The sequence below is a fragment of the Dankookia sp. P2 genome, assembly GCF_050632255.1.
Classification (GTDB): Bacteria; Pseudomonadota; Alphaproteobacteria; order Acetobacterales; family Acetobacteraceae; genus Paracraurococcus.
Genome location: NZ_CP192581.1, coordinates 4,800,925 through 4,853,751, shown reverse-complemented (window position 1 = coordinate 4,853,751; position 52,827 = coordinate 4,800,925). Strand labels below are relative to the sequence as shown.

At 71.9% G+C, this 52,827-nt stretch carries 60 protein-coding genes and 15 pseudogenes (1 of these 75 only partly in view); 40 read left to right on the top strand and 35 right to left on the bottom strand.

Going from position 1 to position 52,827, the window contains the following annotated elements; genetic code table 11:
• On the bottom strand, window positions 1-229 hold the beginning of the coding sequence (dapD, locus tag ACQ86J_RS28845) for a 2,3,4,5-tetrahydropyridine-2,6-dicarboxylate N-succinyltransferase (RefSeq protein ID WP_431268222.1). Its footprint begins 611 nt before the window's first position; only the first 229 of its 840 coding nucleotides appear in the window; its start codon is at window positions 227-229; the stop codon falls past the left edge of the window.
• Window positions 230-463: 234 nt separating this feature from the next.
• On the opposite strand from dapD, the gene ACQ86J_RS28840 reads away from it, so the two are divergent.
• From ACQ86J_RS28840 to ACQ86J_RS28830, 3 genes are read left to right on the top strand one after another with little or no spacing between them, the layout of a single operon-like run.
• Window positions 464-1,822, top strand: coding sequence for a diguanylate cyclase domain-containing protein (locus ACQ86J_RS28840; RefSeq protein ID WP_431268221.1), 1,359 nt, complete (start codon window positions 464-466; stop codon window positions 1,820-1,822).
• Window positions 1,819-2,283: a hypothetical protein gene (locus ACQ86J_RS28835; RefSeq protein WP_431268220.1), complete on the top strand. Its 465-nt coding sequence runs from the start codon at window positions 1,819-1,821 to the stop codon at window positions 2,281-2,283. The genes ACQ86J_RS28840 and ACQ86J_RS28835 overlap by 4 nt, the downstream gene beginning before the upstream one ends.
• Window positions 2,284-2,333: 50 nt before the next feature.
• On the top strand, window positions 2,334-2,936 hold the full coding sequence (locus ACQ86J_RS28830; protein WP_431268219.1) for a DUF2336 domain-containing protein: 603 nt from the start codon (window positions 2,334-2,336) through the stop codon (window positions 2,934-2,936).
• Between the two features lie 66 nt (window positions 2,937-3,002).
• Here the strand turns inward: ACQ86J_RS28830 and argB are convergent, their stop codons facing one another.
• The 6 genes and pseudogenes from argB to rpmH all read right to left on the bottom strand — a co-directional run bounded on the left by argB (window position 3,003) and on the right by rpmH (window position 7,327).
• A complete protein-coding gene (argB, locus tag ACQ86J_RS28825) occupies window positions 3,003-3,887 on the bottom strand; it encodes an acetylglutamate kinase (RefSeq protein ID WP_431272570.1) in 885 nt (294 codons plus the stop codon).
• A gap of 140 nt (window positions 3,888-4,027) precedes the next feature.
• Window positions 4,028-4,675 (bottom strand): ribosome biogenesis GTP-binding protein YihA/YsxC, encoded by a 648-nt coding sequence (gene yihA, locus ACQ86J_RS28820; protein ID WP_431272569.1) that lies wholly within the window; start codon window positions 4,673-4,675, stop codon window positions 4,028-4,030.
• A gap of 142 nt (window positions 4,676-4,817) precedes the next feature.
• A pseudogene (yidC, locus tag ACQ86J_RS28815) lies at window positions 4,818-6,524 on the bottom strand (membrane protein insertase YidC); the annotation flags it as partial.
• Window positions 6,525-6,533: 9 nt separating this feature from the next.
• Entirely contained in the window at window positions 6,534-6,791 is a 258-nt protein-coding gene (gene yidD / locus ACQ86J_RS28810) for a membrane protein insertion efficiency factor YidD (protein ID WP_431268218.1), read from the bottom strand.
• Window positions 6,788-7,132, bottom strand: coding sequence for a ribonuclease P protein component (gene rnpA, locus ACQ86J_RS28805; protein WP_431272568.1), 345 nt, complete (start codon window positions 7,130-7,132; stop codon window positions 6,788-6,790). The genes yidD and rnpA overlap by 4 nt, the downstream gene beginning before the upstream one ends.
• 60 nt (window positions 7,133-7,192) lie before the next feature.
• Window positions 7,193-7,327 carry a 50S ribosomal protein L34 gene (gene rpmH, locus ACQ86J_RS28800; RefSeq protein ID WP_431268217.1) on the bottom strand — a complete coding sequence of 45 codons (135 nt, stop codon included), beginning with the start codon at window positions 7,325-7,327 and terminating at the stop codon, window positions 7,193-7,195.
• A gap of 219 nt (window positions 7,328-7,546) precedes the next feature.
• On the opposite strand from rpmH, the gene ACQ86J_RS28795 reads away from it, so the two are divergent.
• The 13 genes and pseudogenes from ACQ86J_RS28795 to ACQ86J_RS28735 all read left to right on the top strand — a co-directional run bounded on the left by ACQ86J_RS28795 (window position 7,547) and on the right by ACQ86J_RS28735 (window position 14,560).
• Window positions 7,547-8,284, top strand: coding sequence for a TVP38/TMEM64 family protein (locus ACQ86J_RS28795; RefSeq protein ID WP_431268216.1), 738 nt, complete (start codon window positions 7,547-7,549; stop codon window positions 8,282-8,284).
• Window positions 8,277-8,903, top strand: a complete 627-nt coding sequence (locus tag ACQ86J_RS28790; protein WP_431268215.1) for an FAD-dependent oxidoreductase — start codon at window positions 8,277-8,279, stop codon at window positions 8,901-8,903. Before ACQ86J_RS28795 ends, ACQ86J_RS28790 begins: the two co-directional genes overlap by 8 nt.
• 16 nt (window positions 8,904-8,919) lie before the next feature.
• A complete protein-coding gene (locus ACQ86J_RS28785) occupies window positions 8,920-10,002 on the top strand; it encodes a hypothetical protein (protein ID WP_431268214.1) in 1,083 nt (360 codons plus the stop codon).
• Window positions 10,003-10,044: 42 nt separating this feature from the next.
• Window positions 10,045-10,173 (top strand): hypothetical protein, encoded by a 129-nt coding sequence (locus ACQ86J_RS28780; RefSeq protein WP_431268213.1) that lies wholly within the window; start codon window positions 10,045-10,047, stop codon window positions 10,171-10,173.
• 94 nt (window positions 10,174-10,267) lie between these two features.
• Window positions 10,268-11,026: a patatin-like phospholipase family protein gene (locus ACQ86J_RS28775; RefSeq protein WP_431268212.1), complete on the top strand. Its 759-nt coding sequence runs from the start codon at window positions 10,268-10,270 to the stop codon at window positions 11,024-11,026.
• A gap of 95 nt (window positions 11,027-11,121) precedes the next feature.
• Window positions 11,122-11,454 (top strand): patatin-like phospholipase family protein, encoded by a 333-nt coding sequence (locus tag ACQ86J_RS28770; protein ID WP_431268211.1) that lies wholly within the window; start codon window positions 11,122-11,124, stop codon window positions 11,452-11,454.
• Window positions 11,397-11,759 (top strand): hypothetical protein, encoded by a 363-nt coding sequence (locus ACQ86J_RS28765; protein ID WP_431268210.1) that lies wholly within the window; start codon window positions 11,397-11,399, stop codon window positions 11,757-11,759. The genes ACQ86J_RS28770 and ACQ86J_RS28765 overlap by 58 nt, the downstream gene beginning before the upstream one ends.
• Window positions 11,760-11,896: 137 nt before the next feature.
• Window positions 11,897-12,169: a hypothetical protein gene (locus ACQ86J_RS28760; protein WP_431268209.1), complete on the top strand. Its 273-nt coding sequence runs from the start codon at window positions 11,897-11,899 to the stop codon at window positions 12,167-12,169.
• A gap of 423 nt (window positions 12,170-12,592) precedes the next feature.
• Window positions 12,593-13,339: a hypothetical protein gene (locus tag ACQ86J_RS28755; RefSeq protein ID WP_431268208.1), complete on the top strand. Its 747-nt coding sequence runs from the start codon at window positions 12,593-12,595 to the stop codon at window positions 13,337-13,339.
• Window positions 13,317-13,805: a hypothetical protein gene (locus tag ACQ86J_RS28750; RefSeq protein WP_431268207.1), complete on the top strand. Its 489-nt coding sequence runs from the start codon at window positions 13,317-13,319 to the stop codon at window positions 13,803-13,805. The genes ACQ86J_RS28755 and ACQ86J_RS28750 overlap by 23 nt, the downstream gene beginning before the upstream one ends.
• A 109-nt stretch (window positions 13,806-13,914) precedes the next feature.
• A complete protein-coding gene (locus ACQ86J_RS28745; RefSeq protein ID WP_431268206.1) occupies window positions 13,915-14,049 on the top strand; it encodes a hypothetical protein in 135 nt (44 codons plus the stop codon).
• A gap of 138 nt (window positions 14,050-14,187) precedes the next feature.
• A pseudogene (locus ACQ86J_RS28740) lies at window positions 14,188-14,463 on the top strand (PsiF family protein); the annotation flags it as partial.
• Window positions 14,462-14,560: a PsiF family protein gene (locus ACQ86J_RS28735; RefSeq protein ID WP_431268205.1), complete on the top strand. Its 99-nt coding sequence runs from the start codon at window positions 14,462-14,464 to the stop codon at window positions 14,558-14,560. The pseudogene ACQ86J_RS28740 and the gene ACQ86J_RS28735, both read left to right, overlap by 2 nt.
• A gap of 12 nt (window positions 14,561-14,572) precedes the next feature.
• On the opposite strand, the gene rodA is transcribed toward ACQ86J_RS28735, so the two are convergent.
• The 6 genes and pseudogenes from rodA to mreC form a co-directional block, all read right to left on the bottom strand.
• Complete coding sequence (gene rodA / locus ACQ86J_RS28730) at window positions 14,573-15,727, bottom strand: rod shape-determining protein RodA (RefSeq protein ID WP_431268204.1); 1,155 nt, start codon at window positions 15,725-15,727, stop codon at window positions 14,573-14,575.
• Window positions 15,724-16,635: a penicillin-binding transpeptidase domain-containing protein gene (locus tag ACQ86J_RS28725; protein ID WP_431268203.1), complete on the bottom strand. Its 912-nt coding sequence runs from the start codon at window positions 16,633-16,635 to the stop codon at window positions 15,724-15,726. The genes rodA and ACQ86J_RS28725 overlap by 4 nt, the downstream gene beginning before the upstream one ends.
• A 2-nt stretch (window positions 16,636-16,637) precedes the next feature.
• Window positions 16,638-16,796, bottom strand: a complete 159-nt coding sequence (locus ACQ86J_RS28720; protein WP_431268202.1) for a hypothetical protein — start codon at window positions 16,794-16,796, stop codon at window positions 16,638-16,640.
• Between the two features lie 186 nt (window positions 16,797-16,982).
• Window positions 16,983-17,630 (bottom strand): annotated as a pseudogene (locus ACQ86J_RS28715) (penicillin-binding protein 2); the annotation flags it as partial.
• Window positions 17,627-18,160 carry a rod shape-determining protein MreD gene (gene mreD, locus ACQ86J_RS28710; protein WP_431268201.1) on the bottom strand — a complete coding sequence of 178 codons (534 nt, stop codon included), beginning with the start codon at window positions 18,158-18,160 and terminating at the stop codon, window positions 17,627-17,629. The gene mreD and the pseudogene ACQ86J_RS28715, both read right to left, overlap by 4 nt.
• Window positions 18,161-18,166: 6 nt before the next feature.
• Window positions 18,167-18,691, bottom strand: coding sequence for a rod shape-determining protein MreC (mreC, locus tag ACQ86J_RS28705; protein ID WP_431268200.1), 525 nt, complete (start codon window positions 18,689-18,691; stop codon window positions 18,167-18,169).
• Between mreC and ACQ86J_RS28700 the strand changes: the two genes are divergently transcribed.
• Window positions 18,666-19,055, top strand: a complete 390-nt coding sequence (locus ACQ86J_RS28700; protein WP_431268199.1) for a hypothetical protein — start codon at window positions 18,666-18,668, stop codon at window positions 19,053-19,055. The genes mreC and ACQ86J_RS28700 overlap by 26 nt on opposite strands.
• A gap of 7 nt (window positions 19,056-19,062) precedes the next feature.
• Here ACQ86J_RS28700 and ACQ86J_RS28695 read toward each other — a convergent pair.
• Window positions 19,063-20,107 (bottom strand): annotated as a pseudogene (locus ACQ86J_RS28695) (rod shape-determining protein).
• A gap of 279 nt (window positions 20,108-20,386) precedes the next feature.
• On the opposite strand from ACQ86J_RS28695, the gene ACQ86J_RS28690 reads away from it, so the two are divergent.
• On the top strand, window positions 20,387-20,629 hold the full coding sequence (locus ACQ86J_RS28690) for a YMGG-like glycine zipper-containing protein (protein ID WP_431268198.1): 243 nt from the start codon (window positions 20,387-20,389) through the stop codon (window positions 20,627-20,629).
• A gap of 59 nt (window positions 20,630-20,688) precedes the next feature.
• On the opposite strand, the gene ACQ86J_RS28685 is transcribed toward ACQ86J_RS28690, so the two are convergent.
• The 6 genes and pseudogenes from ACQ86J_RS28685 to ACQ86J_RS28660 all read right to left on the bottom strand — a co-directional run bounded on the left by ACQ86J_RS28685 (window position 20,689) and on the right by ACQ86J_RS28660 (window position 24,609).
• Window positions 20,689-20,991, bottom strand: coding sequence for a hypothetical protein (locus ACQ86J_RS28685; RefSeq protein ID WP_431268197.1), 303 nt, complete (start codon window positions 20,989-20,991; stop codon window positions 20,689-20,691).
• 71 nt (window positions 20,992-21,062) lie between these two features.
• Window positions 21,063-22,199, bottom strand: coding sequence for an ABC transporter ATP-binding protein/permease (locus tag ACQ86J_RS28680; protein ID WP_431268196.1), 1,137 nt, complete (start codon window positions 22,197-22,199; stop codon window positions 21,063-21,065).
• Between the two features lie 67 nt (window positions 22,200-22,266).
• Window positions 22,267-22,617 (bottom strand): annotated as a pseudogene (locus tag ACQ86J_RS28675) (SbmA/BacA-like family transporter); the annotation flags it as partial.
• 295 nt (window positions 22,618-22,912) lie between these two features.
• The gene (locus ACQ86J_RS28670) at window positions 22,913-23,449 is read right to left on the bottom strand and encodes a hypothetical protein (RefSeq protein ID WP_431268195.1); all 537 of its coding nucleotides are present in this window, start codon (window positions 23,447-23,449) and stop codon (window positions 22,913-22,915) included.
• A gap of 122 nt (window positions 23,450-23,571) precedes the next feature.
• The gene (locus ACQ86J_RS28665) at window positions 23,572-23,736 is read right to left on the bottom strand and encodes a DUF1328 domain-containing protein (protein ID WP_431268194.1); all 165 of its coding nucleotides are present in this window, start codon (window positions 23,734-23,736) and stop codon (window positions 23,572-23,574) included.
• A 117-nt stretch (window positions 23,737-23,853) separates the two neighbouring features.
• Window positions 23,854-24,609 (bottom strand): PhyR family response regulator anti-anti-sigma factor, encoded by a 756-nt coding sequence (locus tag ACQ86J_RS28660; RefSeq protein WP_431268193.1) that lies wholly within the window; start codon window positions 24,607-24,609, stop codon window positions 23,854-23,856.
• A gap of 93 nt (window positions 24,610-24,702) precedes the next feature.
• Here ACQ86J_RS28660 and ACQ86J_RS28655 point away from each other — a divergent pair, with 93 nt between their 5' ends.
• The 3 genes and pseudogenes from ACQ86J_RS28655 to ACQ86J_RS28645 all read left to right on the top strand — a co-directional run bounded on the left by ACQ86J_RS28655 (window position 24,703) and on the right by ACQ86J_RS28645 (window position 26,174).
• A complete protein-coding gene (locus ACQ86J_RS28655; RefSeq protein ID WP_431268192.1) occupies window positions 24,703-25,206 on the top strand; it encodes a sigma-70 family RNA polymerase sigma factor in 504 nt (167 codons plus the stop codon).
• A 167-nt stretch (window positions 25,207-25,373) separates the two neighbouring features.
• Window positions 25,374-25,847, top strand: a pseudogene (locus tag ACQ86J_RS28650) (sigma-70 family RNA polymerase sigma factor); the annotation flags it as partial.
• 129 nt (window positions 25,848-25,976) lie between these two features.
• A complete protein-coding gene (locus ACQ86J_RS28645; protein WP_431272567.1) occupies window positions 25,977-26,174 on the top strand; it encodes a hypothetical protein in 198 nt (65 codons plus the stop codon).
• A gap of 39 nt (window positions 26,175-26,213) precedes the next feature.
• Here ACQ86J_RS28645 and ACQ86J_RS28640 read toward each other — a convergent pair.
• Window positions 26,214-27,805, bottom strand: a pseudogene (locus ACQ86J_RS28640) (2-isopropylmalate synthase).
• Between the two features lie 396 nt (window positions 27,806-28,201).
• Here ACQ86J_RS28640 and rpmE point away from each other — a divergent pair.
• The 3 genes and pseudogenes from rpmE to ACQ86J_RS28625 all read left to right on the top strand — a co-directional run bounded on the left by rpmE (window position 28,202) and on the right by ACQ86J_RS28625 (window position 29,943).
• A pseudogene (gene rpmE, locus ACQ86J_RS28635) lies at window positions 28,202-28,428 on the top strand (50S ribosomal protein L31).
• A gap of 222 nt (window positions 28,429-28,650) precedes the next feature.
• Window positions 28,651-29,102: pseudogene (locus tag ACQ86J_RS28630) on the top strand (Hsp20 family protein).
• 115 nt (window positions 29,103-29,217) lie between these two features.
• A complete protein-coding gene (locus tag ACQ86J_RS28625; RefSeq protein ID WP_431268191.1) occupies window positions 29,218-29,943 on the top strand; it encodes a helix-turn-helix domain-containing protein in 726 nt (241 codons plus the stop codon).
• Between the two features lie 126 nt (window positions 29,944-30,069).
• On the opposite strand, the gene ACQ86J_RS28620 is transcribed toward ACQ86J_RS28625, so the two are convergent.
• Window positions 30,070-30,261, bottom strand: coding sequence for a DUF1192 domain-containing protein (locus ACQ86J_RS28620; RefSeq protein WP_431268190.1), 192 nt, complete (start codon window positions 30,259-30,261; stop codon window positions 30,070-30,072).
• 116 nt (window positions 30,262-30,377) lie between these two features.
• On the opposite strand from ACQ86J_RS28620, the gene ACQ86J_RS28615 reads away from it, so the two are divergent.
• A complete protein-coding gene (locus ACQ86J_RS28615) occupies window positions 30,378-30,947 on the top strand; it encodes a DUF1013 domain-containing protein (RefSeq protein ID WP_431268189.1) in 570 nt (189 codons plus the stop codon).
• A gap of 52 nt (window positions 30,948-30,999) precedes the next feature.
• Here ACQ86J_RS28615 and ACQ86J_RS28610 read toward each other — a convergent pair whose 3' ends face one another.
• A complete protein-coding gene (locus tag ACQ86J_RS28610) occupies window positions 31,000-31,125 on the bottom strand; it encodes a YdcH family protein (protein WP_431268188.1) in 126 nt (41 codons plus the stop codon).
• A 195-nt stretch (window positions 31,126-31,320) separates the two neighbouring features.
• Here ACQ86J_RS28610 and ACQ86J_RS28605 point away from each other — a divergent pair, with 195 nt between their 5' ends.
• The 10 genes from ACQ86J_RS28605 to ACQ86J_RS28560 all read left to right on the top strand — a co-directional run bounded on the left by ACQ86J_RS28605 (window position 31,321) and on the right by ACQ86J_RS28560 (window position 39,886).
• The gene (locus ACQ86J_RS28605) at window positions 31,321-31,521 is read left to right on the top strand and encodes a YdcH family protein (RefSeq protein WP_431268187.1); all 201 of its coding nucleotides are present in this window, start codon (window positions 31,321-31,323) and stop codon (window positions 31,519-31,521) included.
• Window positions 31,522-31,529: 8 nt separating this feature from the next.
• The gene (gene purE / locus ACQ86J_RS28600; protein ID WP_431268186.1) at window positions 31,530-32,036 is read left to right on the top strand and encodes a 5-(carboxyamino)imidazole ribonucleotide mutase; all 507 of its coding nucleotides are present in this window, start codon (window positions 31,530-31,532) and stop codon (window positions 32,034-32,036) included.
• Between the two features lie 77 nt (window positions 32,037-32,113).
• Window positions 32,114-33,172 carry a 5-(carboxyamino)imidazole ribonucleotide synthase gene (locus ACQ86J_RS28595; RefSeq protein ID WP_431272566.1) on the top strand — a complete coding sequence of 353 codons (1,059 nt, stop codon included), beginning with the start codon at window positions 32,114-32,116 and terminating at the stop codon, window positions 33,170-33,172.
• A 176-nt stretch (window positions 33,173-33,348) separates the two neighbouring features.
• The gene (locus ACQ86J_RS28590) at window positions 33,349-34,419 is read left to right on the top strand and encodes an OmpA family protein (RefSeq protein ID WP_431268185.1); all 1,071 of its coding nucleotides are present in this window, start codon (window positions 33,349-33,351) and stop codon (window positions 34,417-34,419) included.
• Between the two features lie 356 nt (window positions 34,420-34,775).
• A complete protein-coding gene (locus ACQ86J_RS28585) occupies window positions 34,776-35,126 on the top strand; it encodes a hypothetical protein (protein ID WP_431268184.1) in 351 nt (116 codons plus the stop codon).
• A 14-nt stretch (window positions 35,127-35,140) separates the two neighbouring features.
• Window positions 35,141-35,869: an OmpA family protein gene (locus ACQ86J_RS28580; protein ID WP_431268183.1), complete on the top strand. Its 729-nt coding sequence runs from the start codon at window positions 35,141-35,143 to the stop codon at window positions 35,867-35,869.
• 309 nt (window positions 35,870-36,178) lie between these two features.
• Complete coding sequence (locus ACQ86J_RS28575) at window positions 36,179-36,970, top strand: outer membrane protein (protein WP_431268182.1); 792 nt, start codon at window positions 36,179-36,181, stop codon at window positions 36,968-36,970.
• Window positions 36,892-37,725: an OmpA family protein gene (locus ACQ86J_RS28570; protein WP_431268181.1), complete on the top strand. Its 834-nt coding sequence runs from the start codon at window positions 36,892-36,894 to the stop codon at window positions 37,723-37,725. The genes ACQ86J_RS28575 and ACQ86J_RS28570 overlap by 79 nt, the downstream gene beginning before the upstream one ends.
• Before the next feature lie 68 nt (window positions 37,726-37,793).
• Window positions 37,794-38,978: an OmpA family protein gene (locus ACQ86J_RS28565; RefSeq protein WP_431268180.1), complete on the top strand. Its 1,185-nt coding sequence runs from the start codon at window positions 37,794-37,796 to the stop codon at window positions 38,976-38,978.
• A gap of 356 nt (window positions 38,979-39,334) precedes the next feature.
• Window positions 39,335-39,886 (top strand): hypothetical protein, encoded by a 552-nt coding sequence (locus ACQ86J_RS28560; RefSeq protein WP_431268179.1) that lies wholly within the window; start codon window positions 39,335-39,337, stop codon window positions 39,884-39,886.
• Window positions 39,887-39,904: 18 nt separating this feature from the next.
• Here the strand turns inward: ACQ86J_RS28560 and ACQ86J_RS28555 are convergent, their stop codons facing one another.
• Window positions 39,905-40,822, bottom strand: a complete 918-nt coding sequence (locus ACQ86J_RS28555; RefSeq protein ID WP_431268178.1) for a Zn-dependent alcohol dehydrogenase — start codon at window positions 40,820-40,822, stop codon at window positions 39,905-39,907.
• A gap of 156 nt (window positions 40,823-40,978) precedes the next feature.
• Here ACQ86J_RS28555 and ACQ86J_RS28550 point away from each other — a divergent pair.
• A pseudogene (locus ACQ86J_RS28550) lies at window positions 40,979-41,893 on the top strand (enoyl-CoA hydratase); the annotation flags it as partial.
• An 86-nt stretch (window positions 41,894-41,979) separates the two neighbouring features.
• On the opposite strand, the gene ACQ86J_RS28545 reads toward ACQ86J_RS28550, so the two are convergent.
• From ACQ86J_RS28545 to ACQ86J_RS28535, 3 genes are all read right to left on the bottom strand, one after another.
• Window positions 41,980-42,351 (bottom strand): YybH family protein, encoded by a 372-nt coding sequence (locus tag ACQ86J_RS28545; protein WP_431268177.1) that lies wholly within the window; start codon window positions 42,349-42,351, stop codon window positions 41,980-41,982.
• Window positions 42,352-42,436: 85 nt separating this feature from the next.
• Window positions 42,437-42,649 carry a hypothetical protein gene (locus ACQ86J_RS28540; protein WP_431268176.1) on the bottom strand — a complete coding sequence of 71 codons (213 nt, stop codon included), beginning with the start codon at window positions 42,647-42,649 and terminating at the stop codon, window positions 42,437-42,439.
• A gap of 1 nt (window position 42,650) precedes the next feature.
• Window positions 42,651-42,857, bottom strand: a complete 207-nt coding sequence (locus ACQ86J_RS28535; protein ID WP_431268175.1) for a hypothetical protein — start codon at window positions 42,855-42,857, stop codon at window positions 42,651-42,653.
• A 139-nt stretch (window positions 42,858-42,996) separates the two neighbouring features.
• Here ACQ86J_RS28535 and ACQ86J_RS28530 point away from each other — a divergent pair.
• Window positions 42,997-43,636: pseudogene (locus ACQ86J_RS28530) on the top strand (tyrosine-protein phosphatase).
• Window positions 43,637-43,665: 29 nt separating this feature from the next.
• Here ACQ86J_RS28530 and ACQ86J_RS28525 read toward each other — a convergent pair.
• Together ACQ86J_RS28525 and ACQ86J_RS28520 are read right to left on the bottom strand one after the other, a co-directional pair.
• Window positions 43,666-44,327, bottom strand: a pseudogene (locus ACQ86J_RS28525) (AbrB family transcriptional regulator).
• 88 nt (window positions 44,328-44,415) lie between these two features.
• Window positions 44,416-44,625: pseudogene (locus tag ACQ86J_RS28520) on the bottom strand (hypothetical protein); the annotation flags it as partial.
• A 265-nt stretch (window positions 44,626-44,890) separates the two neighbouring features.
• On the opposite strand from ACQ86J_RS28520, the gene ACQ86J_RS28515 reads away from it, so the two are divergent.
• Window positions 44,891-45,112: a hypothetical protein gene (locus ACQ86J_RS28515; RefSeq protein WP_431268174.1), complete on the top strand. Its 222-nt coding sequence runs from the start codon at window positions 44,891-44,893 to the stop codon at window positions 45,110-45,112.
• 29 nt (window positions 45,113-45,141) lie between these two features.
• On the opposite strand, the gene ACQ86J_RS28510 is transcribed toward ACQ86J_RS28515, so the two are convergent.
• The 5 genes and pseudogenes from ACQ86J_RS28510 to flgE all read right to left on the bottom strand — a co-directional run bounded on the left by ACQ86J_RS28510 (window position 45,142) and on the right by flgE (window position 49,558).
• On the bottom strand, window positions 45,142-45,525 hold the full coding sequence (locus ACQ86J_RS28510; protein WP_431268173.1) for a flagellar biosynthesis repressor FlbT: 384 nt from the start codon (window positions 45,523-45,525) through the stop codon (window positions 45,142-45,144).
• 119 nt (window positions 45,526-45,644) lie between these two features.
• Window positions 45,645-45,833: pseudogene (locus tag ACQ86J_RS28505) on the bottom strand (flagellin); the annotation flags it as partial.
• 875 nt (window positions 45,834-46,708) lie between these two features.
• Window positions 46,709-46,810 (bottom strand): flagellar basal body rod C-terminal domain-containing protein, encoded by a 102-nt coding sequence (locus tag ACQ86J_RS28500; protein ID WP_431272565.1) that lies wholly within the window; start codon window positions 46,808-46,810, stop codon window positions 46,709-46,711.
• Window positions 46,811-47,381: 571 nt separating this feature from the next.
• A pseudogene (locus ACQ86J_RS28495) lies at window positions 47,382-48,230 on the bottom strand (FlgK family flagellar hook-associated protein); the annotation flags it as partial.
• Between the two features lie 23 nt (window positions 48,231-48,253).
• Complete coding sequence (gene flgE, locus ACQ86J_RS28490; protein ID WP_431268172.1) at window positions 48,254-49,558, bottom strand: flagellar hook protein FlgE; 1,305 nt, start codon at window positions 49,556-49,558, stop codon at window positions 48,254-48,256.
• 1,147 nt (window positions 49,559-50,705) lie between these two features.
• On the opposite strand from flgE, the gene ACQ86J_RS28485 reads away from it, so the two are divergent.
• Together ACQ86J_RS28485 and ACQ86J_RS28480 are read left to right on the top strand one after the other, a co-directional pair.
• Window positions 50,706-51,128, top strand: a complete 423-nt coding sequence (locus tag ACQ86J_RS28485; protein ID WP_431272564.1) for a flagellar hook-length control protein FliK — start codon at window positions 50,706-50,708, stop codon at window positions 51,126-51,128.
• Window positions 51,129-51,141: 13 nt separating this feature from the next.
• Complete coding sequence (locus tag ACQ86J_RS28480; protein ID WP_431268171.1) at window positions 51,142-51,813, top strand: flagellar hook assembly protein FlgD; 672 nt, start codon at window positions 51,142-51,144, stop codon at window positions 51,811-51,813.
• 6 nt (window positions 51,814-51,819) lie between these two features.
• Here ACQ86J_RS28480 and ACQ86J_RS28475 read toward each other — a convergent pair whose 3' ends face one another.
• Window positions 51,820-52,824 carry a hypothetical protein gene (locus ACQ86J_RS28475; protein ID WP_431268170.1) on the bottom strand — a complete coding sequence of 335 codons (1,005 nt, stop codon included), beginning with the start codon at window positions 52,822-52,824 and terminating at the stop codon, window positions 51,820-51,822.
• Between the last annotated feature and the right edge of the window lie 3 nt (window positions 52,825-52,827).

Below are 52,827 nucleotides of genomic sequence, written 5' to 3'. Positions count from 1 at the left end.
GCGCCGAATCGGCCAGCCGGAAGGAGAGCAGCACCGCCTGCTTCAGCCATTGATTCACCCGCCACTCGCCAGGGCTCCCAAGCGGCTCGGCGACCCGGGCGCGGCCGGAATCGAGCGCCTCCAGCGCCGCGTCGACCACCGCCCGGTCGTCGCCCCCGGTGGCCGGGGTGAGCGTGTCGCGGCGCTCCCACAGGGCTTCGATGCGCGTCTGAAGGGTGCTGGCGTCCATGCTCGTTGTCCCGCGGCGATATCCGGCGCGCCGGAGGCCCGGCGCGGAAGCGGCGGACCATGCCGATGCCGACACGCGCCTGTCAACGCGCCCCGGCCCTTCCGATAACGCGTCCTTCATCCGATCCGGCGATCCTGCCCGCATGGCCCCCATGGATCCCACGGCAGAGCAGGCCCGCGCCCATGGCGCTCCCACCGGCGGCGTCGCGGCGGCGCCGGCGCCCGATCCTGGGCTTTGCGGTGCACTGCTCGATTCCGCCAGCGCTGGCGGGACTTCACGACCCTCGCCGCCGACCTAGTCTTCGAAACCGATGCCGAAGGCCGCTTCAGCTTCGTCGCCCCGGAGGCCCCGCTCGGCTGGTCGGCGGAAGCCCTGCTCGGCCGCCCGGGCCGCGACCTGCTGGCAATGCCCAAACCCGACCCCTTCCTGCTGCACGGCGCCGCCCGCGGCCTGCGCGCCTGGCTGCGCCGGCCGGATGGCGGCACTGCCTGCCTCAGCCTCTCGCTCGCCCCGCTGCATGACTCCGCCGGCCGCTTCGTCGGCCTGCGCGGCAGCGGCCGGGACATCACCGCGGAGGTGGCGGAGGCCGAGGCCCAGGCCGCGGCGCTGCGCCGGGCGGAGGCCCTGCAGAGCCTGGTCGGCCGGGTGCGGCGGGAAGTGCTGGCGCCCCGCATGCTGACCGCGACGCTGGAGGCGATGCAGGGTGCGCTCGGCTGCGCCGGCGCCGCGGTACTGGAATGGCCGGAGGGCGGCGGTCCGGTCGCCATCCACCGACATGGTGCGGAGCCGAGGCCGCTGCTCGCCGGCCTCGCGCCGCGTCCGTCGCTCGATGCCCCGGCCTTCCTCGACGGTCCGGGCGGGGAATGCCTGGCCCTGGTGCCGCAGCAGCCGCAGGGCGTGCCGCAGGGAGGCCGGCCGCAGGCGCTCCTGGCCTGGCGCGACGCCGGCCAGCGCGACTTCGATGCGGATGACCGCCACATGCTGGCGGCGCTGTCCGACTTCCTCTTCGTGGTGCTCGGCAACCAGGCGCTGCAGCAGAGGCTGGAATGCCAGGCGCGGACCGATGCGCTGACCGGCCTGCTGAACCGCCGCGCCTTCCTCGAGGATCTCGGCCGCCGGCTGCGGCGCCAGGCGCAGGACCCGTTGCGGGCCGGCCGGGCGGAAGGCGCGCTGCTCTTCCTCGACCTCGACAATTTCAAGCCGATCAACGACCGACTGGGGCACGAGGCCGGGGATGCCGCCCTGGTCTCGGTCGCCGGCCTGCTGCGCGAGCTGGTCCGGCCGACCGACATGGCGGCGCGGCTCGGCGGCGACGAATTCGCCCTCTGGCTCGAGGACGCGGATGCCGCAGGCGCCGCCGGCCGTGCCGCCGCGGTCTGCGCCGCCGCCGCCCGGCTCGACCACCGGCTGGGCAAGGGCGTGCCGCCGATCACTTTCAGCATCGGCGGCGCCATCCGCCAGCCCGGCACCGCCGAGACGCCCGAGGCGTTGCTGGCCCGCGCCGATGCCGCCATGTACGACGCCAAGCGCGGCGGGCGGGATGCCTGGGTTCTGGCGGCGCCAGACGAGCCGCCGCGGCGCCTCGCCTCGTGAAGCCGGCCCCGTCCTACGAGGCGGCGAAGCGCATCGTCGCCGAGGGCACCGAGGCGGAGCGCATCGCCCTCGCCTCCCGTCCCGACGCGGCGCCGGAAATCCTCTATTTCCTCGCCGCCGACGGCAAGCTGACGGTGCGCGCCGCGGTCGCCGCCAATGCGGCGACGCCGGCCCAGGCGGACAGCCTGCTGGCGGGCGACGGCGACCCGCGGGTGCGCGCCGTGGTCGGCCGCAAGCTGGCGCCGCGCGCGCCTGTGCTGGCCGGGGCGAAGGACCGGCTGCACACCCTGGCCTGGAGCACGCTCTGCGCGCTGGCGGCGGATGCCGCGGTGATGGTCCGCGCGGTCATCGCCGAGGAATTGCAGGCGATGCCGGATGCGCCGCGCGACCTGATCCTGCGCCTGGCGCGGGACGCGGCGATGGAGGTGGCGGCCCCGGTCATCCGCTTCTCCCCCTGCTGACCGAGGACGACCTGCTGGCGCTGATCGAGGCGCCGCCGGTACCGGAGACGGTGACGGCCGTCGCCCGCCGCCCGCATCTCAGCGAGCGGCTGTCGGATGCGGTGGTCGCGCGGTCCGACAACGGCGCGGTGGCGGCGCTGCTGGCCAATGACAGCGCCTCGATCCGGGAGAAGACGCTCGACACGCTGATCGCCGTCGCCGCGACGCATCAGCAATGGCAGGAGACGCTGGTCCGCCGGACCGGCTTGCCGCCGCAGGCGACGCTGGCCCTTGCGGCGGTGGTCGCCGACCACCTGCTGGAGCCGCTGGCCGCCCGCACCGACCTCGACCCCACCCTGGCCCGGGTTCTGCGGGCGCGCGTCGACCTGCGGCTGGAACGGCGCGGCGGCGGCGCGCTGCCGCCGGAGCTGGCCTTCGAGGAAGCCGGGCTGCGCGGCGACAGGATCACCATGCTGCGGCTGCTGGCCGAGCAGACCGGCGTGCCGGCGCGGGCGGTGGAGCATGCCGCGCAATGCGCAGCGGCAAGGCGCTTGTCAGCCTCTGCTGGAAGGCCGGCTTCCCGCCGCGCTGCAGCCTGCCGGCGCAAGGCGTGCTCGGCCAGATCGCCCCCGGCGCCTGCATACCCCTGCCGCCGACCGGCGACTGGCCGCTGACGGAGGCCGAGATGCGCTGGCAGATCGAGCTGCTGGCCGAGCCGGTCTAGCCGCGCATGCCGTGCCCTACGGCTTGATCAGCGTCCCCGCCCCGCCATCGGTGAAGAGCTCGCGCAGCACCGCATGCGGCACCCGGCCATCGAGGATGACCGCGCCCTTCACGCCGCGCTCGATCGCATAGATGCAGGTCTCGACTTTCGGGATCATGCCGGCATTGATCCAACCCTCGGCGATGCCCTGCTTCACCCGGGCCACCGTCATCTCCGGGATGAAGGCGCCGTCCGGGCCCTTCACGCCGGCGACGTCGGTCAGCACCAGCAGGCGCTCCGCCCCCAGCGCGCCGGCGATCGCGCCGGCCACCGTATCGGCGTTGATGTTGTAGGTCTGGCCGTCATGGCCGACGCCGACCGGCGCCACCACCGGCACGATGTCGGCGCCGATCATCAGCTTCAGCACCTTGGTGTCGATCGAGTCCGGCTCGCCGACGAAGCCGAGGTCGAGCACCTGCTCGAGGTTCGAGCCGGGGTCGCGCACGGTGCGGGTGACCTTGCGGGCGCGCACCAGCCCGCCATCCTTGCCGGAGATGCCGACCGCCATGGCGCCGGCGCGGGTGATCGCCTCGGCCACCTGCTTGTTGACCGGGCCGGCGAGGACCATCTCGACCACGTCGAGCATCGCCTCGTCCGTCACGCGCAGGCCCTGCACGAAGGTGGACTGGACGTTCAGCCGCTTCAGCATGGCGTTGATCTGCGGCCCGCCGCCATGCACCACGACGGGGTTGACGCCGACCTGCTCCAGCAGCGCGATGTCGCGGCCGAAGCGCAGCGCGGTCTCCTCCTCGCCCATGGCGTGGCCGCCATACTTCACCACCACGATCTGGTCGTCGTAGCGCTTCAGGAAGGGCAGCGCGCCGGCGAGGAGCTTCATCGGGTCGGGCGGGGCGTCGGTCATCGGCCGGTGTTCCGGATTGCTGGCGCCCCGCTGTAGAGCAGTTTGCCGCGGGGGCAAACCTCCCGGCGTGAAGGCAGGGCGGGGACCGCTCGATTTCGTCGCCCGGGCCATCGCCCGCGCCGCGCGGCGCACCGCCGCGCTCAGTCGGCCAGCGCCGCCAGCTCCGCCCGCAGCTCCGGGATGCCGAGGCCGGTCTCGGCACTGGTGACGATGACCAGCGGATGGCCGGCGGTGTGGCTGCGGGCCAGCTGCTCGGCCTCCCGCGTCCGCTGCTCCAGCCACCAGGGCTTGGCATCGTCGGCCTTGGTCAGGACGATCTGGAAGGACACCGCCGCATCGTTCAGCAGCTTCATCGCCATGCGGTCGGCCGGCTTGGTCTCGATCCGTGCATCCAGCAGCAGGATCACCCGGCGCAGCGTCGGGCGGCCGCGCAGGAAGTCGAACATGAGCCCCTGCCAGTCCTGCTTCACCGACTTCGAGGCCTGGGCGTAGCCATAGCCCGGCATGTCCACCAGGGTCAGCCGGTCGCCAAGATTGAAGAAGTTGAGCTGCTTGGTCCGGCCCGGCGTGTTGGACACCCGGGCCAGCGCCTTCTGCCCGGTCAATGCATTGACCAGGCTGGACTTGCCGACATTGGACCGGCCGCAGAAGGCGATCTCGGGCCCGCCCACCGGCGGCAGCTGGTCGATCCTCTGCGACGCGTAGAAGAAGGTGCAGGACTGCGCGAACAGCACCCGCCCCGCCTCGATCAGCGCCGCCCGGTCCTCGGGCGTCCTGGCTTCCGACAGGCCGCCCGCGGGCAGGTGCGGCGGCAGCTTGGGAAGGGTGATCACCCCTTTTCGGCAGCGCCGCGGCGACCGGAACCGCCGCCGGCTTGCCGACCTTCGCGCTGCGCTGGATGTACCACTGCTGCGCGATGGAAAGGAGGTTGTTCCAGGACCAGTAGATCACCAGCCCGGCCGGGAAGCTGGCCAGCATGAAGGTGAAGATGATCGGCATGTACTGGAACAGCTTGGCCTGGATTGGGTCGGGCGGCGCCGGGTTCAGCTTCTGCTGCAGGAACATGGTCACGCCCATGATCAGCGCCCAGACCGGCATGTGCAGGTAGTGCGAAAGCTGGGTCGGATCGTAGGGAATCAGCCCGAACAGGTTGAACAGGTTGGTCGGGTCGGGCGCCGAGAGATCGCGGATCCAGCCGAAGAAGGGCGCGTGCCGCATCTCGATGGTGACGAACAGCACCTTGTAGAGCGAGAAGAAGACCGGGATCTGGATCAGGATAGGCAGGCAGCCGGAGGCCGGGTTGATCTTCTCGGTCCGGTACAGCGCCATCATCTCGGCCTGCGCCTTGGCCGGGTCGTCCTTGTAGCGCTCCTTGATCTCGGTCATCTTCGGACCGAGCACCTTCATCTTCCCCATCGACTTGTAGGCCTTGCTGGCCAGCGGGAAGAAGGCCGCCTTCAGCAGCAGCGTGAAGATCAGGATGGCGACGCCGAAGTTGCCGACGATCGTGAAGATCCAGTCGATCGCGTAGAAGAACGGCTTGGTCAGGAAGTAGAACCAGCCGAAGTCGATCGCCTTGTCGAAATCCGGGATGCCGAGCCGGTCGCGGTAGCTGTCGAGCAGCCGCACCTCCTTGGCCCCGGCGAACAGCCGCAGCGCCTGGCTCGCGCCGGTGGTGTTGGGCGCGATGGTGGCGGGCTGGGGCTGGGCGAAGTCCACCTGCCAGCGGTCCTGGCCGCCTTCCGGGATCGCCCGGTAGGTCGCCCGGAAGCGCGCCGCCTGGTCGACCGGGGCAAGCGAGGCCAGCCAGTACTTGTCGGTGAAGCCGGCCCAGCCGCCGGCCGCCTCCTGCTCGAACACCACGCCGCCGCGCTTGGCGCCCTCCTCCCGCGCGCTCTTGTAGGTGTCCTCGCGCAGGCGGCCGTCGAGCACGCCGACGAAGCCCTCGTGCAGGATGTAGAAGCCCTGTGTCGGCGGGGTGTATTCGCGGCGGATGCGGGCCCAGGGCAGCAGCTGCACCGCCTCCGGCCCGGTGTTCTTCACCCGCTGCTCAGCGGTGACCATGTAGTTCTCGTCGAGCGCGAGGCCGATCTCGAAGACCTGGCCCTGGCCGTTGTCCCAGCGCAGGGTCACCGGCTTGCCGGGGGCGAGCTCGGCGCCGTCGGCGGTCCAGTCGGTGTCGTTGCCGGGGACCGGGGTGCGGCCATCCGCCGCGGTCCAGCCCCATTGCCCGTAATAGGGCGCGGCGCCCTCGCGCGGCGCCAGCACGCGCACCAGCGGGGAGGTCCGGTCCACCGTCTCGTGGTAGTCCTTCAGCACCACGTCATCCAGCCGCGCACCGCGCAGGCTAAGCGTGCCGTGCAGGCGCGGGCCCTCGACCGGCAGCCGGGCGCCTGGAGCGCGCGGCGCACCGGCGGCAGGGGCCGCATCGGTCGGCGCGCCGAGCGGGCCGACGGGTCCCGGGTTGGGGCCCGGCTGCGGCGCGGCCTGCTGCACCTGGGCCGCCTGCTGCTGCGCCGCTTGCTGCGCCGCGAGCTCGGCCCGCTGCGCCTCGCGCGCCGGACGGTTCAGCAGGTCGAAGGTGAGCAGGATGCCGATCGAGATGGCGATCGCCGCAAGAAGGCGCTTCTGGTCCATGGAACGAGGTCAGCCTTTCGGGACGGGCTGGAATTGGCCGGCCCCGCGCGCGGGGACCGGGTCCACGCCGCCGGGATGCCAGGGGTTGCAGCGCAGGATGCGGCGGCCGGCGAGCCATGTGCCGCGCAGGGCGCCATGGGCCTCGAGCGCCTCCAGCGCGTAATGGCTGCAGCTGGGGTGGAAACGGCAATGCGCCCCGATGAAGGGGCGCAGCGTCCATTGGTAAGCGATGACGGCACCGCGCAGCGCCTGGGCCGGCAGGGTCATGGCACGGGCTCCGGGCGTACCGGCGCCGGGGCTTGGCCCACTTCCGGCACCCCGGCCTGGCGCAGGGCGCCGCGCAGGTCACCGAGCAGCGTCTGCCAGTCCCGCGCGCCGGTGGCGTCGCGGGCGACCAGCACCAGGTCCCAGCCGGTCGGTGGCGCCTCGCTCAGCGTCAGGCGCGCCGCTTCCCGCAGCCGGCGCTTGGCACGGTTGCGGGCAACGGCGTTGCCGATCTTCTTGGTCGCTGTGAAGCCGAGCCGAAGCCCGCCTTGCGGTTGCGGCAGGGCCTGGAGAACCAGGCCCGGACGCGCGGCCTTCCGGCCCCGGCTGGCGACCTTGAGGATTCGCCGCGCCGGGTCAGCCGAGTCAGGCGTCCCGGCATGGCAAGCCCCGTCCCGCCCGGTTCAGGCGCTGAGCTTGGCGCGGCCCTTGGCGCGGCGGTTGGCCAGGACCTTGCGGCCGCCCACCGTCGACATCCGGTGCCGGAACCCGTGCCGGCGCTTCCGGACGAGCTTGGAGGGCTGGTAGGTACGCTTCACGGGTGTGGTCTCCGTCAGGATAGGCGTCGGCGCGGCGCCCAGGGTGCATCCCGAGGCGCGCTGCAGCGACGGCCGGCGGCCCTTCCGTGCGGGCCCCGGCGAAGGGGCGCACCTATAGGGAGGCTGCGGGGTCTTCGTCAATCATGGTGTGCCCCCCGCTGGCGCGATCGCCGCCGCTGGCGTAGGCCGGGCGGACGCCGCGACGAGGCCCCGCATTGCATGCCCGATGACAGGATGACACGGCCCGGCTGGACCAGGCTCTGGCCCCTGGCGCTGATCCTCGGCGCGCTGGGGCTGGCCTATGCGCTCGGCCTGCAGCGCAGCCTGTCCTTCGATGCGCTGGCGGCGCACCGGGCGGCGCTGGCCGGCTTCGTCGCCGCGCATCCGGTCGCGGCGCCGCTGCTCTATGTCCTGGCCTATGTCGCCGTGGTCGCCTTCTCGCTGCCCGGCGGTGCCGTGATGACGCTGGCCGGCGGCTTCCTGTTCGGCCCCTGGCTCGGCACCGCGGCGGCGGTCGTCGCGGCGACGCTCGGCGCCTGCGCGCTGTTCCTGGCGGCCCGGTACGCGCTGGCCGAGACGCTGGCGCGCCGGGCCGGGCCGCTGATGGGCAAGCTGCGGGCGGGGCTGGAACGCGACGGGTTCTGGTACCTGCTCTCGCTGCGGCTGCTGCCGGTGGTGCCCTTCTGGCTGCTCAACCTGGCGCCGGCCCTGGCCGGGATGCGGCTGGCGCCCTATGCGGCGGCGACCGTCCTCGGGATCATCCCGGGCACCGCGGTCTTCGCCGGGATCGGCGCCGGGCTCGGCGAGGTCTTCGAGGCCGGGCGGCGGCCCGACCTTTCCATCATCTTCTCGCCGGGCATCCTGCTGCCGCTGCTCGGCCTGGCGGCGCTTTCGCTGGCCGGGGCGTGGTGGCGCGGCCGGTCGCGGCGCATGAACGGGGATACGCGGGATGCCTGACTTCGACGTGGTGGTGATCGGCGCCGGGGCCGCCGGCCTCTCGGTCGCCGCCATCAGTGCCGGCCTGGGCCTGAATGTCGCGCTGATCGAGCGCGGGAAGATGGGCGGCGACTGCCTGAATTACGGCTGCGTGCCATCCAAGGCTATGCTCGCCGCGGCGCATGCGGCGGCCGAGGCGCGCGCCGCCGGCCGCTTCGGCATCCGCCTGCCCCCGCCCGAGATCGACTGGGCCGGGGTCCGCGCCCATGTTCAGGGCGCCATCGCCCGGATCGCGCCGAATGACAGCGCGGCGCGCTACCGCGGCATGGGGGTCGAGGTGATCGAGGCCTCCGCCCATTTCACAGCGCCCGACGAGATCGAGGCCGGCGGCCGGCGCCTGACCTTCCGCCGCGCCGTCATCGCCGCCGGCAGCAGCGCCGTGATCCCCGACCTGCCGGGGCTCGACGGCGTGCCCTGGCTGACCAACGAGACGCTGTTCGACCTCGATGAGCCGCCCGGCCACCTGCTGATCCTCGGCGGCGGGCCGATCGGGATCGAGATGGCGCAGGCGCATGCGAGGCTCGGCTGCCTGGTGACGGTGATCGAGATCGGCGCCCCGCATCCTGGCGCGGGAGGATGAGGAACTCTCCGAGGGCGTGCGCGCCGCCCTGCTGGCCGATGGCGTCACCTTGGCAGAGGGCCAGGCCCTGGCGCGGCTGGAGCAGCTCGAGCCCGACAGCCCCTCGGCCAGCGCCGGCGTCGTCGCCATCCTCGAGGACGGCACCCGGATCGCCGGCACCCACCTGCTCCTGGCGGTCGGCCGGGCGCCGCGGCTGGCCGGGCTCGACTTGGTGGCCGGCCAGGTCGAGGCAGGGCCCAAGGGCGTGCGGACGCGGGCCGACCTGCGCTCGGTCTCCAACCGGCGGGTCTGGGCGGTGGGCGACATCGCGGACCCGACAGGCATCGGGCCGCGCGCCTTCACCCATGTCGCCGGCCAGCATGCCGGCATCCTGGTGCGGTCGATGCTGTTCCGCCTGCCGGGGACCAGGGTGGACTACGCCGCCCTGCCCCGCGTCACCTACACCGACCCGGAGATCGCTCAGGTCGGCCTGACCGAGGCCGAGGCGCGCGCGGCGGGCCATGACGACCTCCGCATCCACCGCTGGCCCCTGTCGGAGAACGACCGCGCCATCGCCGAAGGCCGCCCGGAGGGCCTCGTCAAGCTGGTGGTGACCGCCAAGGGAAGGCCTGCTCGGCGCAGGCATCCTGGCGCCGCGGGCGGGCGAGATGGCGGGGCTCTATGGGCTGATGATCGGCCGCAAGCTGCCGCTCTCGGCGCTGGCCGGCCTCGTCCTGCCCTATCCGACATTGTCCGAGGGCGGCAAGCGCGCAGCAGGCGAGTTCTACAGCCCGAAATTATTGTCGCCCTTCACGAAGCGGCTTATCGGCTTGCTCAAACGGCTGCCCTGAGCGTTCATGCCGCACCTGCGAAGGACCCGACCACCGATGGAAAAAACCCTTACCGGCCGCACCGCCCTGGTCACCGGCAGCACCAGCGGCATCGGTCTCGGCATCGCCCGGCTCTACGCCGAGGCGGGTGCGAAGGTGATGCTGAACGGCTTCGGCAAGCCTCGAGGAGATCGCCAGCGCCCGGGCCGGGGTCGGCGCCGCCATGGGCGTGGCCGAGGCGCCCTATACCGCGGCCGACCTTTCGAAGGCCGAGGGCGTGCGGCAGATGATCGCCGAGGCCGAAGTCGGCGCTCGGGTCCGTCGACATCCTGGTGAACAATGCCGGAATCCAATCTCGTCGCACCGATCGACGCACTCTCGACGCCAAGTTCGAGGCGATCATGGCGATCAACTTCGCCTCCAACTGGTATGCCATCACAGCCGCGGCGCTGCCGGGATGAAGCAGCGCGGCTGGGGCCGGATCATCAACATCGCCTCGGCGCACGGGCTGGTCGCCTCCCCGAAAAGTCCGCCTATGTCGCCGCCAAGCACGCGGTGGTCGGGCTGACCAAGACGGTGGCGCTCGAGATCGCCCGCAGCCACATCACCTGCAACGCCATCTGCCCCGGCTTCGTCCGCACCCCGCTGGCCGAGGCGCAGATCGCCCCGCTGGCCAAGGCGCACAACGTCCTCGGAGGAGGCGGCGCTGACCGACCTGCTGCTGGTCCACCAGCCCTCCAAGCGTTGGGTCGAGGTCGAGGATATCGCCCGCATGGCGCTGCACCTCTGCGGCCCGGGCAGCGACGGCTTCAACGGCGCGGCGATCTCCATCGACGGGGGCTGGCTGGCCAATTGATGGCGAAGGAGACGGGCGAGGGGCCGGGCGAGTCCCCCGCCGGAAAGCCTGGCTCGGCCCCGACCGGTGACCTGCGGGCCGAGGGTCCGCTGCCGGAGGCGCTGATCCCCCTCCCTCCACGGCGCCTGGGCCGCTGCCGCAGCCTCGCGGTGGCGAAGCCGGTGGCGACCAAGCGGCTGAACCTCGCCTTGCAGGGCGGCGGCACGCATGGCGCCTTCACCTGGGGTGCGCTGGACCGGCTGCTGGAGGATGAGCGGATCGTCTTCGACGGCGTCTCCGGCACCTCCGCCGGCGGCATCAACGCGGCGATCTTCGTCCAGGGCCTGGCCGAGGGCGGCCGCGAGGGGGCGAAGAAGGCGCTCGACCGGATGTGGCGCGACGTGGCCGGGCGGCTGGCGATGAGCCCGCTGCAGAACACGCCGCTCGAGAAGGCGCTTTGGGGCTACGATCTGACCTGATTCGGTCGCCTACCAGACCTTCGAGACGCTGACCCGCGTCGTCTCGCCCTACCAGGTCAATCCCTTCATGGCGGAGTTCAACCCGCTGCGCGCAGGTGATCGCCGACAACCTGGACGAGGCGCGGCTGAAGCGCGACCCGAAGGCGATCAGGCTGTTCATCAGCGCGACCAACGTCCGGACCGGCAAGCCGCGGGTGTTCTCCCGCACCGAGGTGACGACCGACGTCATCCTCGCCTCCGCCTGCCTGCCGAACGTGTTTCGCGCCGTCGAGATCGACGGCGAGGCCTATTGGGACGCGCGGCTATCTCGGCAACCCGGCGATCTGGCCGCTGTATTACGAGCGCGGCGCGCCCGACATCCTGCTCGCTGGTGCAGATCAACGCCATCATGCGGAACGAGCTGCCGACCACGCCCTCCGACATCATGAACCGGCTGAACGAGATCAGCTTCAACGCCTGCGCTCGCGGCGGAGATGCGGGCGATCGACTTCGTCCAGCGGCTGCTCGATCTGGGCCGGCTCGAACAACCGAGGTATCGCCGCATCTTCCTCCATTGCGTCGAGGACGAGGAGCGGATGCGGAAGTTCAAGCTCTCCACCAAGCTGAACGGCGACTGGGAATTCCTGCAGACCATCCGCCACTACGGCTGGGAGGCGGCGGACCGGTTCCTGCGCAGAGCATTTCGACAACGATCGGGCGGGAGAGCACGCTGGACATCCAGCGGTATCTCTGAAGACGTCAGGAAGATTGGGGAGGAAAAATATTCCCTCCCCAAACCCCGCCTTTCCTGCTTGTGGGTTGGTACTGCCGCGCGGCGGCCAACCTCGCAGCGCCCCGCCGCGTTGCCTCCCAAAGCGACGGAGGGGGGCGATGCTGGTCTATGGCGACAGGCAGCACAGCGCCGATCCACGTGCGCGGCATGCCGCGATCGCGGCGCGGCTGGCACGGGCCGCAACCATGCCACCGGGCCTCGAACGCCACGCCGCCCTGGCCGCCGCGCTGATCGAGGCCGGCGAACTGGCCCAGGGCATCGCCGACGCCGACTTCGCCGCGCGCGGGATGGACGAGCTCTCCCCGGGAGCAGGATTGGGCCATGGTCCTGCTGCTGACCTGTGCCACGGCCTTGCGCCGGTCCTGGCATGACGGCTGCGCTGCCGTTCCGGATGCCGGTGAATGCCTGCACGGCCTGCCGGCGCGCATCGACACGCGGCTCGCCGAGGGGTTCGCCTTCTACGCCCTTTACCCCGAAACCTATGCGCTGGCCGCCGAGGCCTCCGGCCTCCCGACGACCACGCGGGTGATCGGGCCGCGGAGCATCGGCGCGCCGCTGGCGGCGATGGTCGCGGCCGGCCTCGGCAGCGGGCGGCCGGCGACACTGCGCCCGACCGGGCATCCCTTCCGGCGGGAGGTGGCGGTGGGCCCCGGCCTCGCCGCGCGGCTCGGCCGCGGCGATCCCGTGGCGGTCGTGGATGAGGGCCGGGCCTGTCGGGCAGTTCCTTCGGCGCGGTGGCCGGTTGGCTGGAGGCGCAGGCACCCCGTCCGCAGATATCGCCTTCTTCCCCAGCCATGCCGGCGCGCCGGGGCAGATGGCCAGCCCAGCCCACCGCGCTCGCTGGGACGCCGCCGCCCGCCACCTCCGCAGCTTCGAGGTGGCGGTGCTGCCGCGCCTCGCCCGGCTGGGTCGCCGACCTCACCGGCCCTGCCGAGGCGCCGCCCGAGGACATCGCCGGCGGCGCCTGGCGCGCCCGGCTCTGCGGCGATACCGCCGGCTGGCCGCCCGCGCATGCGATGCAGGAACGGCGGAAGTATCTGGTTCCCGCCGGCGGCCGGACGTGGCTGCTGGAATCTCATCGGCCTTGGCGCCGAGGGCGAACGGAAAGCCGAGCGCGACGGCGGCTGGCCGCGGCCGGCCTCGCCCCGCCGGTCGCCGGGCTGCGGCACGGCTTCCTGGTGCAGCCCTGGCTGGCGGAGGCGCAGCGCCGCTCGGCCCGGTCGGCGATCCCGCGCGACCGGCTGGCCGCGCGGGCTGCCGGCTATCTCGAATCATCGCGCCCGCGCCTTCCCTGCCGAACCCGGCCGCGGCGCCGGGCCGGCGGCACTGCACGCCATGGCCTCCGCCACAACACCGCGACCGCGCTGGGCGAGGCCGCGGCCGCGCGGCTCGACCGCTGGACCGCCGCCGACCTTGCCCGCCTCGGCGCCGGGATGCGGCCGGTCGAGACCGACAACCGGATGCAGGCCTGGGAATGGCTGGCGCTGCCGGACGGAGCGGCTGCTGAAGGCGGATGCGGTGGACCACCATGCCGCGCATGACCTGATCGGTTGCCAGGACATCGCCTGGGATGTCGCCGGGGCCATGGTGGAGCTGGGCCTCGACCCGGTGCTGCCGGTGGACCGCGGCCTGCTCGGCTTCCTGCTGCCCTGCTACTGCGCCTTCCAGCTCGGCGCCTGGACCATGGCGCTCGACGCCGCGCCGGATGCGGCGGAGGGCTGCGCGGCTGCGCCGGGCGGTGGACCGCTATGCCGCGCGGCTGCAGCAGGCGCTCGGCGCGTGATCCTGCTGCGCCATGGCCAGAGCGCCTTCAACCTGCATTTCGGCGCGACCGGGCAGGACCCGGGCATACCGGACGCGCCCCTGACGCCGCTCGGCCAGGCCCAGGCCGAAGGCCGCCGCGGCGGCGCTGGACGGCGAGCCGATCGGTCGCATCCTCTGTTCGCCCTATACCCGCGCCCTGCAGGACCGCCGCGCCGATCGCCCGCCGGCGCGGCCTGGCGGTGACCGTCACCTCCGGATCCGCGAACGCTATTCCGCCAGCTGCGACATCGGCACGCCGCGGCTGCAGCTGGCGCTGGCCTGGCCTGCGCTGGACTTCTCGGCCATCGAGGAGGTGTGGTGGCCCGCCATCGAGGAGCCGCACACGCAGCTTGAGGCGCGGGTGGCGCTGTTCCGCGCCGAGACCGCGGCTTGGCCGGACCGCGACCGGACGCTGGTGGTCAGCCATTGGGGTTCATCCGCGCCCTGACCGGCCGCGACGTCGGCAATGGCGACTGGATCCGGCTGCAGCCCGCCCCGATGCAATGATGCCGGTTGCCTCCCGGGAGCAATGGCGGCTTAAATCGTTGAAGTTTCGGTCCGCCCTCGGGTGAAGGAAAGATCCGGCATGTCCCTGAAGACCCTTCTGGCTGCCAGCGCGCTGGCCATCGCCCTGCCCGCCGCGGCTCTCGCCCAGGGCGCCGGGCCCTCCCAGCCGAGCACCGCCCAGGCGGCGCAGCAGGAACGCATGAAGACCTGCAATGCCGAGGCCGGCACCCGCCAACTCGCCGGCGACCCGCGGAAGGAATCCACGAGCGCCTGCCTGTCCGGCAACATGCCGGTCGCGGCCAACCGGCCGAGCGCGGCCCAGGCGGCGCAGCAGGAACGCATGAAGACCTGCAATGCCGAGGCCGGCAGCCGCCAGCTTCGCCGGCGACCCGCGGAAGGAGTTCATGAGCGCCTGCCTGTCCGGCAACATGCCGGCCGCGGCGCGGCGCTGAAACGCCGCGGGGTCACTCCTGGGCCGGGCCGAATTCCGCATCGCGGTGCACATGCACCGACATCAGCAGCCCGAAGCCCAGCATGGTCGTCAGCATCGCCGAGCCGCCATGCGAGATCAGCGGCAGCGGCACCCCGCCCACCGGGATGCTGCCGGTCACCATGGCGATGTTGACGAAGACGTAGAGGAAGATGTTGGTGCCGAGCCCGACCGCCAGCAGCCGCCCGAACTGGTGGCGGCAGCGGAAGGCGACCAGGTAGCAGAACACCACCACCAGGCTCAGCAGGCCGAGCGTGCCGAGCGCGCCGACCAGGCCGAATTCCTCGGCGATCATGGTGAAGATGAAGTCGGTCTGCTTCTCCGGCAGGAAGTTCAGGTGGCCCTGGGTCCCCTGCAGGAAGCCCTTGCCCCACATCCCGCCCGAGCCCAGCGCGATCTTCGACTGGATGATGTTGTAGCCGGCGCCGAGCGGGTCGCTCTCGGGGTCGAGGAAGGTGGTGATCCGCGCCTTCTGGTAGTCGCGCAGGTGGTCGTAGGCGATCGGCGCCGCGGTGCCGACGGCCGCCAGGATGAGGGCGGATTTCCACAGGCGCACGCCGGCGGCGAAGAAGATCGCCCCGCCGATCATCGCGGTGATCAGCCCGGTGCCGAGGTTCGGCTGCTTCAGGATCAGCCCGACCGGCACCAGCACCATGACCGCGGGCGGGACCAGGAAGAAAAGGTTGCCGACGCGCTCCCAGCTCGCCCGCCGGAACCAGGCGGCGAGGCCGAGCGCCAGCATGATCTTCATCAGCTTCGAGGGCTGCAGCTGCAGCGGGCCGATATCGATCCAGCGCTGCGCGCCCTTGCCGACATTGCCGTGCAGCAGCACCAGCACCAGCAGCCCGACGCCGAGCGCGTAGCCGACCCAGGCGATCCTGGCGATCAGCCGGATGTCCACCACGGCGATCGACAGCATCAGCACCAGGCCGAAGCCGAAGCGCAGCGCATGCTTCGCCGCATAGGCCTCCGGCCCGTTGCCCGCGGAATAGAGCGCGACGTAGCCAATCGCCGCCACCGCGCTGAGCAGCAGGACGAAGAGCCAAGGGATGCGCCAGAATTTCTCAAGCAGCCCGTCGCCGCGGTCGCGGGTCAGCAGCCGTCGCTCGAAGGGGGCTGTCCCGCTCATCGGCCCGCCTCCGGCCGGCCGGCCTCAGCCACCCGCGGGCCGGGCGCCGCGGGCGGCGCGGGCGGGGTGCGGAAGCGGTTGAAGACCTCGACCAGCACGTCGCGCGCCAACGGCGCCGCGGCGCCCGAGCCGCTCACGCCATGCTCCACCACCACGCTCACGGCATAGATCGGGTTGTCATAGGGGGCGAAGGCGACGAAGAGCGCATGCGGCCGCCACTCGCGCGGCTGGTTCTCCGCCTTGTAGCCGCGCTCGCGCTGCTCCCGGCTGACCCGCCGCACCTGGACCGAGCCCGTCTTGCCGGCCATGACGCCGAGATTGCCGGGCAGCCGGGCCGCCAGCGCGGTGCCGCCCGGCTCGTTCACCACTGCCCACATGCCTTCCCGCACCAGCTTCAGGTCGCGCTCCGGGATGCCGAGGCTCGGCCAGTCCTCCGCCCGCCCACCCCGCGCCGGCCTGCCGCCGATGCTGCGCGTGAGATGCGGCTGCACCGCGCGCCCGGTTGCCATCCGCGCCGCCATGGTGGCGAGCGCCAGCGGGGTGAGCTGGTAGAAGCCCTGGCCGATGCCGTGCACGATGGTGTCGCCGAGGTTCCAGGGCTTGCCCTGCGCCTGCCGCCAGGCCCGGGTCGGGACCAGCCCCTTCTTGGTCCCCGGCAGCTCGATCTCGAGATCGACGCCGAGCCCGAAGCGGTTGGCCATGGCGGCGATGCGGTCGATACCCGTCCGCTTGGCGATCTCGTAGAAATAGACGTCGCAGGAATGCTTGATGGCGTTCCGCATGTCGAGGCTGCCGTGGCCCTGCTTCCGCCAGCAATGGAAGCGGGTGTCGCCGAGGTCGAGATGGCCGGGGCAGAAGACCCGGTCGCCCGGCGTCACCACCTTCGCCTCCAGGCCCGCCAGCGCCACGATCATCTTGAAGGTCGAGCCCGGCGCATACGAGCCCGGTTGGTCGCCTTGTTGATCAGCGGCGTCGCCCGGTTGCGGGTCCATTCCCGCCACTGCGCATTGGACACGCCGGCATTGAACACATCCGGGTCGAAGGAGGGCTGCGAGGCCATCGCCAGCACCTCCCCGGTCCGCGCATCCAGCACGACGACGCTGGTCCCCTCCTCGATCTTGCCGCGCACCGCCTTCTGCAGCTCGGCATCGACCGAGATCTGCACGTCCTGGCCCGGCACGCCCTCGCGCCGGTCGACCTCGCGGATCACCCGGCCGACCGCATTGACCTCGAGCTGCACCGCGCCGGCGCGGCCGCGCAGCGGCAGCTCGTGGAACCGCTCGATCCCGGCGCGGCCGACCCGGATACCGGGCAGCTCCAGCAAGGGGTCGCCGTCCATGTCGCGCTCGGCCGGCGGGGCGACGTAGCCGACCATGTGCGAGAGGTGCTCGCCCTCCGGGTACAGCCGGGTGGTGCCGACATCGATCAGGATCCCGGGCAGGTCGGGGGCGTTCACCTCGATCCGCGCCATCTCCTCCCAGGCCAGGAATTCGCGGACGATCACCGGCACGAAGCGGCGGCGGCGGCGCACCTCGCGCTCGATCCGCGCCTTCTCGTGGTCCAGCAGCGGGACAATGCGGGAGAAGGTCTCGATGGTCGCGCCGACATCCTGGGTCTGCTCGGCGACCAGCAGGGCGCGCCAGTTCAGCCGGTTACCGGCGACGACCCGGCCCTGGCGGTCCAGCACCTGGCCGCGCGGCGGCGGCAGCAGCCGGGCCGAGAGCCGGTTCTCCTCCGCCAGCGTCCGGTAGCGCTCGCCTTCCTCGGATTGCAGCCGCCAAAGCCGGCTGCCAAGGAAGCCGAACAGCGCCAGCTGGCCGGTGCCGAGCGCCAGCGCCCGGCGGGTGAAGACGCCGCGGCGCTCCTCCTCCTCCCTGCGGACGCCCCTGCCCAGGCCGCTCATGGCGCCGCCTCCGCCCGCGTCATCGCCTCATGCACCCGGGTCAGCAGCCAGGCCAGCGCGGGATAGAGGCCGGCGGTCAGCAGCGCCTGCCAGACGCCGCGCGGGACCGGCAGGACCTGCCAGGTCAACAGCGCCTGCAAGGCGCCGCCCAGCGCTGCCGCGCCGGCGGTGAAGGCGCAGAAGGCCAGCCAGACCAGCAGGAAGGACTGCTTCACCAGCAGGCGGCGCCAGCGCGCGGCCAGCCCATGCACCACCAGCAGCACCAGCCCCCCGGTGCCGAGCGGCGCCGCGGTCAGCAGGTCCTGCAGCAGCCCAAGGGCGAAGACCGCCGGCGGCGGCAGCGCGGCCGGGCGGAAGACCGACCAGAAGAAGACGCAGGGCAGCGCCACCGCCGGCACCAGGCCGGGCACGCCGACCGGGACGACAGCCAGCATGAGCAGGAGCGCGGTCAGGCCGCCGGGCAGGACGGCGCGCGCCAGCGCGTCGATCTGCCGCAACAGCCCGGAGGCCGGGGCGGGCCGACCCTTCATGGCCGGCTACCGCCTGGCCCGCGGCTCGGGCCGCGCCACCGCCTCGGGCGGCAGGATCCCGCCCAGGCCGTAGTCGAACAGCCGCAGTACGTCCAACCGGTCCAGCCGGGCGAAGAGCTCGATCTCCGCGGCACCAGAGCCGGTCCAGCGCACCACGCCGACCGGCAGGCCGGCGGGGAAGGCATTGGCCTCGGCACTGGTGACGACGCGGTCGCCCTCCTGTGGCCGGCTGCCGGCGGGCCAGTATTGCAGCCGCGGCCGGGCGCCGTTGGTGCCGACCATCATGGCGCGCGCCCGGCTGCCCTCCAGCACCACCGGGATGCGGCTGTTGATGTCGGTCGCCAGCACCACACGGGCGGAGCGCGTGCCAACCTCGGTCACCCGCCCGGCCAGGCCGCGCTCGTCCAGCGCGACCTGGCCCTTGCGCACGGCGTGGTTGGGCCCGGCGGCGAGCAGCACGGCGCGGGCATAGGTGCCGCCGCCATCGGCGACCACGCGGGCGGTGGTGAAGGCCGGCGCCGCATCGGGCACGAAGGCGAAGCTGGCGGCGCAGCATGGCGTTCTCGGCCTCGAGCGCCAGCGCCGCCGCCTGCCAGCGGTGCAGCCGGGCATTCTCCTCGCGCAGCCGGGCATTCTCGCCGCGCATCGCCAGCAGAGTCTCGGCCTCCCGCACCGCGTCGCGCATGGCCGTCACCGGCTCCTGCAGCACCGCCCAGATCGGCGTCAGCGCATCCGCCAGGACCATCCGTGCCCGCTCGGCCAGCAGCGCATCCGCCTTGCCGAGCAGCATCGTGCCGAACGCCAGGGCGATCAGCAGCGGCAGGGACAGGCGCGACAGGGCCTGTCGCAGCGGCACGCTCAGTCGGATCACGCGGGCTCCAGGGGCCTCAACTGACAGCTGATCAATACATGGAAGTCAGCACCTGACGAAGCCGCTTCATCTCTTCGAGAGCGCGTCCGGTCCCGAGCGCGACGCAGGACAGCGCCTCCTCGGCGACCACCACGGGCAGGCCGGTGGCCGCCCGCAGCACCTCGTCCAGCCGGTGCAGCAGGGCGCCGCCGCCGGTCAGCACGATGCCCTTGTCGACGATGTCGGCGGCGAGCTTCGGCGGGGTGTTCTCGAGCGCAACCTTCACCGCCTCGACGATGGCGCTGACCGGCTCGGCCAGGCTCTCGGCGATCTGCCGTTGGCTGACCACCACCTCGCGCGGCACGCCATGCATCAGGTCGCGGCCCTTCACCTCGATGGCCGGGCCCTCGTCGCCATCGTCCGGGACGGCGGCAGCGCCGACCGCCATCTTGATCCGCTCGGCGCTGCTTTCGCCGATCAGCCAATCGAACTGCCGGCGGATGTAGGAGATGATCGCCTCGTCCATCTTGTCGCCGCCGACGCGGACGCTGCGGGCATAGACGATGCCGCCGAGCGAGATCACCGCCACCTCGGTGGTCCCGCCGCCGATATCGACCACCATCGAGCCCGAGGGCTCGGTCACCGGCAGGCCCCGCGCCGATGGCGGCGGCCATCGGCTCCTCGATCAGCAGCACCTTCCGCGCGCCGGCGCTCTCAGCGCTCTCCTGGATCGCCCGACGCTCGACCGCGGTGGATCCCGAGGGGACGCAGACGATGATCATCGGCGAGGCGAAGCTGCGGCGGTTGTGCACCTTGCGGATGAAGTGCTTGATCATTTCCTCGGCCACCTCGAAATCGGCGATCACGCCGTCCCGCAGCGGCCTGATGGCGGCGATGTTGCCGGGGGTGCGGCCGAGCATCTGCTTGGCCTCCTCCCCCACCGCCAGCACCTGCTTGCGGCCGCGGTGGTCGGCGATCGCGACGACGCTCGGCTCGTTCAGCACGATGCCCCGACCCTTCACATAGACCAGCGTGTTCGCGGTCCCGAGGTCGATGGCCATGTCGGCCGAGAGAAAGCCGAACAGGCGAGAGAACATGCGAAGGAAACCTTCTACTCAGAGGTCTTGACCCGGGGCGTCGGTCGTCGTGGTCCCGCGGCGGCGCCGGTGGCCCGCCCCGGGGCCCACGTTCACGAATGCGGGGGTTCGGGTTGTGGCCGTGCCTTACCCGCCTGCCGCGCGGGGCTCAAGCCTTCTGTCCGAGTCTTCACCGAATCCCCCGTGGCGCACGCCGGCGTGGCCGACGGGCGGCGCAACCGAAGCGTAACGGCCGGCGTTTCCTGAGCCCCACGGCAAATGCAACAAAGGAGACGAAGGATGCGGAAGATCGCGCTCGGCCTGCTGACCCTCGGCGCGCTCGGACTTGGCGCCTGCGGCTATTCCACCGGCGACCGGGCGGTCTCGGGCGGGCTGCTCGGCGCCGGTGCCGGCGCCGGCATCGGCGCGCTGACCGGCGGCAGCGCCGGGACCGGCGCCCTGATCGGCGGCGCCGCGGGCGCGGCCGGCGGCGCGCTGACCAGCGGCCGGGACGTCAACCTGGGCCGGCCGGCTTGGCGCTGACCGACCGGTGCGGAGCGAGCGCGCCCGCTCCGCTCAGTCCAGCAGAGAGGCCACCGTGCTCAGCGCCAGGCTGCCGACCAGCAGCAGCAGGCCGCAGCCGAAGCAGCGGATGGTGACGGCATAGGCGGCGCGCCGGTCGTCGGCGAGTTGCAGCGAGCGCCACGGCTGAAGCCCTGGATGAGGATCGAGGCCGCGGCGGCCAGGGCGCTCGCCACCCACCAGCCGGTCCAGTGCCCTTCGTCGAGCTCGAAGACCATGAAGCGAAAATAGACCAGGGAGAAGGTCAGCGGCACGGTGATGCCGGTGACCACCGCCTGGCGGTAGCCGACCGGCAGCGGCGCGTCTGGCGGCTCGGCACTCATGCGCGGGACGTTCCGGACCCAGAGATCCAATACGGTAGGGGTGGCGCCCGCGCGGGGTCAATTCGGCCCCGCTAGCCCCGCGCCCCGCGCAGCAGCCGGCGCCAGCCACCTTCCGCCACCATGGCCTCCACCTCCCGCGGCTTCGCCGCCTTGCGGCGGCGCCGCGCCGTCAGCTTCGCGCCCTCCGCCCCGCGCACCAGGCTCAGCGTCCGGTCGTGATAGACGTCGAGACCCGGCCGGTGACCGATCGAGATCAGGGCGGTGCCCTCCAGCTCCTCGGGGAAGAGGCGCATCATGGTGTCCTGGTTGGCCTCGTCGAGCGCCGCGGTCGCCTCGTCCAGGAAAACCCAGCGCGGCCGGTGCAGCAGCAGCCGGGCGAAGGCCAGCCGCTGCTGCTCACCGAGCGAAAGGATCCGGTCCCAGCGCTCGGTCTCCCCGAGCCGGGGCACCAGGTGTTCCAGCCCGCAGCGGGTGAGCGCCGCCGCCTGGCGCTCGGCCGGGAAGCGGTCGGGCGGCTGCGGATAGGCCAGCGCGCCGGCCAGGGTCCCGAGCGGCAGGTAGGGCCGCTGCGGCATGAAGGCCATCGCCTCGCGCGGCGGGATGCGGATCTCGCCGCCGCCCCAGGGCCAGAGCCCGGCGATGGCGCGGAACAGGGTGGATTTCCCGGTCCCGCTCTCGCCGACGATCAGCACGCGCTCGCCGGCGGCGATCTCGGCATTGGCTTCGGCGATCAGCGTGCTGCCGTCGGCCTGGGCGATCTGCAGATCGCGGAAGGCCAGCACCTCCCGCCCATCGGGCTCGGGACCCTCTTCAATGCGGATGCCCTCGCCGGCCTCGGTCAGCAGCTCGGCCTCCAGCGTGTCCTCCAGCTCCGCGACCCGCTCCACATGGCTGCGCCAGTCGGCGATGCGCGGGAAGTTGTCGACGAACCAGTTGAGGCTGGTGGTCACCTGGCCGAAGGCCGAGGAGATCTGCATCAGCACGCCGAGGGTGATGGCGCCGGAGAAGTAGCGCGGACTGGCGACCAGGACCGGGAAGACGGTCAGCAGCATGCCGTAGGCGCTGGTCAGCCACATCAGCCGCCGCTCGCTCAGCATCAGGTCGCGCATGACGTCGGCGACATGCAGGAAGGCCTGGCGCAGGCCGCGCTCCTCGTCGGCCTCGCCGCGGATCAGCGCCACGCCCTCGCCGCTCTCGCGGATCCGCACCAGGGCGAGATCGGTGGTCGCTCTCGGCCTCGTTGCGGCGGACATTGGCCTCGACCATCGGCCGGCCGATGCGCCAGGTCAGGAAGCTGCCGATGCCGGCATACAGCAATGCGGCGAAGACCATGTAGCCGGGGATGTCGAACTCGGTGCCGCCGAGCGCGACATGCAGCGGCCCCGACAGGGTCCAGAGGATCCCGACGAAGGAGACGAGCATGAGGGCGGAGGTGACCAGCCCGATCGCCAGCTCCACAGCCATGGCCGTCGCCCAGCGGGTGTTCTCGCTGATCCGCTGGTCCGGGTTGTCGGCCGCGCCGTCGAGGAATCCCAGCTGGTAATGCCGGCCGCCTTCCAGCCAGCGGTGCTGCAGCCGGAAGACCAGCCATTCGCGCCAGTGCAGCTGCAGCAGCTTGCCGGACATAGAGCTGGAACACGGCAGTCGCCATGCTGGCCAGCGTCAGCCCGACGAAGAGCCCCATCTGGCCGAAGAAGGCGGGGCGGTCGCGCTGCTCGAGCGCGTTGAAGAAATCCCGGTTCCAGATGTTGAAGCGCACCTGGATGCCGATCTGCAGCAGGGTCAGGGCCAGGACGCCGAAGGCCAGCAGCCGGGCCTTCCGCTTCTCCTCGCCGTTGAAGTACTGGCCGGCCAGGCGGCGCACGCGGCGGCCGAAGCTGTCGGGCGGGTGCGGGAACTCGCTCTCGGCCATCAGCCGGGCTCAGCGCGCCAGCGGCTTGAGCGCGTCCGGCGCCTCGCCGACCGCGCTGGCCAGCAGGGCGCGTCCGGCCGCGCCTTCGCTGCCGATGCCCTCGGCCGCCAGCTTCGCCCCCGGCTTCAGCAGGTCGCGGGCAGCCTCGACCGCGCCTTGCGGCAGCAGGATGACCGTGCCGTCCTCCAGCACCGCCCCGGCAACCTCGCCCTGCGGGGTGTAGTAGGGCTGCTTGACGATGCCGGCGAAGGCGAGATGGGCCGCCTGCTCCAGCGGCCTGCGGCCGCCGAGCCGCCAGTAGAACCGGTCGAGCACCGTCGGTGCCGCGTCGGCGCTGGGCGCGAAGGCCAACATGGTGATGACCGGCGCACTGCGCGCGCGGATGCCCCACGCCACCAGCGGCTTGCCGGGCGGCGCCGCCTGCCTCACCGCCTCGGCGATGTCAGGCGGGAAGACGATCTGCGGTCCCTCGCGAAAGATCAGGGCATCGGTCTCCCCGCGCGGGTTCAGCAGGTAGCGCTCCACCGTGCCGGTGAAGGAAGGCAATCTGAGTTGGGTCGAACCAGAACTCGCCCTTGGTGGGCGAGGCGACGACCTGCGCCAGGGCGGCAGCCGGTGCGAGCGCCGCGGCGGCGAGAAGGGCTGCGCGGCGCCGCATGGCGGCTGCCTCAGGCGCCGCGCACGACGCCGAAGATCAGCGAGACCAGGAACAGCACGATGAAGATGGCGAAGAGGATCTTGGCAATGCCCGCGGAGGCGGAGGCGATGCCGCCGAAGCCGAACAGGCCGGCGACCAGTGCGACGACGAGGAAAATGAGGGTCCAGTAGAGCATGCGCGTCCTCCGTTACGTGAGTGGGCGGAGAACGCTGCCCTGCCGCCGCGGTTGCCGATGCTCAACGAACCGGGAGAAACAAGGATGTCCGGCGGCGGCGCGGCGACGCGGGCGGCGTCAGACCGGCCGAACGCCGCGCGTCACCGCCTGGAAGGTCGCCACCGCCAAAGTCGTGGGATCGAAGGGCTTGGTGATGACGAAAGCCGGCTCCACCGCCTCCCCGGTCAGCAGCCGTTCGGGATAGGCGGTGACGAAGATCACCGGCGCGGTCAGGTGCTTCAGGATGCGCGCGACCGCGCTGGCGCCGTCGCCGCCGGCGCCGAGATTGATGTCGGCCAGCACCAGCCCGGGCCGCTCCGCCTCGGCGATCGCCACCGCTTCCGCCTCGGTCGCAGCGATGCCGACCACGCTGTGGCCGCAGCGCTCCACCAGCTCCTGGATGTCGAGAGCGATGATCGGCTCGTCCTCGATGATCAGGACGCGGGTGGCGACGCCGGTGCGCAGGCTGTCGCGCGCCAGCCGCAGCTCCAGCTCGGCCGTCGCCGGCAGGATGCGGCAGGCGGCGGCGGCGGCGGTCAGCGGCTGTTCCTCGAGTGCCGTCAGCAGCAGCAGCATGCGTTGCAGCATCGACATCTCGGAGAGGTCGATCGCCGGCGTGGCCTCGGCCTCGCGCACCCGGTCGCCGATCGCGCCGTACAGCGCGACACGGGCGCCGGGATCGACGGCCAGGCTTTCGGGCGGCGAGGCGAGCACCTGCTTCAGCGCCTCCGCCACCACCTCGTCGCCACGTGACTGGCTGCCGGTCAGCGCGCGCGCATAGCGGCGTGCATAAGGAAGCGCTCGGATCAGCGCACCGCGGTCCATTGCACTCATTGCAGTCAGGCCTCGACCGCTCTTCGGGTTGTCATCGCTGGCACAAGCCCGACGTCCTCGCTGGGATAAGATGAGGTTGATATTGATCGTCCGGTGACCGAACAAGCCACGGATACGGGACTGCGGACCGCGCTCGCGGGATTGTTGCCCGAACTGCGCGCATTCGCCCGATTCCTCTGCGGATCGCGGACGGAAGCGGACGATTTGGTTCAGGAGGCTCTGGCGCGCAGCCTGCGCAGCCTCGACGCGCGCGAGGAGCCGGTCGAGGACCTGCGCGCCTGGTGCCTGGCGACCGTGCGCAACATCTTCCACGAGCAACTGCGGGCCCGAAAGCGGGAAGCGGCGCGGCTACGCGCCGCGGTGCCCGAGGAGTCCGCCCCGCCCTTGCAGGAAACGCCGGGGCAGGTGCGCGACCTGGCGCGGGCGATCGCCGCCCTGCCGCCGCTGCTGCGCGAAGCGGTGATCCTGGTCGGACCCCAGGGGCTGTCGCATGCCGAGGCCGCGGCGATCTGCGGCGTGCCGGTCGGCACCATGAAGGCGCGGGTGTCGCGGGCACGGACGCAGCTCGCTGCCGCTCTCGGTCGTGTGATGGCGTAACGGAACCGCGATGCAACCCCGCTCCCCGGCGATCACTGGTCATCAGAGATCGCAAGGGGACGCAGCATGGACGGCATCACCAATACCGCACCGGACGCTCAGGCGACGCAGCCGGTTGCCACCAAGCCGCAGCGCGGCGGCCGCGCCAGCGCCGATCCCACAAGCAGCTGGTCGCCCTGCTGCCGAAGCTGCGGGTCCAGGCGCTGGCCCTGACCCGCAACCGCGCCGCCGCCGAGGATCTGGTGCAGGATGCCGTGGCGAATGCGCTCGCGGCGCAGGAGAGCTTCACCCCCGGCACCAACTTCGCCGCCTGGATGCACCGCATCCTGCGCAACCGCTTCATTTCAACTCTGCGCAAGCAGCGCGAGACCACGGACATCGAGGATCTGCCGATGTCGGCCTTTGCGGTCAGTGGCGCGCATGACGACCGGATGGTGCTGAAGGAGCTCAGCCGGGCGCTCGGGCGGCTGCCGAGCGACCAGCGCGAAGCCCTCTTCATGGTTGTTTTGCAAGGACTTTCCTACGAGGAAGTGGCGCAGGCGACGGGCTGCGCTGTGGGCACCGCGAAGAGCCGCGTCTTCCGCGCCCGTCGCCAGTTGCAGACCTGGCTGGCCGGCGAGGAGCGGTCCGAGCGCCAGTTGCCGCGGTCGGAGCGTTCCGATGTCATAGGCATTGGCGAATATCGCGCCGGAGTTCAGGGTGCGATGACGCGGAGTGGGGTGGCGGTCCTGGAACGGCCTGCCACCAGCCCGTCCTTCCTGGCAGCGGCGATGGGCAAGACGGACCAGAAGAAACCAGGCGATCCGGCCAAGGCCGACGCGGAACAGGAGGACGGGGCGGTGGACAACGCCTTCGACCTGTGGCTGCGCCGCGGGTTGCACCAGCTTTATGACACGGTCGCGAATGAACCGATTCCCGAAGCTCTGCTCCGGATGATCGAGGAAGACCGCAAGGAAAAGGAAGACTGAGGCAGCGGCACCGGGTGGACCGGTGCCGCGCCCCTGGCGTTAGGCCGTAAGCGCGGCCTGGAATTCCGGCGGCTTGGTCCGCTCGCGCTTCGCCAGAAGCTTGTTCAGCGCATGCACATAGGCCCGTGCCGCGGCGACGATGGTGTCGGTATCCGACCCCTGGCCGTCCACGAGTTTGCCCGCTTCCTCCAGCCGCACGGTGACGCGCGCCTGCGCGTCGGTGCCGCCGGTCACGCTCTGTACCGCGAACAGTTTCAGCGACACGTCGTGTGGGAAGGCCTGGCGGATGGCGATGAAGGTCGCGTCCACCGCGCCGTCGCCGGTCGCCATGCCGTCGCGCCGCTCGCCGTCCACTTCCAGCGCCAGCGTCGCCATCGGCCGGACGCCGAGGCCGGTGGCCACGGTCAGCCCGACCAGCCGGACCCGGTCGTTGCCGCGCACGACCTCGTCGTCCACCAGCGCCGCCACGTCCTCGTCGTAGACCACCTTCTTGCGGTCGGCGATGTCCTTGAAGCGCCGGAAGGCATCGTTCAGGGCATTGTCGCCGATCTCGCCATAGCCCAGGGCCTTCAGCTTGTCGCGGAAGGCGGCCCGGCCAGAGTGCTTGCCGAGCACCAGGCTGTTGGTGGTCCAGCCGACACTCTCGGGCGTCATGATCTCGTAGGTCGAGGCGTCCTTCAGCACGCCGTCCTGGTGGATGCCGGATTCATGCGCGAAGGCGTTGCGGCCGACCACCGCCTTGTTCGGCTGCACGTCGAAGCCCGTGATGGTCGCCAGCAGCTTCGAGGTGCGCAGGATGCGCGGGGTCTGGATGTTGTTGCGGAAGGGCAGCGCGTCGCGCCGGGTGCGCAGCGCCATCGCCACTTCTTCCAGGCTGGCATTGCCGGCCCGCTCGCCGATCCCGTTGATCGTGCTCTCGATTTGCCGCACGCCGGCCTGGATGGCGGCCAGGGTATTGGCCACCGCCATGCCGAGGTCGTTGTGGTTGTGCGCCGAGAGCACGACCTTCTCGATCCCCGGCACCCGGTTGCGCAGGTCGCGGAAGATCCGCGCCATGTCCTCCGGCATCGAGTAGCCGACGGTGTCGGGGATGTTGATGGTGGTCGCGCCGGCCTTGATGGCGGCCTCGACGCAGCGGCAGAGGAAGTCGGGGTCGGAGCGGCTGCCATCCTCGGCCGACCACTCGACGTCGTCCGAGTGCTGCCGGCCCAGGGTGACGCTGCTGGTGGTCAGCTCCAGCACCTCCTCCGGCGTCAGCCGCAGCTTGACCCGCATGTGCAGCTCGGAGGTCGCCAGGACGATGTGGATGCGCTTGCGCGCGGCGGGCTTCAAGGCCTCGGCGCTGCGCAGGATGTCGGCCGGGTTGGCGCGGCCGAGGCTGGCGATGACCGGGCCGTCCTTCGAGAATTTCTGCGCGATCGATTGCACGCTCTCGAAGTCGCCGGGGAGGCGATGGCGAAGCCGGCCTCGATCACGTCGACGCCCAGCTCGGCCAGTTCCTCGGCCATGCGCAGCTTCTCCTCGAGGTTCATCGAGAAGCCGGGGGATTGCTCGCCGTCCCGCAGGGTGGTGTCGAAGAAAATGATGCGGTCGTCGTCCAGCTTGCCGAAGCTGGGATGGGTGATGGCCATTGGGGCGTTCCTTGGTCTTCGTCTCGTTCAGCCAGGCGGGACGCATGGCGGCGCCCCAGAATCCCCTGAGCGATAACCGGCGGTCAGCCGGTCGTCACGCCCAGGGGCGGCTAAGTCGAAGGAGAAGGAGGCTGGCAAGCGCGCGCGCGAAGCCACCGGCGGGGAAGCCGCGGGTCCGGTCGGCGGGGGATGCGCTGCGCTGCATGTCCCGGGCACCCTAGGCGGGCGGGCAGGCGGCGTCCAGCCGGGAAGTGGGCGGCCGGCCCGCGACGGGCCACGCGGGCAGCAATGGGCCGCCGGGGGCCCCGCCTGTTGCGCCACCTCTCCCCTTCCCCTATAGCCGTCCGCTTCCCGCGGCCGGTCGGTATCGGCTGCGCCCCAGTTCATGAGCGCGCCATGAAGCCCGACATCCATCCCGAGTACCACGAGATCAACGTCATCATGACCGACGGGACCGCCTACAAGACGCGGTCCTGCATGGGCAAGGAAGGCGACACGCTGCGGCTCGACATCGACCCGAAGTCGCACCCGGCCTGGACCGGCATCCAGCGCGTGATGGACACCGGCGGTCAGGTCGCCAATTCAACAAGCGCTTCGCCAGCATCGGCACGCGCACCAAGTAAGCCCCCCGGCCGCGGCCGGGATGAGCAGAACCGGCAGCGCCGCCCCCTTGACCGGGGGGCGGCGCTTGCCATTCAGCGCTGTCACGGGGCGCCCTGATGGGGCCCCGGGCGTGGTTCCTTCCCTTCGCGGTGCCCGGTCGGGGCCGTTCGGGTCAGGGGCCGCAGGCATCAACAGACCTTGCTTTCAGGAGGTTTGGCTGTGAACACCCTCGATTTCTCCCCCTGTTCCGTACCGCCATCGGCTTCGACCGGCTGGCCCGTCAGCTCGAGAGCGCCCGTTCCGTGGGCGAGGCGCAGAGCTATCCCCCTACAACATCGAGAAGACCGGGGACGACAGCTACGTCCTCACCATGGCCGTGGCCGGCTTCGGCCCTGGCGACATCGATGTGGTGGCGCGGGAGAACGTGCTGACCGTCGCCGGCCGTGCGCCGCAGGCGCCGGAAGGCCGCAGCTACCTGCATCGCGGCATCGCCGGCCGCGCCTTTGAGCGCCGCTTCGTCCTTGCCGACCACATCGTGGTCGAGGGCGCCAACCTGGAGAACGGGTTGCTGGAGCTGGCCCTGAAGCGCGTGGTGCCGGAGGCGCTGAAGCCGCGGCAGATCCCGGTGCAGGCCGGCCGGCCGCAGCCGCAGATCACCGCGAACGAGCAGACGGATCAGGCCCAGGCTGCGTAAGCGGCCCGGACGGGGTTTCGACGAGGGCCGGCGGGGCAACCCGCCGGCCTTTTTCATGCGCGCCTTACCCGCGAGGTCATGGAATCCGCGCGCCCGACCGGGCAGGCTCCGGGGCATGGACGGATATCAGAACGGCCAGAATGCCGGCGCCCTGCTGGCCCGCGCCCGCCGCGCCCGGCGTCTGAGCCAGCTTGACCTGGCGCTGGAGACCGGCATCTCCACCCGGCATCTCAGCTTCGTCGAAACCGGGCGGTCCCGTCCAAGCCCCGGCCTGGTGCTGCGGCTCTGCGAGGTGCTGGGGGTGCCGCCACGCGAGGCGGACGGGGTGCTGTTGGCCGCCGGCCATGCCCCGGCGCATCGCGACACGCCGCTGGAGGCGCCGGCGATGGCCGAGGTCCTGGCGGCGCTGCGGCTGATCCTGGCACGGCATGACCCGCTGCCGGCGGTGGCCTTCGACGCGGCCTGGGACGTGGTGATGTTCAACGGCGCCTATGGCGGGGCGCTCGATGCCTGCCTGGCCGCCGGAGTGGACGCGGCGGTCGGCCGCCTCCCCCTGCCGCGCTTGGCCTTGCTCCCGCCGCCGCGGCCGAACCTGCTGCGGCTGCTCTGCCACCCCGATGGCGCCCGCCGCTTCGTCGGCAATTGGCCGGAGGTGGCGCGCGCCCTGCTGGACCGCGTGCAGCGGGAGGCGCGGCTGCCGAGCGCCGACCCGGCCAGGCGCCCGCCGATCGAGGAGGCCCTGGCGCAGCCTGGCGTCGCCGCCCTGATGCGGAACCGCCCGCCGGGCGGCGCGGCACCCTGGTCGTGCCGGTCGAGATGCCCGGCCCGACCCGCTACCTGACCACGATCGCCACCCTCGGCACCGCCCAGGACCTGACGCTCCGGGACCTGCGGATCGAGACCTACCATCCGGCCTGAACCCGGCAGCAGCGATGCGGCGCGCGTGGCGGATGCCGTCCTGCCGGCCCTACTCCGGCCTGGTGCGGAAGAACGCATCCGCCGCCCCGCGATGCGCCTGCTTCTTCGCAATGGCCGCCTCGGCCCGGCCGATCTCGGCCCGGAGCCGTTCGATGTAATTCTTCAGTTCTTCAACATCCCAACCATCGAGAACCGGCGGCGTGAGGCCTGCGGCGCGGCGGGGCGCGTCTTCCTCCATCATTCATTCTCCTTTGGCGTCCGGGCTTTGACCCTGCGGGGGGCCGCCTCTATATGCCAGCCATTGCCGTGTCGGGGATGCCCGGCCCTCCCCGGCGCCGCCCAGAAGGTTCCGCTTCCATGACCCAGCCCCTGATGCCGAAGGCCACTGCCGTGTGGCTGATCGAGAAGACCTCGCTGACCTTCGAACAGGTCGCGGATTTCGTCGGCATGCACCCGCTCGAGGTCCAGGCGATCGCCGATGGCGAGGTGGCGCAGGGCATCATCGGCTACGACCCGGTGCTGAATGGCCAGCTGAGCCGGGAGGAGATCGCCCGCTGCGAGGCCGACTCCTCCGCCCGGCTGCAGATCTCGGCCAACTCCTTGCCGATCCCGAAGCCGCGCGGCAAGGGCGCCAAGTACACCCCCGTCTCCAAGCGCAACGACCGGCCGGACGCCATCGCCTGGGTGCTGCGGCACTACCCGCACCTGACCGATGTCGCCGTGGGCAAGCTGCTCGGCACCACCAAGGAGACGATCGCCAAGGTGCGCGACAAGACCCATTGGAACAGCCCGAACATCAAGCCGCGCGACCCGGTGATCCTCGGCCTCTGCAGCCAGGGCGACCTCAACGCCGCCGTCGCCGCCGCCGGGGAACGCCCGCCCGGCGCGCCGCTGCCGCCGATGGACGCCGAAGAGAGCCTGGCCTGACCCGGAAGCGGGCCGCCGCCCCGCCAGGGCGCGACGGCCCTTTCACGCCGCGCTAGGCCTGGCGGCGCAGCTTCTCGATCTCCTCCTTCAGCCGCAGCTTTTCCCGTTTGAGCCGGTTCAGTTCCGTCTCGTCGGGCCTGGGCCGCCCATCCTCCTCGCCGATCTGCCGGTCAAGCACCGCATGCCGCTCCTCTAGGGACCGGATCCTCGGCGAAGTGTTCATTCGGCATCTCCCTGCGTCTGTGAGACGCGGTCGCCCAACCCGGACACGGCCGTGCTGTTGCGCCCGCGCCTGGCATGGTAAGGGCGGCGGGGAGGCGAATGCATCCCTCCTTTCACTTCCCGACCTTTCACTGGCCGAGCGCATGCCCCGATGCTGGATGACCGCAGATCCCTGCTGCGCCGCCTGCACGAGATGCGAAGCGAGCACCGCGACCTGGACACGGTCATCGCCAGGCTCTCGGACAGCCTCACCGACCAGCTCCAGGTCCAGCGGCTGAAGAAGCGCAAGCTGAAGCTGAAGGACGAGATCACCTGGCTGGAAGGCCGCCTGCTGCCCGACATCATCGCCTGAGTATCGCCATGACCGCCGAGCCTCCGATGCCGCTGGTCGGCATCATCATGGGCAGCCGTTCCGACTGGGAGACGATGCGCCATGCCGCCGAAACGCTCCAGGCGCTCGGCGTCCCGTACGAGACGCGGGTGGTCTCCGCCCATCGTACCCCCGGTCGGCTGGTCGCATACGCCGAGGGCGCGCGGGGGCGCGGGCTGAAGGTCATCGTCGCCGGGGCCGGCGGCGCGGCCCACCTGCCGGGCATGGCCGCGGCGATGACGCCGCTGCCGGTGCTCGGCGTGCCGGTCGAGAGCCACGCGCTGAAGGGCATGGACAGCCTGCTGTCGATCGCCCAGATGCCCGGCGGCATCCCCGTGGGCACCCTGGCGATCGGCAAGGCGGGGGCGATCAACGCGGCGCTGCTGGCGGCCGCCATCCTGGCGCTCTCGGACCCGGCGCTGGCCGGGCGGCTGGACGCCTGGCGCGCGGCGCAGACCGCGGGCGTGCCCGAGGCCCCCTTCGAGCCTGCGCCGTGACCGACGCCTTCGCGGGCCGCTTCCCGCTGCCGCCCGGCGCCACCATCGGCATCCTCGGCGGCGGCCAGCTCGGCCGCATGTCGGCGCTGGCCGCGGCGCGGCTCGGCTATCGCTGCCATGTCTTCTCCCCGGAGCAGGACGGGCCGGGCATGCAGGTGGCAGCGGCGGCGACCGTCGCGCCCTACGAGGACACCGAGGCGCTGGCCGAATTCGCCGATGCGGTCGATGTCGTCACCTTCGAATTCGAGAATGTCCCGGCCGAGACCCTGGCGGCGATCGAGCCGCTGGTGCCCTGCCGGCCGGGGGTCGGGGTCCTGCGGATCTGCCAGGACCGGCTGCGGGAGAAGGACTTCCTGACCCGGGCCGGCGTCCCGGTGGCACCCTGGCGGGCGGTGCGGACCGAGGCGGAGCTGACCGAGGCGATCGCCGCGATCGGCCTGCCGGCGGTGCTGAAGACCACCCGCATGGGCTATGACGGCCGCGGCCAGGCGGTGCTGCGGCATCCGGCGGAGGCGGCGCCGGCCTTCGCCCGGCTCGCGCCGAAGCCGCTGATCCTGGAAGCCTTCGTGCCCTTCGTTGCCGAGCTCTCGGCGATCGCGGCGCGCGGCGCGGATGGCGCCACGGCGGTCTACGACGCGGTGGAGAACCGGCACCGAGACCACATCCTCGACCTGAGCTTCGCCCCGGCGCGGCTGCCCGCCGCGGTTGCCGCGGCGGCCCGGACGCATGCCGCGGCGGTGGCGGACGCGCTGGACCTCGTTGGCGTCCTGGCGCTCGAGATGTTTCTGCTGCCGGACGGGTCGCTGCTGGGCAACGAGATCGCCCCGCGGCCGCATAATCCCGGCCACTGGACCATGGATGGCTGCGCCGCCAGCCAGTTCGAGCAGCATGTCCGCGCCGTCGCCGGGCTGCCCCTGGCCGCGCCGGACCGGCACCACGACGTGGTCATGCTGAACCTGGTGGGGCCGGAGGGCATGGCGCGCTGGCCGTCGCTGCTGCAGCGGCCCGGCGTGGTTCCTCACCTCTACGGCAAAGCGGAAGCCCGGCCGGGGCGGAAGTTGGGGCATGCCAACCGCCTGCTGCCGCTCGGCAGCTTGGCGGGAATGGAGGATTCGGCGGCCCTGGAAGGGTTGTGACGAATTTGCCATGCGGCACTGTGTCCGCAAGGCAACATCATCGCTTTTCTGGTTCATAACGCCTGCCAATGCGCGCAGCGCGATGGTAGGGTTTCTCCACGCTCCGATGGAGTCGTGCCCCGGGCACGTCTGGCGGCGCGAAAGATTTGCCTTACCGAGATCGAGGAGAGACGAGGATGACCCTCAAGAAGGCCCTTCTGGCCGCGACGGTCCTGGCGCTGCCGCTGGCCGCCCAGGCGCAGCCCGTGTCGGGCCTCTATGTCGGCGCCGGCGCCGGCGTGAACTTCATGCAGGAGAGCAAGTTCAACGCTCTCGGCTACGGCGCGAAGATCGAGACCAAGCCGGGCTACGCCGTCGTCGGCGCCCTCGGCTGGGGCTTCGGCAACGGACTCCGCGCCGAGCTCGAGGGCAACTACCGCACCAACGACGTCGACAAGAGCAAGGTCAGCGGCGGCGGCACCGTCGGCGGCCGCGGCGCCCTCGCCAACTTCGGCGTGATGGTCAACGCGCTCTATGACATCCAGACCGGCACGGCCTTCACGCCGTATGTCGGCGTCGGCGCCGGCTATGGCTGGCTCGAGACCAACAAGTACCGCGCCAGCTCGGCCGCCCTCGGCCTCTCGGCGACCTCGGACGAGACCGCGGGCGCCTTCGCCTACCAGGCGATCGCCGGCATCGGCTACAACCTCGGTGCGGGCCTGACCCTGACCACCGAATATCGCTTCTATGGCACGGTCGATCCGAAGATCGACGGCGAGGTCCGCGCCGGCACCGGCCCGGCCGGCACCGTGCTGCGCTCTGGCGAGGTCAAGCCGGGCAACTACAACCACTCCATCCTGCTCGGCCTGCGCTATGCCTTCAACGCGCCGTCCGCCGCGGCCGCCGCGGTGGTTGCGCCGGTTGCCGCCCCGGCCCTGGCCCGCACCTACCTGGTCTTCTTCGACTGGGACAAGTACAACCTGACCGAGCGCGCCCGGCAGATCATCGCCGAGGCCGCCGGCGCGTCCCGCAAGGTGCAGACGACGCGGATCGAGGTGGCCGGCCACGCCGACCGCTCCGGCTCGGCCGAGTACAACCAGCGCCTCTCGCAGCGCCGCGCCGATGCGGTCGCCGCCGAGCTGGTCCGCCAGGGCATCGCCCGCAACGAGATCGCGGTCAGCGCTTACGGCGAGAGCCGCCCGCTGGTCCCGACCGCGGATGGCGTGCGCGAGCCGCAGAACCGCCGCGTCGAGATCGTCCTGAAGTAATCGGGCCGGCCGCATTAGGCTTTGTTGGGAAGGGGCGCCGCAAGGCGCCGCTTCCTGCATTCTGGGCTTTGCGAGTCGGGATCGGCGCCGCGCTTGAAGGCAGCCCTTTCCCGTTCAGCCTTAATCGGCGCCGTGAAAATCAACCCCAAGCCTTGATCGCGGCACGTCTATCCAGGCTGTGATGATTTTGCCATGCCGCGTCGTGGCTTTTCCGCCACATTGATGCGGAAATGGTCCATACCGTCTGCCATTGCCGGGCGGGCGATGATAGGTCTCTCCGCACACCGTCGTGTTGGCATTCAATATACATTCGACGGCGTGACGGTTGGTCGATGAACGATCGAGGAGAGACGAGGATGACCCTCAGGAAGGCCGCCCTGGCCGCGACGATCCTGTCGCTGCCCCTGGCCGCACAGGCACAGCCCGTTTCGGGCCTTTACGTCGGCGCCGGCGTCGGCGCCAATTTCCGCCTGGATGCGGATGGCGACTATTCCCGGTCGCTCGTCAGGACGCCGGGCGTGGTGACCAACACCGCCACCGGCAAGGCCCAGGTGAGCACCGATCCCAACATCATGGGAGTCGTCTCTGTAGGCTGGGGCTTCGGCAACGGCCTGCGTGCCGAGCTTCGAAGGCAACTACCGCACCAACCAGGTGGACAGCGCCACCATCCCGGGCCGCCCGCGCAGCGAGCAGCAGCCCCTGGCTGAACACCTACGGCGCGATGGTCAACGTGCTGTACGACTTCCGCATCGGCCTGCCGGTGGTGCCCTATATCGGCGCCGGCGTCGGCTATGGCTGGAACGAGATCGAGAAGGGCACCAGCTTCGGCTTCCCCTCGACCCAGACCAAGGGCGAGTTCGCCTACCAGGGCATTCTCGGCGTCGCCTATGAGCTGGGCTCGATGGTCCCCGGCCTCGCGATCACCCTCGAGGGCCGCTACTACGCCACGCTCGACCCGAGCTTCAAGGACCAGAGCCGCGTCTCGCCGACCGTCTCCCAGCAGGTCAACTGGAAGCCGAAGAACGAGAATGTCTCGGCCCTGATCGGCCTTCGCTACGCGCTTTACACCCCGGCGCCGCCGCCGGCCCCGGTGGTTGCGCCGGTTGCCGCCCCGGCCCTGGCCCGCACCTACCTGGTCTTCTTCGACTGGGACAAGTACAACCTGACCGAGCGCGCCCGGCAGATCATCGCCGAGGCCGCCGGCGCGTCCCGCAAGGTGCAGACGACGCGGATCGAGGTGGCCGGCCACGCCGACCGCTCCGGCTCGGCCGAGTACAACCAGCGCCTCTCGCAGCGCCGCGCCGATGCGGTCGCCGCCGAGCTGGTCCGCCAGGGCATCGCCCGCAACGAGATCGCGGTCAGCGCTTATGGCGAGAGCCGCCCGCTGGTCCCGACCGCAGATGGCGTGCGCGAGCCGCAGAACCGCCGCGTCGAGATCGTCCTGAAGTAATCGGGCCGGCCGCATCGGGCTTTGTTGGGAAGGGGCGCCGCAAGGCGCCCCTTCTCGCATTTTAGGGGAGTGTCCGCCGCGCCATACACAGCTGTGCCCTCGCCGCCACACCCCACCGCGATGCATTGGCCGGCGCGAACCCAGGACAGTGCGCGGTCATTCTTCCTCCTGCTTGCGGCCCGCTGGGGAACCGTTCGTCGGATGCGGCGCCGCGGCATGTCAGTGGGACGGAGTAGGCATGAACAGTTTCCGACGGGCGCTGCTGGCAGCGACCCTTCTTTCGGCATCGGCGGCGCCCTGGGGGACGCCATGGCCCAGCCGGTCACCGGGCCCTACATCGCCGGCGGCGGCGGCTGGAACCAAGTGCAGGATGCCGACATCGCGCTGCGGCGCGGCGGCTACCAGCTGAACGCCAACATCGATAATGCCGGGACAGCCCGGTTCGATGCAGGCTTTGCCGGCCTCGCCTCACTCGGCTGGGGCTTCGGCAACGGCATCCGGGCGGAGGTCGAGGGCAACTACCGGGAGAACGACGTCAACGCGATCGGTGGCTTCGATCTCTCGCCCTTCATCGGCATCCAGGGCAAGCAGCGCAGCTACGGCGCCATGGGCAACGTCTTCTACGACATCGACCTGGCCCGCTACGGCGTCGCCGGCAGCCCGGTGACGCCCTATCTCGGCCTCGGCGCAGGCTATGTCTGGACCGAGTGGCAGGGCGTCCGCGCCGCCAGCGTGCCGAGCTTCAGCCGCCTCAGCCTGACGGCCAATGACAGCGACGGGCAGTTCGCCTACCAGGCCATCGCCGGCATGGCCTTCCCGCTCGGGCAATTCGGGCTGCGCGGGCTCTCGCTCACGGCGGAGTACCGCTTCCTCGGCACCCTGACGCCGAAGATCCAGACCGAGCTGCGCCGGCCCGACAACAGCGTTGCCGACCGCGGCAAGGTGGAGCCGGACAACTACAACCACGCCGTCCTCGTGGGGCTGCGTTACGCGCTGTTCCAGCCTCCCCGCCGCCGGCCCCGGTGGTGGAGCCGGCGGTGCAGGCGCCCGCCCCGGCGCGGACCTACCTGGTCTTCTTCGACTGGGACCGTGCCGACCTGACCGGCCGCGCCCGGGAGATCATCGGCGAGGCGGCGCAGAACGCTCGCCGTGCCGCGGTGACGCGGATCGAGGTGGCGGGCCATGCCGACCGCTCCGGCACCCCCGCCTACAACCAGCGCCTGTCGCAGCGCCGCGCCGACGCGGTGGCGGGGGAAGCTCGTCGCCCGCGGCATCGCCCGCAGCGAGATCGCGGTCAGCGCCTATGGCGAGAGCCGTCCGCTGGTGCCGACCGCCGACGGCGTGCGCGAGCCGCAGAACCGCCGGGTCGAGATCGTCCTGCGCTGAACCGTCGCCCCACCGGGGCTTGGCGGTCACGCGAGGGGCGCCGCGAGGCGCCCCTTCTGCGTTCCGCTCCAAGTGTCGCACGGGTGGCATTCCGGCCTGGATCATACAGTCACCCATCGCTTCATCACGCGAGTGGGAGCAACTCCGCCAATATTCACTTGGTGAATACCGCCAGCCGCGCAAAAACTCGTCGCAGCGGGATTTTTTGCGATACTTGGTTACATGTCCCTTACATGACGAGATCGGGCGTGGCCATTTGGCCACAGCAGCCCGCTGCTGCTGTCGTCAGAGGGCTGCTCGCGCAGCCGTGGGGCCACCTTGTGCCGCGAATCTGCTCTACATCGGCCGCGTTCCGACGCGCCGAGCATCGCCGGCCAGGTCCTCACGGGGGTTGTGGCCAGAATGCAACAGCCCTCGGACTTGCAGCGGGACCGACGAACCTCAGGCCCCGGATTTCTTTAGGCGCATGAGCGCATGTCGCCAGCGAACCGACCACCCGGTTCCCGCGGCAGGCGCCACGAACACGGAGACGCGGACCATGACTCTGAAAAGGGCGCTGCTGGCAGCGACCATCCTGGCGGCCCCGCTGGTGGCCCCGCTCGCGGCCAGCGCGCAGCCGGTCACCGGCCTGTATATCGGCGCCGGCGCCGGCGTGAACTGGGTCCAGAGCCCCTCGAAGTTCGACCTGTCGGGCGAGACGCAGAACCTCAGCAGCGGCAATTTCGGGCTGCCCGGCAACGTCACGATCAACAATGTCGGCAAGGCCAACTTCCACACCGGCTGGGGCGGCGTGGCCAGCATCGGCTGGGGCTTCGGCAACGGCTTCCGGGCTGAAATCGAAGGCAACTACCGCACCAATGAAGTCGACAGCATCCGCGGCTTCAACCTGGCGCCGATCGGCCGCACCGGCGGCTGGCAGAGCACCTACGGCGTGATGGTGAACGCCTTCTACGACTTCGACTTCGCCAATTTCGGCCTCGGCCAGTCCATCTTCCAGCCCTATGTCGGCGTCGGCGTCGGCTATGCCTGGACCGATTGGCGCAACGTCCGTGGCCAGAGCAACGCCCCCGGCCGTGGCGGCGCCGTGCTCTACGCCGACGACACCGACGCGCAGTTCGCCTATCAGGGCATCCTCGGCGTTGCCACGCCGCTCACCTGGCTGGGCGTCACCGGCGTGACCCTGACGGCGGAATACCGCTTCATGGGCACGCTGCAGCCGGAGATGTTCACCACCCTCCGCAGCCCGACCAACAACCAGATCGGCGCGGCGGGCACGATCAAGGCGGACAACTACAACCACTCGGTCATGCTCGGCCTGCGCTACGCGCTGTTCCAGCCGCCGCCGCCGCCGCCGCCGGTCGCCGTTGCGGCCCCGGCCGTGGCTCCGGCCCCGGCGCGCACCTACCTGGTCTTCTTCGACTGGGATCGCGCCGACCTGACTTCCCGCGCGCGGGAGATCATCGCCGAGGCGGCGTCCAACGCCGGCCGGGTGCAGGCGACGCGGATCGAGGTGGCCGGCCACGCCGACCGCTCCGGCACGCCCGCCTACAACCAGCGCCTGTCGCAGCGCCGCGCCGACGCGGTCGCGGCCGAGCTGGTCGCCCGCGGCATCAGCCGGAACGAGATCAGCGTCAGCGCCTATGGCGAGAGCCGCCCGCTGGTGCCGACCGCCGACGGTGTGCGCGAGCCGCAGAACCGCCGGGTCGAGATCGTCCTGCGCTGAACCGAAGCGTCCCGGGTGGCGACACCCGGGACACCAGCGGCACGGCCGGGACAGCCGGGCCCATTTTCGGGGGGCGGGATTGGGAAGGGGCGCCGCGAGGCGCCCCTTTCTTCATGTCCGGGTTTTGGATCCCCCGGCCAGGGGCCCGGCTCAGATCACATGGAACAGGTAGAGCAGGATCAGGATCGGGATGGGGATGCCGAGGAGCCAGAGGAGGATGCCGCGCATGATGACCTTCCGTTGCGTTCCGATCCCGTCGCAACGCGGCCTCGGCCCCGTCGCTCCCGAAGCGCGGCATCTCGGCTTGCCGGCTCCATGCTTCGTGAATATGCCTGCTTCCGGAACAGGAGGCGCGGATGCGGACGAGACGTGAGGCCCTGGCCCTCCTTGGCGGGTCGGCTTCGACCCTGGCCCTGGCGGGCTGCGAGACCGATCCCAACGCCCCCTATCTCTGGGGCATCGGCGACCCGGTGCGCGGCGCCGCGCTGCGGGCGCCGCGCAATTTCGGTGAGCCGAGCCGCTGGGTCGGCTCACCCGCCAATGCGACAGTCGCGGTGGAGCAGCAGGAATTCCTCGCCAGCGAGCTGGCGACCGATCCGCGCTATGCCCCGGTCCTGAACCCGGCGGTGCTGCAGACCCTGCAGCAGGGCCGCGCCGAGATGCGCGACTATCTCGGCATCCCCGCCAGCGCCGACCCGCAGGCGGTGATCGAGGCGATGCGCCGGGCCGGCGCCGCGCTGCGCGCCGGCAACCCGGCCGGGGCGGAGGCGGCGCTGAGCGGCCCGGCCTTCCCCGCGGGGCCGCAGGCGGTGCTGGCCAAGCTCGGCGCCATGCCGCGGCTGCCGCGCACGGTGGCGGCCGCAGGGATGGTAGCCTCAGAGTTCGACCGGTTCGACCGGCAGCGGTAGAGGCGGGCCGCTGCGCCTTCAGAAGGCGATCAGCTGCCGCACCACATGGCCGCCCTTCAGCCGCGTGAAGCCATCGTTGATCTCCTGAAGCTTCAGCGTGCTGCTGATCAGGTGGTCGAGCTTCAGCCGGCCCTGCTGCCACATGGTCAGCAGCCGCGGCATGTCGGTGCGGAAGTGGTTGGAGCCCATCGACGACCCCTGGATCTTCCGCTCGCGCAGGAAGTCGAAGCCGTGCAGCTCGATCTTCTGGCCGAAGGGTACCATGCCGACGATGGTCGCGGTGCCGCCCGGCCGCAGCATGGCGAAGGCCTGCTCGGCCGTCTTCTTCAGGCCGAGCGCCTCGAAGCTGTACTCGACGCCGCCATTGGTCAGGTCCTTCACCGCCTGCACCGGATCGTCGTTGCCGACGAGGACGGTGTCGGTTGCACCCATCACCTTGGCCAGTTCCAGCTTCTCCGGCAGGGTGTCGAGCGCGATGATGCGCGACGCTCCGGCCAGCGCCGCGCCGTTCACCGCCGACAGCCCGACGCCGCCGCAGCCGATGACGGCGACGGTCGAGCCGGCCGGCACCCGGGCGGTGTTGATCACCGCGCCGACCCCGGTGATGACGCCGCAGCCGACCAGCGTCGCGCGGTCGAGCGGGATGTCGCGGTCGATCTTCACCAGCGCATTCTCGTGCACCACCATCTGCTCGGCGAAGGCCGAGAGGTTGAGGAACTGGTGCATCACCTCCCCGCCCTTCCACGATAGCCGGCGGGACTGTCCCGGCACCATCTTCACCTCGGTATTCTCGCAGAGCACGGTGCGGCCGCCGGTGCATTGCTGGCACGCGCCGCAGAACACCGAGAGGCAGCCGATCACATGGTCGCCCGGCTGCAGGTAGGTGACGTCGGAGCCGACGGCCTCCACCACGCCGGCGACCTCGTGCCCCGGCACGGTCGGCAGCGGGTGGGGGTAGAGTCCCCTCGATGAAGTGCAGGTCGCTGTGGCAGAGCCCGGCGAAGGCGGTGCGCACCAGCACCTCCCGCGCCTTCGGCTTCTGCAGGGTGACCTCCTCGATCGTCAGCGGCTCGTTCGCCGCGTGCAGGACCGCTGCCTTCATGGGATGCCCTCTCCTCCTCCCGGCCGCGTCGTTGCTTCTGCGCGACGGGTAGCGCGCTATTCTGCGCCGGCGGTATAGGCTGCGCCAGAAGCAGATGCAGGAGGAAACCCCATGCCCGATCTTCTCGTGACCGAGGCGGATGGCGTCGCCACCCTCACCATGAACCGGCCGGACAGCCTGAACGCGCTCGGCGGCGACATGCTGACCGAGATGCTGGCGGCGCTGACCCGCATCGCCGGCGACATGTCGGTCGGCTGCGTGGTGCTGACCGGCGCCGGCCGCGGCTTCTCGGCGGGGGCGACATGAAGGCGCGCGCGACCGGCGAGAAGCCGATCCTCGACGGCACGCGGGAGCAGGCGCAGATGTCGCTCCGTGCCCGGATGGAGGCCTCGCGCATCCTGCACGAGATGCCCAAACCCACCATCGCCATGGTCAACGGCGTCGCCGCCGGCGCGGGCATGTCGCTGATGCTGGCCTGCGACATGCGCATCGGCGGCACCAGCGCCCGGATGGGCACCGCCTTCGGCAAGATGGGCTTCTCCGGCGATTTCGGCGGCCACTGGTTCCTCAACCGCCTGGTCGGCCCCGCCAAGGCGCGCGAACTCTACTTCACCGCCGAGGTGATCGATTCTGCGGAAATGTATCGGCTCGGCCTGCTGAACAAGCTGGTGGCCGATGCGGAGCTGACGGCGACGACCATGGCGCTGGCGAAGCAGCTGGCTGCCGGGCCGCGGGTCGCCTGGCACCACATGAAGCGCAACATGCAGGTCGCCGAGCAGGGCACGCTGGCCGAGGCGCTGGATGTCGAGGCCTTCGGCATGACCCGCTGCCGCGACACCGAGGACCATCGGGAGGCGCTGAAGGCCTTCACCGAGAAGCGGCCGCCGGTCTTCACCGGGCGCTGACCCCGCCAGCCGCCGCGCAGTGCGTGCCGACTTCCAGGAATCGATGAGGCGTCCGGGGAGAATACCTTCTCCCCGACCTTGCTTTTCTAGGCGTCGAGGTTCCAGCAGTCGACGTCCCACTTCCAGGCGCCGCCTTCCTGCTTCCACAGCACCACGTATTTGACGGTGACGGGAGGCGCCCCTGGCTTGGTGAAGATCTCGCCGCGGCCGAGTTCGGTCGCACGGTCGCCGGTGACGGTCAGCTCCAGGCTGTGCAGCCTGGCGCCGGTAACCCCAAGCGCGCCGGCGGCACCCTTCCAGTAATCGATGATGCCGGCGACGCCGGTGATGGCGGGCACGCCCGGGGAGAGGAGCCGAGCTCCCTCGGTATAGACCCGCGCGAGGGCGGCGAAGTCGCCCTTGCCCATCGCATCCTCCTCGAAGATGCGATTGGTCGCGCGGAACGCCTCATGGGCCATGTTTGCCTCCCCTGCCTGGCAGCGCAGCTTGCACTGACAGCGGGGGCTCCCGTTCAAGCCTCCGCGACGGAATGCCCGGTGGCGGTCAGGACTTGTGCTTGGTGTCGTGCACGTGGTGCCGGTCCCGCTCGCCGCCGCCGCCGGAGACCCGGCTATGGTCGGGGTTGGTCGCCTCACCCGGCGCCGGCCCGTGGTCGTCCCGGTCGCGATGCGCCCTGCCGTGCCCGCCGCCCTGATGGCTGCTGCCGGGACCGCCCTCGTCCCGCTTCACCTCGTGCTCGCCGCGTTGCTGCTTCATGTCAGCGGTCCTGCTGGTGGCCCTGGTGGGTAGTGTTCTGCTTGATGTTGCCCTGCCGGCCCTGCTCCCCGAGGTTGCGGTCGCGGCCGGACTGGTTGGCCTCGGCGGCCTGGGCGGACATGTCGCCGGCATGGTCCTGGTGCGGGCCGGGACCCTTTGGACTGACGCCGGCCGGCGGAACCGGCGGCAGATGCGACTTGCTGGTCATGGAACCTCCCTGCGGGACCGTGTGACCCGTCGCGAACGCGCCCCCGCCACGCGCTGTTCCCAATATTTGTCCCCTGGTCTTCCACCGTTCCGCACCCCATACCGGCGGCATGTCCGCCACCCCCACCCGGGCCGCCGCCATGCCCGGCAGCCGTGCCTGGCTGAACAGCCTCTTCGTCGACCACGCGTTGCTGCGCGTCTCCTGGCGCAATTGGGGGTGGTCGAGAGCGGCCGGCTCTATCGGTCCAACCACCCGCTGCCCTGGCAGCTGCGCGACGCGCAGCACCGGCTCGGCCTGCGGACGGTGATCAACCTGCGCGGCGAGCGGGTCGATTGCGGGTCCGACCGGCTCGGCCGCGCCGCCGCCGCCGCCGTCGGCCTGGTGCATGTGGACGCCCCCTTCGAGAGCCGCGGCGCGCCGCACAAGGACCGCATCCTCCGGCTGGCGGAGATATTCCGCAGCGCGCCGGAGCCGATCCTGATCCACTGCAAGTCGGGTGCCGACCGCACCGGGCTGGCCGCCGGGCTGTGGCTGCTGCTGCAGGGCAGGCCGGTGGAGCAGGCGATGGCGCAGCTCACACTCCGCCACGGCCATATCCGCCAGGGCAAGACCGGCATCCTCGACGCCTTCTTCGCCCGCTATGCCGCGGCGACGCGGGTGCGCCAAAGCCCTTCCTCGACTGGCTGCGGGAGGATTACGACGAGGCGGATCTGCGGCGCGACTTCACCTCGCAGCCTTGGGCCGACCGGCTGCTGGACGGCATCCTGCGGCGGGAATAGCGACGCCGCCTGCCGCAGGCGCCCGCAGCCTACAGCAGCCCGAGCTTCAGCCCCATCCGGTGCAACGGCCCGACCAGCAGGTTGCACAGCACCGTCCGGGTCAGGTGAAAGCCGAGCACCAGCGGCACCGCCAGCTCCAGCGCCTTGGCGGTCAGCGCCATCTCCGGCATCCCGCCCGGCGCCATGCCCAGGATCAGCGCCGGCACCGGCAGCCCGACCGCCACGGCCATGCCCCAGGCGATCAAGGTCAGCAGCAACGACAGGACAACCGAGGAGATGATCGCGGCGATCGCCAGCCGGCGCGAGGACAGCAGGAAGCTCTTCGTCAGCCGCGTCCCGAGCGAGGCGCCCATCGCCACCTGCGCCGCGTTGATCAGCACCACCGGCACGCCCGAGAGCAGGTGCCCGGTCGCCGCCAGCCCGATCGCCACGCCGCAGGGGCCGAGCATCCAGGGATTGGCCAGCCCAGCCATCCGCAGCGGCCAGGCCATGGCCAGCCCGCCCCCGCCATGGCCAGCAGCCCTGGCCACCAGACCGGCTGCCGCGCCGCCATGAACTCGCCGAAGGCGCCATGCGGCGACAGCCAGCCGAGCAGCGGCGGAAAGGTCAGCACCACCACCAGCACCCGCATGGTCTGCGCCAGGGTCACCGTGGCGACCGAGGCCTTCGCATCCTGCGCCAGCATCGCCATGACGATTACGCCGCCGGGCACGGCGCAGAAGAAGCCGGTCTGCGAGATCAGTCCCCGCCAGCCGGGTGAACAGCCGCGCCACGACGAAGCCGGTGGCGATGGCGATGGCGCCGCCGGCCAGCAGCACCGGCAGGGCGCCGCTGACCGCGGCCAGCACCGGGCCGGAGAAGGTGGCGCCAAGGCCCAGCCCCAGGAAGACGAGGCCGGTCGGCCGTGCCCAGCCGATCACCGCCACCGGCCGGTGCCAGGCGAGCGCCGCGGTCGCCACCATCGCGCCGATCATCCAGGCGAGCGGCACGTGCAGCAGCGCCAGCAGCCCGCCGCCGAGGGCGGCGGTCGCGGTCGTGAGGAGCTGGGTCGGGAGGGTCCGCAAGGCGCATGACCTTCGCGCCGGCAGCCTGATCCGTCAAACGCGCTGGGCGCGATTCAGCCTTCCTTCACCCGATGTCTCGAAAATCGAGACGGTACGGTCATGAACAGCCTCAGCCCCCTCCCCCGCCGCGCGGGGCGGATCCCCCAGCGAAGCGGCCCCGCCGCGGGGTGCCGCGCCTGCGCCGTCCGGCGTGGCGGCGGCAGCCTCCCCCGGGCTGCCGAACCCGTCGCTGCGGCTGGATCCGGCACTAGGCCTGGTCGTGCTGGAATTCCGCGACCAGGCCGGGCGGACCGCGACCCTGCCGACCGAGCGGGAACTGGCCGCCTATCGCAGCGCCCGTGGCCGACCGGACCCGACTCCGCCGCCGGCCAAGGCCGGGGCGGCGGCAGGACCCGCACCAGGCGAAGCCTGACGCGCCGGCCCATGCCGCGGGCCGGGCCCTCAGCCCTCCGCCCGCGGTGCCGCCAGTGGCGGCAGGCCGAGCACTTCCTCCTCATGCCGCATCACCCGCCGCGCCAGCTTCAGCGCCTGGTAGCAGTCGTCGACCTCGGCGAAGGCCAGCGCCTGGCCCAGCATCTCCCGCACGGTGACCGAGGTCGTCGCTTCCTGGAACTGGGTGATCAGGCCGCGCGCCGCCGCCAGGCCGCCGGGGCGTTCCTCGTCGTTGCCGATATAGGCGGTCTGAAGGGCGAAATAGATCCGGCGCGCCGGGGTGGTCGCCGTCTCCGGCGCCATGATCTGCTTGCCGAACAGGAAACGGGCCTTGGCCGCGAGTTCGATGCGCGTGCGATTGCGGAAGCGGATCGGCGCCCCGTTCACCACCATCAGATCGCCCTGGCGTAATCTCGAGCACCAGCGTGGACATAGATCTTCCTTTTGTCGCCGAGCGCGCAATCCACGGACCCTCGCAGCTTGCGTTTAACGGTCCCTGAACCGCGGCGCGGTCAGCGGAGATATGCGGTCAAGGTCAGCCGGCCGAGACTGCCCAGCGCCGTGTAGCTTGCTTCCAGCGCGGTTCGCGTCGCCTGCAGACGGGTCAGGGTGGCGGCAAGATCGACCTCCTCGATACTGGAAAGTTGCGCCTTCAACGCATCCGTGACGCTGGCATGACGGTCCTGCGCCGCCTGCAGCCGCTGCTGCGCCAGGCCGAGCGCGCCTTGCTCGTCGGCCAGGCCGTTCGCCGCGCTCTTCAGCCCCTGCCGGATGGTGTCCGACAGGGCGCGGAAATCGGCCGGCGCGGCGGCCTGGGCCGGGCCGAGCGCGGCGAGGCTGGCCAGGCCGCGCAGCAGGTCGCGGGCCCAGGACCCGGTGGTCTCCCCGGTCGAGGCCACGGCGCCGTTGCGGTTGGCGGGGATGCCGTAGGCCATCGCCTGGCCGTCCCCCACCGGCACGCTCCGCCGCGGCTCCGCCAGACCCGTGGCCGGGTCGGAGAGGAAGGCGGAGAAGGGCGTCACCCCGGCGCTGTCGTCCAGCGCCGCAGCCTTGGTCGCCGCCGCGACCGCGGCCGCGTTGCCGGCGCCGAGCGTCGCCACTGCGCCGGCGATCTGCCGTGCCATGCCGGAGTCCGGCAGGCCGTCCGGATCCGGCACGGGCGGGTTGGCGAAGTCGGACCCGCCGAACAGGTATTCGCCGTTGCTCTGGCTGTTCAGCAACTGCCCGACCTCGACCATCGCCGCCCTGGCGCGGGCGGCCACAAGGGTGAGCGAGCCGGGATCGTTCGGGTCGAGCTTCATCGCCGCGCCATCGGCGAATCTGCTGGCGATCGAGGCCAGCCGCTGCAGCGCCGCGCCGGTGGTCGTGGCACGGCCCAGCGCCTCGCCGATCGCGCCGCCATAGGCGTCGCGCCGGCCGATCTCGCCGTGCAGCGTCAGCGCCCTGGGCAGCTCCGGCGCCAGGTCGCCGACCGCATCAGTCTTCCGCCCGGTCGAGGCCTGGCGGGTCAGTGTCTCCAGCCGCAGCCGCAGCGCGGCGCCGTCGGTCGTCAGCTGGCCGAGCAGGCTGACCGAGGTCATCGCACCGCCCCGAGCAGCGTGTCGAACAACGCCTGCACGGTGCCGAGCACCTTGGCATTGGCGGCATAGGCATTCTGCAGCGCGACGATGCCGGCCATCTCGACATCCGTGTCGACGCCGGATTGCTGGCCGAAGCGCGTCTCCAGCGCCGCGCCCAGCGCCGTCGCCTGGTCCTTCGCGGCCGTCGCCGCGGCGCGGTCGCCGGTCTGCGCCGTGGTGATGCGCCCGGCATAGGCCTCGAGCGTCGCCGGCGCCGTGAAGGGCGAGGCCAGGGTGCCGTCCGGCCCAAGCCCGGCGGTCGCGATCCCCGGCCAGGCCTGGCCGGTAGCGGCCTCCGCCCCGAAGGCGAAATCCAGCACGCGGTCGAGCAGGGTGGTGAAGCCGGCCGGCCCGCCGGCCGGATCTCGGGGTGAAGGCGGTGGCACCGCCAGCGCCGCCGGCGATGGCATGGGTCCCGTCCCGCAGCAGGGCCGGATCGGCGGCGATGGCCGGGTTCACCCAGATCCGCCCGGCGAACCCGACCTGCTCGCCGCCGGCATAGGGCTGGGCGGGATCCGGCACGCTGGTACCGTCCGCATCGGTGAAGAGCCGCAGCCCCTCGCCGTCCAGCCGTGCCGCGAGATTGGTCGCCAGCACGTCGGCTTCCGCCTGGTAGCGCGGCAGGGTGCGGTCGCGCAGCGCGATCGCCTCCCCCAGCCGGCCACCGGCGAGCTGGCCGGTGATGTCGAGCCCGTTCAGCGTGACGCCCGGCAGGGTTCCACCGGCGCCCGAGAGGCTGGCCGGCTGCACCGCCGCCTCGGCGGTCGAGAGCTGGTCGCGGCCGGGGTCGAGCGGCAGCACGATACCGCCCTTGGCCACCAGCAGCAGGTCGCCGCCGGCCCGCTTCACCGCCTGCACGCCGAGGCTCTCCGCCAGCGTGGCGATCGCCGCGTCGCGCCGGTCCTCAAGCGCCGCGGCATCGCCATCGGCGCCGTTCCGCAGCCTGAGGGTCAGCGCCGCGACCTCGCGCAGCGCCGCGTTGGCGGTCTTCACCTCGGCGACGATGGCGTCCTGCGCCTGCTGCCGCGCCGTGCCGATCGCCTGGGAGACGCCGTTCAGCCGCCCCGCCAGGGTCTCCGCCGCGGCGGCCGCGGCCTGCTGCTTGCCGGCATCGGCCGGGGCGGCAAGCAGCGCGACGAAGCGCGTGCGAAGGTCGGCCAGCCCGTCCGCCAGGGTCTGGCCGCTGTCACCATGCGCCTGCTCGATGCCGGTCAGCAGCGTCTCCCGCAACCCGGCGGCGGCGCCGCCGGCGCGACTGGCATCGAGCCGCGCCAGCAACGCGGCATCGACCGCGCGCGCCGCATCGGCCGCGCGGATCCCGGCGGGGCTGTCGCCGACCGTGACCGCCTGCTGCGGCGCGGTCTTCCGGGTGTAGCCCGGGGTGTCGGCATTGGCGACGTTCTGCGAGGCCTGGGCCAGGCCGCGCTGCACCGCGGCGAGGCCGCTGCGGGCGATCAACAGGGCGGAGTCGAGGCTCATGGCGGGCTATCTCCCGGCCCGGCTCAGCGGCGCATGTTGATCGTGTCCTGCAACAGCTCATCCGTCGCCGACACCACCTTGGTGTTGGCGGAATAGGCGCGCTGGGCGACGATCAGCTTGGTGAATTCGGTGGCGATGTCGACGTTCGAGCGCTCGATCGAGCCGGTGACCAGCTTGCCGACGCCGTTCGAGGCGGCATCGGTGACCCGCGCCTCGCCGCTCTCGGGCGTCCGCATGAAGGCCTGGCCGTCCAGCCGCTGCAGCTTCTCCGGATCGTTGAAGGCGACCAGCGGGACGCGGGCGATGACTCGGCTCTGGCCGTTGTCGTAATTCACCGCGACGTCGCCGTTGGCGCGGATCGACAGGTCGGAATAGGCGCCGAGCGGCACGCCGTCCTGGGCATTGTTGCGGACCGAGAAGTCGGTGCCGGAATACTGCGTCAGCCCCTGCGCCTTGCCGAACTGGCCGAGCGCCAGCTTCACCGTCTGCGCGCCCTGGCCGAAATCCGCGGTGAAGCTGATGCTGGCTGGGTCGCCAGTGGCGCTGCTGGCCGGCAGAGTGACGGAGCCGGTGGCAGCGGTGAAGGCGCCGATCGTGCCGTCGGTGACAGTGGGCGAGGCGGCAGTGCCGAAGCGCAGCCCGACCGTGCCGCGCGCCGCCGCATTGACGTCGTCCGGCACCGAGAGGTCCAGGGTCCAGGCATTGGTGCCGGCATTGGTGAAGGTCAGGTTGACCGTGTGCAACCGGCCGAGGCTGTCATAGACCTGCGCCTGCGTGGTGACCGGCGTGGTCGTCGCATCAGCCGGCAGGTTGGCGGCCAGGTCGATCTTGGTGGTGGCAACCGGATTGAACACCTGCTGGTTCAGCCGAATGGGATTGAGGATGGTGCGGTCCGGATTGCCGGCCGCGTCCGCCGGCCAGCCCTGCAGATAGTAGCCGGCGCCATTGACCAGATAGCCGTCCTTGTCGAGCGAGACGTCACCGGCGCGGGTGAAGAACTGCCGCTCGTCGAAGACCGGCTGGCCGTTGGTGGTGCCCTTCGCGAGCGCCACGCTGAAGAAGCCCTGGCCGCCGATCGCCAGGGCCAGCGGCTGCTCGGCCTGCTCGATCGTGCCCTGGACGGCGTTGGTATAGTCGGGCCGGGCGATGACCGCGCCGGGCTCGTTCACCGTGGCATTCGACTGGGTGATGTAGGAGACGAAATTCGTGTCCACCCGCTTGTAGCCGATGGTCTGGCTGTTCGCGACGTTGTCCGAGATGTCGCCGAGCGCCTTGCTCTGCGCGGTGAGGCCGCTGATGGCAGCGGTGAGCGAGCCGAAGAGGGACATGCGGGAATGCTCCGGCAGGAAAAGGGGAGCCGGGCCGCGGGGACCTGGCCGGGTTGATTGCGGCGGGGTGGTGCAGCGTCCGTGCCAGGCTCCGGCACGATGCGGCCGGCGCCGCTTGCCGGTGCGGCGGCAGGGCTTGCCGGGTGGCCGGCCGGGCTTGCCGGGCCGGGCCTGGCATGCGGTGGAACGCCGCTCGCAGCAGGGGCGGCATGGATGTCCAGCCACAAGCCGCCCAGCCCCTGCCCGCCGCGTCGCCGCCCGCCGCCCCGCGGGGTGCCGCCGCGCCGCGTGATCCGGCCCCGCCTCCAGGGAGCTTCGCCGGCACCCTGGCGCGGCTGGGGGCGGGCAGGCCGGGGGCAGCGCCGGAGGATGCGGCCACGCCGGGCGCCGATGCGCCGCCCGCGCCGGCAGCGCCGGGCCTGCTCTCCGTCGCGCCGCCGGCCGCCGTCCCCGACGCCGCGATCGCCGAGCCCGGAGCCGCGGCACCCACCGCCGACTCGCCTTCCCTGGCCGAGGCGGCCCTCGGCGCCCCGCCCGATCCGGCCTTGCCGGCCGTTGCGCCGCAATCCGGGCCGGATACGCTGGCAGCGCAACCGGCGCTCCCCTCGCCCGCGCCGCGGCAGGTGGTCCCAACGGCGGCCTCCGTCACCGCGGACCCGGCATCCCCGGTGGCGAAGCCCGCGACGGGCGGCCGGATGCGGTCCGCCCCAATGACGGCGCCGGAGAGGCTCGCCGCCACCGCGTCGGATGCCACCCCGCTGCCGACCGGGACGATCCCGGCGACCGAGACGCCCGCTGCAACGGCGCCGCCGCCCCCGTGCCCGCCGTCACGGCCCCCGCCCCGGCCCGCGCGGGAAAGCCCCGGCCACCGCGCCGGGCCGTGGGACGGAGCCCGAAACCCCGGCCCAGCCCGCCGGCCTCGCGCCGTCCATCCCGCCCGGTCCCGTGCCGGAGGGGCGCCCGGCCCAGGACAAGCCGACCGCCACGCCGACACATCCCGCTGTGATCCCGGCCGGCGCCCAGCCGGTCCCGGCAGCCGCCCCGGCCGCCGAGGCCCAAGCCCAGGCGCCTAGTCGGCACGCCGGCCGCTGCCCCCGCGGCTCCGGCCGAGGCCGCCGCACCGTCACCGCCATCGCGCCCGCTCGCCCTGCCCATCCAGCAGGTCGCGCCGGTCGTCATCGCCCTGGCCCAGGGACCCGGCCAGGCGCCGCGACTGAGCGTTGCACTGGCGCCCGAGCAACTCGGCCGGGTCGAGATTTGCATCCAACGCGATGCCGCCGGCGACACCGCCGCCATCCAGGTCCTCGCCGAGCGGCCCGAGACGCTGGCCCTGCTGCAGCGCGACGCGCGCGAACTCGACCGCGCCCTCGGCCAGGCCGGCGTCGCGGTGGCGGAAGGCGGGATGCGCTTCGACCTGGCCGGCAACGACCAGGCCGGTGGCGGCGAGCCCGGCGCCGGACGCCAGGGCGGCAGCCGGCATCGCGCCCCGCCGCCCGAGCCCCTGCTGCAGGCCGCGCCCCTCGCGGCCCGCCCCGGCCTCGCCCTCTCGCTGCTCGACATCGCCGTCTGACCGGAGGACACCGATGACCACCGTCACCAGCGCCACCGCCACCGCCACCGCCACCGCCACCGCCGGCTCCACCGGGAAGACCGGCACCGGGATCGGCGCCGACTTCAACACCTTCCTCGGCCTGCTGACGACGCAACTGAAGAACCAGGACCCGACCAAGGCCATGGACACGCAGGAGATGACCAACCAGCTCGTGCAATTCGCCTCGGTCGAGCAGCAGATCAGCATGAACGGCAACCTCGACAAGCTGATCGGGCTGCAGCAGGCGGCGCAGCTCACCGCCGCGGCGCCGCTGATGGGCAAGGTGGTCGAGGTGGCGAGCGACCGGATCTCGCTGCAGGGCGGCACCGGCACGCTGCGCCTGCCCGCCGCCGGCGCCGCCAGCCTGGCCCGCGTCACGGTGCTGGACGCCGCCGGGCGCACCCTGAAGCAGCAGGACGTGACCCTCGGCACCACCGCGACCGACTGGGTCTGGGATGGCCGCAACGCCGCGGGGCAGCGGCAGCCGGATGGCGGCTACCGCATCGTCGTCGCCGGCCGCGACAAGGACGGCAACCCGCAGGAGATCACCGCGAACGTGGTGGCCCGCGCCACCGCGGCGGAACGCGCCTCGGGCGGTGACCTCAAGCTGGTGCTGGGCGGCGTCGCGGTCGGCTTCGACGCGGTCCGCAGCCTCGGCCAGTAGCCCGGCTCAGCGCAGCGGCGGCAGGTCCGGCGGCGCGGCGGGGTTGGCGGCGGGTTGCGGCGGCGGCACCGCACCCACTGCCGGCCCCGTCGGCTTCGGCGCGTCGGCAACCGTGGCCGGCGACTGCACGGCATTGGCGACCACGGTCTTCACCCCGGCCGCCGCCTCGTTCGCCGCGACATAGGCGATGTCGCCCCAGAGCCGGTTCAGCCGGCCGGTCGGGATCTCGTTCATCTGCACGACGCGGCCCAGTTCCTCGCCATCACGCCGGCTGACGATCCAGATGATCTCGACGCGCTCCACCGCGCGGGTCGAGCCGGGGACCACGGATACCCCGGCCTGCAGGCCGTAGGCGGCGCCCTCGGCGCTGTCCTGCACGACGAAGCCCTGGCTGCCGAGCTGCTCCTTCATCCTCGCCGCGAGCGAGGTGTTGCCGTCGCCCGGAGCGCCCTGCACGCCGACCATGTACATCCGCGGCGGACCGGCCGTGAGCGAGGCCGGGTCGGTCGACTTCCGCGCCGCCTCCACCTGCAGCAGCAACTGGGTCAGCTTCGGCCCGTTCTCCCGCGCCACCTCGTCGAACAGCTTGCGGTCGGCATTGGCCCAGGCCTCGAGCGGAACCGGCTTGCCCTCGGTCGTCGCCTGCGCCTTGCGGTCGGCATCCAGCAGGCGGAAGCGCGGCCGGACGGTCTCGCGGCGACCCCGCCCCTCCCCTGCGCCCTGGCGCTCCGCGGTGATCTCGACCAGCCAGTCGAGCGGCAGCGGCGCCGCGCTGGCGATGACCGGCACATCCTCCGACTGCAGGGCGGCGACCAGCGCCGCGGCGAACTCGCCGGCCTGGGCATTGTCGAGCAGCGCCTGCTCCGGCGGCGGTACCGCCAGGCGGATGGCGAGCGGGATGGCCAGCACCGGGGCCTGGCCACCGGGCCGGCCGCGATAGGGCTGCGGCAGGTCGCCGCAGGCGGCGAGCAGCGCCAGCAGGGCGAGCGGCGCGGCGCTCAGCCGCGGCATGCG

Coding starts and splice junctions, on each gene's coding strand:
- ACQ86J_RS28660 (WP_431268193.1), bottom strand. CDS start 24,609: ATGAGTGCAATGGACCGCGGTGCGCTGATCCGAGCGCTTCCTTATGCA.
- ACQ86J_RS28535 (WP_431268175.1), bottom strand. CDS start 42,857: ATGACCAGCAAGTCGCATCTGCCGCCGGTTCCGCCGGCCGGCGTCAGT.
- ACQ86J_RS28560 (WP_431268179.1), top strand. CDS start 39,335: ATGCGGACGAGACGTGAGGCCCTGGCCCTCCTTGGCGGGTCGGCTTCG.
- argB (WP_431272570.1), bottom strand. CDS start 3,887: ATGACCGACGCCCCGCCCGACCCGATGAAGCTCCTCGCCGGCGCGCTG.
- ACQ86J_RS28615 (WP_431268189.1), top strand. CDS start 30,378: ATGACCCAGCCCCTGATGCCGAAGGCCACTGCCGTGTGGCTGATCGAG.
- ACQ86J_RS28475 (WP_431268170.1), bottom strand. CDS start 52,824: ATGCCGCGGCTGAGCGCCGCGCCGCTCGCCCTGCTGGCGCTGCTCGCC.
- ACQ86J_RS28575 (WP_431268182.1), top strand. CDS start 36,179: ATGGCCCAGCCGGTCACCGGGCCCTACATCGCCGGCGGCGGCGGCTGG.
- ACQ86J_RS28580 (WP_431268183.1), top strand. CDS start 35,141: ATGGTCAACGTGCTGTACGACTTCCGCATCGGCCTGCCGGTGGTGCCC.
- ACQ86J_RS28510 (WP_431268173.1), bottom strand. CDS start 45,525: ATGGTGGTGAACGGGGCGCCGATCCGCTTCCGCAATCGCACGCGCATC.
- ACQ86J_RS28690 (WP_431268198.1), top strand. CDS start 20,387: ATGCGGAAGATCGCGCTCGGCCTGCTGACCCTCGGCGCGCTCGGACTT.
- ACQ86J_RS28735 (WP_431268205.1), top strand. CDS start 14,462: ATGCCGAGGCCGGCAGCCGCCAGCTTCGCCGGCGACCCGCGGAAGGAG.
- purE (WP_431268186.1), top strand. CDS start 31,530: ATGACCGCCGAGCCTCCGATGCCGCTGGTCGGCATCATCATGGGCAGC.
- ACQ86J_RS28480 (WP_431268171.1), top strand. CDS start 51,142: ATGACCACCGTCACCAGCGCCACCGCCACCGCCACCGCCACCGCCACC.
- ACQ86J_RS28500 (WP_431272565.1), bottom strand. CDS start 46,810: ATGGCCGGCATCGTCGCGCTGCAGAATGCCTATGCCGCCAATGCCAAG.
- ACQ86J_RS28665 (WP_431268194.1), bottom strand. CDS start 23,736: ATGCTCTACTGGACCCTCATTTTCCTCGTCGTCGCACTGGTCGCCGGC.
- ACQ86J_RS28755 (WP_431268208.1), top strand. CDS start 12,593: ATGCCGGCGCGCCGGGGCAGATGGCCAGCCCAGCCCACCGCGCTCGCT.
- ACQ86J_RS28645 (WP_431272567.1), top strand. CDS start 25,977: ATGGGCAAGACGGACCAGAAGAAACCAGGCGATCCGGCCAAGGCCGAC.
- ACQ86J_RS28545 (WP_431268177.1), bottom strand. CDS start 42,351: ATGGCCCATGAGGCGTTCCGCGCGACCAATCGCATCTTCGAGGAGGAT.
- ACQ86J_RS28620 (WP_431268190.1), bottom strand. CDS start 30,261: ATGATGGAGGAAGACGCGCCCCGCCGCGCCGCAGGCCTCACGCCGCCG.
- ACQ86J_RS28595 (WP_431272566.1), top strand. CDS start 32,114: ATGTCGGCGCTGGCCGCGGCGCGGCTCGGCTATCGCTGCCATGTCTTC.
- flgE (WP_431268172.1), bottom strand. CDS start 49,558: ATGTCCCTCTTCGGCTCGCTCACCGCTGCCATCAGCGGCCTCACCGCG.
- ACQ86J_RS28790 (WP_431268215.1), top strand. CDS start 8,277: ATGCCTGACTTCGACGTGGTGGTGATCGGCGCCGGGGCCGCCGGCCTC.
- ACQ86J_RS28605 (WP_431268187.1), top strand. CDS start 31,321: ATGCTGGATGACCGCAGATCCCTGCTGCGCCGCCTGCACGAGATGCGA.
- ACQ86J_RS28760 (WP_431268209.1), top strand. CDS start 11,897: ATGCTGGTCTATGGCGACAGGCAGCACAGCGCCGATCCACGTGCGCGG.
- yidD (WP_431268218.1), bottom strand. CDS start 6,791: ATGACCCTGCCGGCCCAGGCGCTGCGCGGTGCCGTCATCGCTTACCAA.
- ACQ86J_RS28590 (WP_431268185.1), top strand. CDS start 33,349: ATGACCCTCAAGAAGGCCCTTCTGGCCGCGACGGTCCTGGCGCTGCCG.
- ACQ86J_RS28625 (WP_431268191.1), top strand. CDS start 29,218: ATGGACGGATATCAGAACGGCCAGAATGCCGGCGCCCTGCTGGCCCGC.
- ACQ86J_RS28540 (WP_431268176.1), bottom strand. CDS start 42,649: ATGAAGCAGCAACGCGGCGAGCACGAGGTGAAGCGGGACGAGGGCGGT.
- ACQ86J_RS28565 (WP_431268180.1), top strand. CDS start 37,794: ATGACTCTGAAAAGGGCGCTGCTGGCAGCGACCATCCTGGCGGCCCCG.
- ACQ86J_RS28685 (WP_431268197.1), bottom strand. CDS start 20,991: ATGAGTGCCGAGCCGCCAGACGCGCCGCTGCCGGTCGGCTACCGCCAG.
- mreD (WP_431268201.1), bottom strand. CDS start 18,160: ATGAAGGGTCGGCCCGCCCCGGCCTCCGGGCTGTTGCGGCAGATCGAC.
- ACQ86J_RS28585 (WP_431268184.1), top strand. CDS start 34,776: ATGACCCTCAGGAAGGCCGCCCTGGCCGCGACGATCCTGTCGCTGCCC.
- rodA (WP_431268204.1), bottom strand. CDS start 15,727: ATGAGCGGGACAGCCCCCTTCGAGCGACGGCTGCTGACCCGCGACCGC.
- ACQ86J_RS28795 (WP_431268216.1), top strand. CDS start 7,547: ATGCCCGATGACAGGATGACACGGCCCGGCTGGACCAGGCTCTGGCCC.